The organism is Staphylococcus sp. HMSC063F05 (genome assembly GCF_001837075.1).
Classification (GTDB): Bacteria; Bacillota; Bacilli; order Staphylococcales; family Staphylococcaceae; genus Staphylococcus; species Staphylococcus epidermidis.
On the sequence record NZ_KV831328.1, the window covers coordinates 115344 to 173014 of the forward strand.

The 57671-nt window shown below is 32.2% G+C and carries 36 protein-coding genes and 1 other RNA gene (2 of these 37 cut by a window edge); 34 read left to right on the forward strand and 3 right to left on the reverse strand.

Annotated elements, in window-relative coordinates:
• Positions 1–945 carry the 5' portion of an asparaginase gene (locus HMPREF2576_RS04050; RefSeq protein ID WP_001831213.1) on the reverse strand. It extends 24 nt beyond the left edge of the window, so only the first 945 of its 969 coding nucleotides appear in the window; its start codon is at positions 943–945; its stop codon lies off the left edge, out of view.
• Positions 946–1023: 78 nt separating this feature from the next.
• On the opposite strand from HMPREF2576_RS04050, the gene cmk reads away from it, so the two are divergent.
• The 25 genes from cmk to HMPREF2576_RS04175 all read left to right on the forward strand — a co-directional run bounded on the left by cmk (position 1024) and on the right by HMPREF2576_RS04175 (position 26580).
• Positions 1024–1671 (forward strand): (d)CMP kinase, encoded by a 648-nt coding sequence (gene cmk, locus HMPREF2576_RS04055; RefSeq protein WP_001830943.1) that lies wholly within the window; start codon positions 1024–1026, stop codon positions 1669–1671.
• 483 nt (positions 1672–2154) lie between these two features.
• Positions 2155–3333: a 30S ribosomal protein S1 gene (gene rpsA, locus HMPREF2576_RS04060; protein WP_001831057.1), complete on the forward strand. Its 1179-nt coding sequence runs from the start codon at positions 2155–2157 to the stop codon at positions 3331–3333.
• Positions 3334–3548: 215 nt separating this feature from the next.
• Positions 3549–4859, forward strand: a complete 1311-nt coding sequence (der, locus tag HMPREF2576_RS04065) for a ribosome biogenesis GTPase Der (RefSeq protein ID WP_001831042.1) — start codon at positions 3549–3551, stop codon at positions 4857–4859.
• A gap of 20 nt (positions 4860–4879) precedes the next feature.
• Entirely contained in the window at positions 4880–5878 is a 999-nt protein-coding gene (locus HMPREF2576_RS04070) for an NAD(P)H-dependent glycerol-3-phosphate dehydrogenase (RefSeq protein WP_001831154.1), read from the forward strand.
• A 170-nt stretch (positions 5879–6048) separates the two neighbouring features.
• Positions 6049–6321: an HU family DNA-binding protein gene (locus tag HMPREF2576_RS04075; protein ID WP_001043863.1), complete on the forward strand. Its 273-nt coding sequence runs from the start codon at positions 6049–6051 to the stop codon at positions 6319–6321.
• Positions 6322–6790: 469 nt separating this feature from the next.
• On the forward strand, positions 6791–7369 hold the full coding sequence (locus HMPREF2576_RS04080) for a hypothetical protein (protein ID WP_001831003.1): 579 nt from the start codon (positions 6791–6793) through the stop codon (positions 7367–7369).
• Positions 7362–8087: a demethylmenaquinone methyltransferase gene (locus tag HMPREF2576_RS04085; RefSeq protein ID WP_001831089.1), complete on the forward strand. Its 726-nt coding sequence runs from the start codon at positions 7362–7364 to the stop codon at positions 8085–8087. The genes HMPREF2576_RS04080 and HMPREF2576_RS04085 overlap by 8 nt, the downstream gene beginning before the upstream one ends.
• Before the next feature lies 1 nt (position 8088).
• Positions 8089–9048 carry a polyprenyl synthetase family protein gene (locus HMPREF2576_RS04090; protein WP_001831120.1) on the forward strand — a complete coding sequence of 320 codons (960 nt, stop codon included), beginning with the start codon at positions 8089–8091 and terminating at the stop codon, positions 9046–9048.
• 139 nt (positions 9049–9187) lie between these two features.
• Positions 9188–9637: a nucleoside-diphosphate kinase gene (gene ndk, locus HMPREF2576_RS04095; RefSeq protein WP_001831235.1), complete on the forward strand. Its 450-nt coding sequence runs from the start codon at positions 9188–9190 to the stop codon at positions 9635–9637.
• A 480-nt stretch (positions 9638–10117) separates the two neighbouring features.
• Entirely contained in the window at positions 10118–11284 is a 1167-nt protein-coding gene (aroC, locus tag HMPREF2576_RS04100) for a chorismate synthase (RefSeq protein WP_001831020.1), read from the forward strand.
• Between the two features lie 27 nt (positions 11285–11311).
• Positions 11312–12376 carry a 3-dehydroquinate synthase gene (gene aroB / locus HMPREF2576_RS04105; protein ID WP_001831320.1) on the forward strand — a complete coding sequence of 355 codons (1065 nt, stop codon included), beginning with the start codon at positions 11312–11314 and terminating at the stop codon, positions 12374–12376.
• 9 nt (positions 12377–12385) lie between these two features.
• Positions 12386–13687, forward strand: a complete 1302-nt coding sequence (gene aroA / locus HMPREF2576_RS04110) for a 3-phosphoshikimate 1-carboxyvinyltransferase (protein ID WP_001831249.1) — start codon at positions 12386–12388, stop codon at positions 13685–13687.
• 3 nt (positions 13688–13690) lie between these two features.
• Positions 13691–14935, forward strand: a complete 1245-nt coding sequence (locus tag HMPREF2576_RS04115; RefSeq protein WP_001831060.1) for a tetratricopeptide repeat protein — start codon at positions 13691–13693, stop codon at positions 14933–14935.
• Between the two features lie 13 nt (positions 14936–14948).
• Positions 14949–15512, forward strand: coding sequence for a YpiB family protein (locus tag HMPREF2576_RS04120; protein WP_001831161.1), 564 nt, complete (start codon positions 14949–14951; stop codon positions 15510–15512).
• Positions 15513–15523: 11 nt separating this feature from the next.
• A complete protein-coding gene (locus HMPREF2576_RS04125; protein ID WP_001831230.1) occupies positions 15524–16117 on the forward strand; it encodes a DUF1405 domain-containing protein in 594 nt (197 codons plus the stop codon).
• 44 nt (positions 16118–16161) lie between these two features.
• Positions 16162–16857 (forward strand): zinc metallopeptidase, encoded by a 696-nt coding sequence (locus HMPREF2576_RS04130; protein WP_001831045.1) that lies wholly within the window; start codon positions 16162–16164, stop codon positions 16855–16857.
• A gap of 180 nt (positions 16858–17037) precedes the next feature.
• Complete coding sequence (locus HMPREF2576_RS04135) at positions 17038–17355, forward strand: nucleotide pyrophosphohydrolase (RefSeq protein ID WP_001832769.1); 318 nt, start codon at positions 17038–17040, stop codon at positions 17353–17355.
• Positions 17356–17376: 21 nt separating this feature from the next.
• Positions 17377–18519 (forward strand): N-acetyl-alpha-D-glucosaminyl L-malate synthase BshA, encoded by a 1143-nt coding sequence (gene bshA / locus HMPREF2576_RS04140; RefSeq protein ID WP_001831222.1) that lies wholly within the window; start codon positions 17377–17379, stop codon positions 18517–18519.
• Entirely contained in the window at positions 18509–19711 is a 1203-nt protein-coding gene (locus tag HMPREF2576_RS04145) for a CCA tRNA nucleotidyltransferase (protein ID WP_001831104.1), read from the forward strand. Before bshA ends, HMPREF2576_RS04145 begins: the two co-directional genes overlap by 11 nt.
• Complete coding sequence (locus HMPREF2576_RS04150; protein ID WP_001831050.1) at positions 19698–20669, forward strand: biotin--[acetyl-CoA-carboxylase] ligase; 972 nt, start codon at positions 19698–19700, stop codon at positions 20667–20669. Before HMPREF2576_RS04145 ends, HMPREF2576_RS04150 begins: the two co-directional genes overlap by 14 nt.
• Before the next feature lie 24 nt (positions 20670–20693).
• Entirely contained in the window at positions 20694–23402 is a 2709-nt protein-coding gene (locus tag HMPREF2576_RS04155; protein WP_001831318.1) for a helicase C-terminal domain-containing protein, read from the forward strand.
• A 120-nt stretch (positions 23403–23522) separates the two neighbouring features.
• A complete protein-coding gene (gene asnS / locus HMPREF2576_RS04160) occupies positions 23523–24815 on the forward strand; it encodes an asparagine--tRNA ligase (protein WP_002439780.1) in 1293 nt (430 codons plus the stop codon).
• 92 nt (positions 24816–24907) lie between these two features.
• Positions 24908–25594: a DnaD domain-containing protein gene (locus HMPREF2576_RS04165; RefSeq protein WP_001831014.1), complete on the forward strand. Its 687-nt coding sequence runs from the start codon at positions 24908–24910 to the stop codon at positions 25592–25594.
• Positions 25584–26243 carry an endonuclease III gene (gene nth / locus HMPREF2576_RS04170; protein WP_001831179.1) on the forward strand — a complete coding sequence of 220 codons (660 nt, stop codon included), beginning with the start codon at positions 25584–25586 and terminating at the stop codon, positions 26241–26243. The genes HMPREF2576_RS04165 and nth overlap by 11 nt, the downstream gene beginning before the upstream one ends.
• A gap of 4 nt (positions 26244–26247) precedes the next feature.
• The gene (locus HMPREF2576_RS04175; RefSeq protein ID WP_001831277.1) at positions 26248–26580 is read left to right on the forward strand and encodes a YpoC family protein; all 333 of its coding nucleotides are present in this window, start codon (positions 26248–26250) and stop codon (positions 26578–26580) included.
• A gap of 189 nt (positions 26581–26769) precedes the next feature.
• On the opposite strand, the gene HMPREF2576_RS04180 is transcribed toward HMPREF2576_RS04175, so the two are convergent.
• Together HMPREF2576_RS04180 and recU are read right to left on the reverse strand one after the other, a co-directional pair.
• Positions 26770–29001: a transglycosylase domain-containing protein gene (locus HMPREF2576_RS04180; protein WP_001831032.1), complete on the reverse strand. Its 2232-nt coding sequence runs from the start codon at positions 28999–29001 to the stop codon at positions 26770–26772.
• Positions 28998–29624: a Holliday junction resolvase RecU gene (gene recU, locus HMPREF2576_RS04185; protein ID WP_002476769.1), complete on the reverse strand. Its 627-nt coding sequence runs from the start codon at positions 29622–29624 to the stop codon at positions 28998–29000. The genes HMPREF2576_RS04180 and recU overlap by 4 nt, the downstream gene beginning before the upstream one ends.
• Before the next feature lie 343 nt (positions 29625–29967).
• Here recU and HMPREF2576_RS04190 point away from each other — a divergent pair, with 343 nt between their 5' ends.
• The 9 genes from HMPREF2576_RS04190 to ebh form a co-directional block, all read left to right on the forward strand.
• The gene (locus HMPREF2576_RS04190) at positions 29968–30300 is read left to right on the forward strand and encodes a YppE family protein (RefSeq protein WP_001831244.1); all 333 of its coding nucleotides are present in this window, start codon (positions 29968–29970) and stop codon (positions 30298–30300) included.
• A gap of 11 nt (positions 30301–30311) precedes the next feature.
• A complete protein-coding gene (locus tag HMPREF2576_RS04195; RefSeq protein WP_001831285.1) occupies positions 30312–30878 on the forward strand; it encodes an SLOG family protein in 567 nt (188 codons plus the stop codon).
• Positions 30879–30891: 13 nt separating this feature from the next.
• Complete coding sequence (gene gpsB / locus HMPREF2576_RS04200) at positions 30892–31230, forward strand: cell division regulator GpsB (RefSeq protein ID WP_001831034.1); 339 nt, start codon at positions 30892–30894, stop codon at positions 31228–31230.
• A 68-nt stretch (positions 31231–31298) separates the two neighbouring features.
• Positions 31299–31682, forward strand: an RNA gene (gene rnpB, locus HMPREF2576_RS04205) — RNase P RNA component class B.
• A gap of 190 nt (positions 31683–31872) precedes the next feature.
• A complete protein-coding gene (locus tag HMPREF2576_RS04210; RefSeq protein ID WP_001831166.1) occupies positions 31873–33009 on the forward strand; it encodes a THUMP domain-containing class I SAM-dependent RNA methyltransferase in 1137 nt (378 codons plus the stop codon).
• 167 nt (positions 33010–33176) lie between these two features.
• Complete coding sequence (locus HMPREF2576_RS04215; protein ID WP_001831317.1) at positions 33177–33815, forward strand: SDR family oxidoreductase; 639 nt, start codon at positions 33177–33179, stop codon at positions 33813–33815.
• 376 nt (positions 33816–34191) lie between these two features.
• The gene (locus HMPREF2576_RS04220) at positions 34192–37629 is read left to right on the forward strand and encodes a dynamin family protein (RefSeq protein ID WP_001830977.1); all 3438 of its coding nucleotides are present in this window, start codon (positions 34192–34194) and stop codon (positions 37627–37629) included.
• A gap of 18 nt (positions 37630–37647) precedes the next feature.
• Positions 37648–38526 carry a 5'-3' exonuclease gene (locus HMPREF2576_RS04225; RefSeq protein ID WP_001830929.1) on the forward strand — a complete coding sequence of 293 codons (879 nt, stop codon included), beginning with the start codon at positions 37648–37650 and terminating at the stop codon, positions 38524–38526.
• Between the two features lie 343 nt (positions 38527–38869).
• On the forward strand, positions 38870–57671 hold the 5' portion of the coding sequence (ebh, locus tag HMPREF2576_RS04230; RefSeq protein WP_083320092.1) for a hyperosmolarity resistance protein Ebh. It continues 11558 nt past the right edge of the window; the window shows 18802 of its 30360 coding nt (coding positions 1–18802); it begins with the start codon at positions 38870–38872; its stop codon lies beyond the right edge, outside the window.

The following is a 57671-nucleotide window of genomic DNA, read 5'->3' on the forward strand; positions in this document are numbered from 1 at the left end:
TTGATTTTGAGTCATGTCTTGACTCAAACCAACTAGTAATTTTAGCCTTGCCTTTGGTCCATTTAAACCGTTCGAAAAAATAACACCATTATTTTTCAAATCTGCGCCACCACCTTCATAAGCATATACAGGACTAACAATACCATTGAATGATCTAGATACGAGAACTAGAGGAATGTTTTTCTTTAGACATTGCTGTAGTCCATTAAGACAACTTTTTGGAAGGTTACCTTGTCCTAGTGCTTCGATGACTATACCATCAACGTGTTGTTGTGAATAAAATGATAGTACATCATCTTCCATACCCATGTATGCTTTTACAAGTGGAACACGTAAATTTACATCGATATATTGGTAGGTAGTTTGTCTGTAAGGATGATGATAAAATTGTACTCGATTCTTGGTAAGTACACCTAGAGGCCCCTGATTAGGACTTTGAAATGTATTAATATTCGAAGTATGTGTCTTTGTCACATTACGAGCAGTGTGAATCTCATCATTAAATACGACCATAACACCTTTATGATTAGCCTCAGATGAAGAAGCAACCCTTATAGCAGAAATAAAATTATAGAGACCATCGGAACCAATTTCATTGGATGATCTCATTGCTCCAGTAATTACTATAGGCTCTTGAATATCAATTAATAAATCTATTAAAAAAGCTGTTTCCTCAAGTGTATCTGTTCCATGAGTAATGACAAATCCATCATATATATTTTCTTTAGAATATGTAATGATTTCGTCTCTTAATCGCACAACATTCGAAATTGTCATATGCGGCGAGGGTATATTTAAAAGATTGATTTCGTCAACCTCTGCATATTGACTAATGATATTTTGATGTTGTGATATTGGATTTTCTTCATTCGTTATCACTTTATTAGTTTGATCTTGTGACATACTTATTGTGCCACCAGTATGTATGATAAGTAGACGTTTCATTACGTATTCCTCCTATTTATTCTTTACTTTTTTATGATAAAATAATATCTATAAAACAACAAGGAAGGTTATCAAATAATGAGTTCAATTAATATTGCACTAGATGGCCCAGCTGCTGCAGGTAAGAGTACAATTGCTAAACGTGTAGCCAGTCGTCTATCAATGATATATGTTGATACAGGAGCAATGTATCGTGCCATTACATATAAATATTTACAAAATGGCAAACCCGAAAATTTTGATTATCTGATTAATAACACTAAACTTGAGCTTACTTATGATGAAGTAAAAGGGCAAAGAATCTTACTAGATAATCAAGACGTCACTGATTATTTAAGAGAAAATGATGTAACACATCACGTATCTTATGTTGCTTCTAAAGAACCAGTGCGTTCATTTGCAGTGAAAATACAAAAAGAATTAGCTGCTAAAAAAGGTATCGTTATGGATGGCCGAGATATTGGTACAGTTGTATTACCAGATGCCGAATTAAAAGTTTATATGATTGCATCTGTTGCTGAACGTGCTGAACGTCGACAAAAAGAGAATGAGCAACGTGGCATTGAATCAAATTTAGAACAATTAAAGGAGGAAATTGAAGCACGAGATCATTATGATATGAATCGTGAAATTTCGCCATTACAAAAAGCCGAAGATGCTATTACACTTGATACAACTGGCAAATCTATAGAAGAGGTAACAAATGAAATATTATCTCTACTTTAAATGTTAAAATTAAACTTTTTATATTGTTTATTGTAAACATTTAAGCGGAGTAGAATTAATAATCAATGACTCGAAAATATTGAATATATTAGTATTGATTTATAGAAAAGCCACGGACGCTCTGTCTCTGGCTTTTATTTTTGACCATTGAGAACTATGTAAATAAACTTATTTTTAACCAAGTCCCCTCTATAGAGAAGTAATACTATGTTTATTACCAATTTTAATATATCTTTTTCATTTTTATTCCTCATATTATTATGAGCTTAGGGTTAATTGCCATAAAATTTATGTTACAATAAAAATAACAATGTTATTAAATATACTACAAACTAAATTGACCATCACTTAACTAGGTGCTCTGTTAAACTTTTGTTATAAATTAAAGATAGAAGCAACCTATTCATATAAAGTGGTATCTCTTGACAATTTTACTCGTTTATAAGATGTTATAATTATGTAGTGTATAAGGAGGCATACAAGATGACTGAAGAATTCAATGAATCAATGATTAATGATATTAAAGAAGGTGACAAAGTCACTGGTGAAGTTCAACAAGTAGAGGATAAACAAGTTGTTGTGCATATTAATGGTGGCAAATTTAATGGAATTATTCCTATTAGCCAGCTTTCAACACATCATATCGAAAACCCTAGTGAAGTTGTAAAAGTCGGTGATGAAGTCGAAGCATATGTCACTAAAATCGAGTTCGACGAAGAAAATGATACTGGGGCATACATTTTATCAAAAAGACAACTTGAAACTGAAAAATCTTATGAATATTTACAAGAAAAACTAGATAACGATGAAGTGATTGAAGCTGAAGTTACTGAAGTAGTTAAAGGTGGTTTAGTCGTTGACGTTGGTCAAAGAGGGTTTGTACCTGCTTCTCTAATTTCAACTGATTTCATTGAAGATTTTTCTGTATTCGATGGTCAAACAATCCGTATTAAAGTGGAAGAACTTGATCCTGAAAACAATAGAGTCATTTTAAGCCGTAAAGCTGTGGAACAGTTAGAAAACGACGCTAAAAAAGCTTCAATATTAGATTCTTTAAATGAAGGCGATGTTATTGATGGTAAAGTTGCTCGATTAACTAATTTTGGTGCTTTCATTGATATTGGTGGCGTAGATGGTTTAGTTCACGTTTCTGAATTATCTCATGAACATGTTCAAACACCAGAAGAAGTTGTGTCAGTAGGTGAAGCAGTCAAAGTTAAAGTTAAATCTGTAGAAAAAGATTCTGAACGTATTTCTTTATCTATTAAAGACACTTTACCAACACCATTTGAAAACATTAAAGGGAAATTTCACGAAGATGATGTTATTGAAGGTACTGTAGTACGTTTGGCGAACTTTGGCGCATTCGTAGAAATTGCTCCATCCGTCCAAGGTTTAGTGCATATTTCTGAAATCGATCATAAACATATCGGTTCTCCTAACGAAGTATTAGAACCTGGACAACAAGTTAATGTAAAAATATTAGGTATCGATGAAGATAATGAAAGAATTTCATTATCAATCAAAGCAACGTTACCTAAAGAAAATGTCATTGAAAGTGACGCATCCACAACTCAATCATATCTTGAAGATGATAATGATGAAGATAAACCAACATTAGGCGATGTTTTTGGTGATAAATTTAAAGACCTTAAGTTTTAATTAAACTAAAATCATTTGCGATATAAAATGTAATGACTCCAATTTACGTGTAAGCTTAAAATCAAATTTACGCGTGATAATTGGAGTCTTTTTTTAAATGATATACTGTACAAAATATATCTTTTCGAACATGTAAAATAAACATATTCAAGTTTTGAATAAATCTGCTCTTGTGATAAAATTATGTAGATTAAAAAAGAGAGGAAGTTTATCCTATGACTAAACCGATAGTAGCAATTGTAGGAAAACCAAATGTAGGAAAATCTACAATTTTTAATAGAGTTGTCGGCGAACGTATATCTATCGTAGAAGATACGCCAGGCGTTACTCGTGATCGTATTTATTCATCTGGCGAGTGGTTAACTCATGAATTTAACATCATTGATACAGGTGGTATTGAAATTGGAGATGCTCCTTTTCAAACTCAAATCCGTGCACAGGCAGAAATAGCAATTGAAGAAGCAGATGTCATCATTTTTATGGTCAATGTTAGAGAAGGACTTACACAAAGTGACGAAATGGTCGCACAAATGCTTTATAAATCTAAGAAACCTGTTGTATTAGCTGTGAATAAAGTTGATAATCTTGAAATGCGTAATGATATCTATGATTTCTATTCTTTAGGCTTTGGAGATCCATATCCTATTTCTGGTTCACATGGATTAGGACTTGGAGATTTGCTAGATGCAGTTGTTGAAAACTTTAATAAAGAATCAGAAGATCCTTATGACGAAGATACGATACGTCTTTCTATCATCGGTAGACCTAATGTTGGTAAATCTAGCTTGGTCAATGCTATTTTAGGCGAAGAACGTGTTATTGTGTCTAATGTTGCTGGTACAACTCGAGATGCCATTGATACCGAGTACTCTTATGATGGACAAGATTATGTATTGATTGATACTGCTGGAATGAGAAAAAAAGGTAAGGTGTATGAATCGACTGAAAAATATTCTGTATTACGTGCATTAAAAGCGATTGAGCGTTCAGAAGTAGTATTAGTAGTTATCGATGCTGAACAAGGTATAATTGAACAAGATAAACGTGTAGCTGGCTATGCACATGAGGAAGGTAAAGCTATTGTCATTGTAGTAAATAAATGGGATACAGTTGAAAAAGATAGTAAGACAATGAAAAAATTCACTGATGATGTTAGAAATGAATTTCAATTTTTAGATTATGCTCAAATCGCGTTCGTATCAGCAAAAGAAGGGCTAAGATTAAAAACATTATTCCCTTATATCAATCAAGCCAGTGAAAATCATAAAAAGCGTGTCCAAAGTTCTACACTAAATGAAGTTGTTACTGATGCCATCTCTATGAATCCAACACCTACTGACAAAGGTAGAAGACTTAATGTATTCTATACAACTCAGGTTGCAATTGAACCACCGACATTTGTAGTATTTGTCAATGATGTTGAATTAATGCATTTTTCTTATAGGAGATATTTAGAAAATCAAATACGTAATGCTTTTGGTTTTGAAGGAACACCTATTCATATTATTCCAAGAAAAAGAAATTAAAAACAAAGGGGAATTCAATAATGAGAAAAATTACAGTTTTTGGTATGGGTAGTTTTGGTACTGCATTAGCTAATGTATTAGCTCAAAATGGTCATGATGTTTTAATGTGGGGCAAAAATGTAGAGAATGTAGATGAACTTAACACACATCATATGAACAAAAATTATCTTAAAGATGCTAAATTAGATTCATCTATAAAAGCAACTGTAGATTTAAATAAGGCAGTGCAATTTTCAGATATCTATCTTATGGCACTACCTACAAAAGCAATTAGAGAAGTATCAAAAGATATCGATCAATTACTCACATCTAAAAAGACTTTTATTCATGTTGCTAAAGGCATTGAAAACGATACATTTAAGCGCGTATCTGAAATGATTGAGGACTCTATCTCTTCAGAACATAATGGAGGAATCGGCGTCTTATCAGGTCCAAGTCATGCTGAAGAAGTTGTTATAAAACAACCTACAACTGTAGCTGCATCATCTAAAGATAATAATGTGAGCAAACTTATTCAAGATTTATTTATGAACGACTATTTACGTGTTTACACAAATAATGATTTAGTAGGTGTAGAATTAGGTGGTGCTTTAAAAAATATTATAGCTATAGCTAGTGGTATCGTTGCCGGCATGGGTTACGGTGATAATGCAAAAGCAGCTTTAATGACACGAGGTTTAGCCGAAATCAGTCGACTTGGTGAGAAACTTGGTGCAGATCCAATGACTTTCTTAGGTCTAGGTGGCATAGGTGATTTGATCGTAACTTGTACGTCCACACATTCACGAAATTACACACTTGGGTTTAAATTAGGGCAAGGCAAAACAGCAGAAGAAGCTTTAAAAGAGATGAAAATGGTGGTTGAAGGTATTTATACAACTAAATCAGTATATCATCTTGCTCAACAAGAAGGAGTAGAGATGCCTATCACTAACGCATTATATGAAGTTTTATTTGAAGATGTCCCTGTAAGTAAAAGTGTTAGAACACTTATGGAAAGAGACAAAAAAGCAGAATAAAGAGTGTAATATTACTTTTTATGAGCGAATGTTAAAAAATTTCGTCATAAATCGCATAAAACCAACGTTTCTATTACATAAATCGTTGCGATGACAGTAACCCTTGTGTTAAAGTCAAAACATAATGATATAATGAATATCATTATAAAACCTCAGGAGGTGAATTCATAATGAATAAAACTGATTTAATTAATGCAGTTGCAGAACAAGCTGACTTAACTAAAAAAGAAGCTGGTTCAGCAGTAGATGCTGTATTTGAATCTATCCAAAACTCACTTGCTAAAGGTGAAAAAGTACAATTAATCGGTTTCGGTAACTTTGAAGTACGTGAACGCGCTGCTCGTAAAGGTCGTAACCCTCAAACAGGTAAAGAAATTGACATCCCTGCAAGTAAAGTACCAGCATTTAAAGCTGGTAAAGCATTAAAAGATGCTGTAAAATAATTTACTTAAAAAAGCCCCTTTGAGGGCTTTTTCTTTTTAACTTATACATCAATGGTCTATCGCTCTAAGTATTTTATTTTTAAGTAGATTCAACACTTCATAACTCATATCAATACTAAAATATTTATTATCGACTGTCTTGTTTTTAAAATTTTATAAATTACGTCATCCCAATCACTTACATATATTTAGAAATGATCTTGAGTTAATATACTCATTTACTATTTATTTAAAATCGTTTATCTAGCTATATTGGCTAATAATCATCTAGTTAAAAATTTTATAAAGCCATCTAGTAACTATTATCATATTAGTAATTACTAGATCTTTGGTAAAAATGAGTTTTATTCCTCAAATCGCAAACCACTTACATAGAATAACTATTTATTTTAAAAGACTTAATCCAATAGATTTTATTTTTTTACATATAATGTTAATATTGTTAATGATAATATCGTGAGGTGTGAACATGGAAACGACAATAAGCAAACTAAACAAACATGTAGAACAACTGCTTAAGGGCATTAATGAGTATGAGCCTATTGAAATCAATAGCTCTTTAAGTCATTTATTAGATATGTACTCTATCCCAGATGAAGCTAAGATTGCTTGCCTCACTATTGATACATCAATGCGTCATTTGGACGCTATCGGTGATAATCATCTATCTAAGAAAGCAATATTAATAGGGGACCTATTAAGCGCTCATTTCTATACTCTATTAGCAAATATTCAAGATTCCGCTTTTCAACTTGCAATGAGCAAGGCCATTGTTAAAATCAATGAAGATAAATCATCAATTAATCAAAATGATCTCACTGATAAAGAGTTGAAAGATGCGATTCTAGATATAGAAACACTATTTCCATATCTTACAATTAACCATTTTGGAAGTTCTGTTGATAAAATCAAATTATTCGCTGAATTGACTTCTAAATATAAAGATTACCATCCTGAGTATCTGGGTAAGTTTAACAGATATGAAATAGATAAATATATTCAAGAAATTAGCAAAAGTTATAAAAAAAGAGGTAATGAAAATGGCTGAAAATCAAGCTAAAAAAGAACAAGTTCATACAGTATTCCAAAATATTTCTCAAAAATACGATCGACTCAACAACATCATAAGTTTCGAACAGCATAAAGTATGGAGAAAACATGTTATGAGTACTATGAATGTACAAAAAGGCAGTAAAGCTTTAGATGTGTGTTGTGGTACTGCAGATTGGACTATTGCATTAAGCGAAGCAGTAGGCTCAAAAGGCCAAGTAACTGGTCTTGATTTTAGTGAAAATATGCTTGAGGTAGGTAAACAGAAAACTGCTTCATTGGAAAATATCCAGCTTGTTCATGGTGATGCTATGAATTTACCTTTTGATGATAACTCATTTGATTATGTTACTATTGGTTTTGGCTTACGCAATGTTCCGGATTATTTGTCAGCACTCAAAGAAATGCATCGAGTTTTAAAACCAGGAGGCATGGTGGTATGTCTTGAAACAAGCCAACCGACATTGCCATTATTCAAACAAATCTATAGTTTATACTTTAAATTTGTGATGCCAATTTTTGGTAAAATGTTTGCTAAGTCCAAAGAAGAATATGAATGGTTGCAACAATCAACATTTAATTTTCCTGACAAACAAACATTGAAAGGCTTATTCTTCGAAGCAGGATTTAACGATATCATTGTACGTAGCTTTACAGGTGGCGTTGCTGCAATGCACCTTGGCTATAAAGAAAACAGTTCTAGCAAAGGTGATTAACGTGGCAAAGTTAAACATTAACAACGAAATAAAGAAAGTAGAAAAGCGACTTGAAGAAGCAATTATAAGTTCTGATCAAACATTACAAGAAGCCTCATTCCATTTACTATCTTCAGGGGGAAAAAGAGTTAGACCCGCTTTTGTTATTTTAAGTGGTCAATTTGGCTCTAACAACAAACCTTCAGAAGACACGTATCGTGTAGCAGTAGCTTTAGAACTAATTCACATGGCTACCTTAGTCCACGATGATGTGATAGATAAAAGTGATAAACGTAGAGGCCGACTCACTATTTCAAAAAAATGGGACCAAAGTACAGCTATTTTAACAGGAAATTTCTTACTTGCTATGGGGCTCAAGCATTTATCTGAAATCAGTGATACTCGTGTCCATTCGACCATTTCTAAATCAATTGTTGATGTGTGTAGAGGAGAACTATTCCAATTTCAAGATCAATTTAATAGCAATCAAACAATTACTAATTACTTACGTCGTATCAACCGTAAAACAGCACTTCTTATTCAACTGTCTACACAAGTTGGTGCGATTACTTCCAATGCGTCAAATGACGTTATTCGTAAATTAAAAATGATCGGACATTATATAGGTATGAGTTTCCAAATAATAGATGATGTGCTAGATTTTACTAGTTCTGAAAAGAAACTTGGTAAGCCGGTTGGTAGTGACCTTATGAATGGTCATATTACATTACCTGTACTATTAGAAATGCGAAAAAATAAGACTTTTAAAGATAAAATTTCACAACTTAATCCTGACAGTCCTCAACATGCCTTTGAAACTTGTATAACAATAATTAGACAGTCCGAAAGCATAGAACAATCAAAACAAATAAGTGAAAAGTATTTAAATAAAGCAATCAATTTAATCGATGAATTAGAGGATGGTCCTAATAAAGAACTATTTAGAAAGCTTATTAAAAAAATGGGAAGTCGAAATAAGTAAGTTTTGTGACAAAAGTTGAAAGCGCTTCATTATCCTGTTACCATACTAAGTAGCAGGATATTTTTATAGCTTGCAATGTTTTAAGTTTTTTACATACTTATAAAAATGAATGAAACACATGCACAGGGGGACACACGAAGTGGAACGCACATTTTTGATGATTAAACCGGACGCTGTCCAAAGAAATTTAATTGGTGAGATTATATCTCGCATTGAAAAGAAAGGTCTTAAGCTTGTTGGCGGTAAGTTTATGCAAGTGCCTATGGAACTAGCTGAAAAACATTATAGTGAACATGAAGGAAAACCGTTCTACGACAAGTTAATTTCATTCATTACTTCTGCACCCGTTTTTGCTATGGTAGTAGAAGGTGAAAATGCTGTAGCTGTATCTCGTAAAATTATTGGAAGCACAAATCCAAGCGAAGCAGCTCCTGGTACAATCCGAGGCGACTATGGTTTAAATCTAGGTCGTAATATTATACATGGTTCAGATTCAACAGAATCAGCACAACGTGAAGTTAAATTATGGTTTACAAGTAGCGAAATTGCTGATTATAAAGAACCAAGAGAAGATTGGCTATACGAATAATAAAAATATCAAATAATGAAATTCATTTTATCCATTAATGTCTGTGACGCATATTTGTGTCTCAGGCATTTTTTATGATTAACCAAATTTTATTTGCTTAAAATAATACTTATTGAATTAGTCTATTTATTTTTTTATCTAGGGATTTAACGATGCAATACCGTATATTGTTCGATTATATAGCAATTTTATCTTTTGACAATTGAGCATTCATTATTAAGTAATGACCTACTTTTAATATATCAATCATGTATCTAATTATTTCGGTCTTTTGAGTTTTTTAATAGACTGATCTTTAATTGGTATAATGTCACTATGACATAACAATCATCTTGGTGCTATTCTTTTTTAAATATTTATAACTGCTAAAATAAAAATCTCCTTGTTTGTCTAACTGACTTATGTTGTGTGATTGAATATGATAATATATTAAACATATTACAATTTAATGTATTGAAGAATAGAAAGGGGCGTGCGATCATGAGATACCTTACATCCGGTGAATCACATGGACCACAACTTACAGTCATCATAGAAGGTGTACCAGCTAATTTAGAAATTAAGGCTGAAGATATTAATAAGGAAATGTTTAAACGTCAAGGGGGATATGGTCGGGGGCGTCGTATGAAAATTGAAAAAGATACTATAGAAATTGTGTCAGGCGTCAGAAATGGCTTTACTTTAGGAAGTCCAATAACTTTAGTAGTTACTAACGACGATTTCACTCATTGGAGAAAAATAATGGGCGTCGCACCAATTAGTGATGAAGAAAGAGAAAATATGAAACGTACCATTACAAAACCTAGACCGGGCCATGCTGATCTTATAGGTGGCATGAAATATAATCATCGTGATTTAAGAAATGTGCTTGAGCGTTCATCTGCTAGAGAAACAGCAGCAAGAGTTGCTGTGGGTGCTGTTTCAAAAATTCTTTTAGAACAATTAGATATCCACTTATATAGCCGTGTAGTCGAAATTGGTGGTATTAAAGACAAAGGTTTATATGATGTAGATATGTTCAAAAATAATGTAGATAAAAATGATGTACGTGTAATTGACGAAAATATTGCGCAACAAATGAGAGATAAAATAGATGAAGCGAAAAAAGACGGAGATTCAATCGGGGGCGTAGTTCAAGTAATGGCTGAAAACATGCCTATTGGAGTGGGAAGTTATGTACACTATGACCGTAAATTAGATGGACGCATTGCACAGGGTGTTGTGAGTATCAACGCCTTCAAAGGTGTAAGTTTTGGTGAGGGATTTAAAGCAGCTGAAAAACCTGGTAGCGAAATTCAAGATGAAATTCATTATAATCAAGATTCAGGCTATTTTAGAGCTACAAATCACTTAGGTGGATTTGAAGGAGGCATGAGTAATGGGATGCCTATAATTGTTAATGGTGTCATGAAGCCTATTCCTACTTTATATAAACCACTAAACTCAGTTGATATTAATACTAAAGAAGACTTCAAAGCTACTATAGAACGCTCAGATAGTTGTGCAGTGCCCGCAGCTAGCGTAGTATGTGAACACGTTGTCGCTTTTGAGTTAGCAAAAGCAGTACTCGAAGAGTTTCAATCTAACCACATGGACCAACTCGTAGCACAAATTAAAGAGCGTCGACAACTCAACATAGAATTTTAATTACCCTAGAATGATTGAGGTGAAAGCATGGAACTTAAAACATCATATGCAAGTGATAATTATCCCATCATCGTTAAACATCACGCAATTAACTCTTTAGAAAGATACATTAAAAATGAAGAACAACGATTTTTTATTATAGATAAGCAAGTCTATAATTTATTTGTAGATAAACTTGAAGCTTTGGCTCAAAAATTTGATGCTAAATGTATCGTAATCCCTTCTGGGGAAACGTCAAAATCATTCGAACATTATCATCGTACTATTGAATATTTACTAAGCCATCAATTAACACGTCAAACATGTATTGTTGCCATTGGTGGTGGTGCAACAGGAGATTTCGCAGGGTTTATTGCTGCAACTTTACTTAGAGGAGTATCATTTGTTCAAGTACCGACAACTATTTTAGCCCACGATTCAAGTGTAGGTGGTAAAGTTGGAATTAATTCTGAGCATGGTAAAAATTTAATTGGTGCTTTTTATCGACCCAAAGCTGTCATTTATGATTTAGATTTTTTAGAAACTCTACCATATTCTGAAATACTAAGTGGCTATGCTGAGGTCTATAAACACGCTTTATTAAACGGTGAGAAATCAACAAAAAATATCGAATCTAATTTTACCTCAAATAAAGTTTTACAAGCGTTAAAAAATCTAGATTATTATTTATTTGAGGGTATAAAAACAAAACTAAATATTGTTGTTGAAGATGAAAAAGAAAAAGGTAAAAGAAAGTTTCTTAATCTTGGTCATACATTCGGTCATGCAATTGAATATGAGCATAAAATACCTCATGGTCATGCAGTTATGATTGGTATTCTTTATCAATTTATTGTTGCGAACCATTTGTTCGAGACAAATTATAACATTCAACACTATATTAATTATATGAAAAAACTTAAATATCCATTATCTATCATCAAACAACTTCATTTTGAAGATACTTACCATTTTATGCTTCTAGATAAAAAAAATGATTACAATGGTATTCAAATGGTCTTACTTAAAAATTTAGGGAAACCAGTTGTCACTCATGTTGATAAGGATACACTTTTATCAGCTTTCGAGGAATTACAATCTTATTTTAAGTAGGTGAATCAAATGAATAACAGTGAAATAATTAATATTAATGGACCACTCAAAGGTGAAATAGAAGTACCCGGTGATAAATCGATGACACACCGCGCTATTATGTTAGCTTCATTAGCTAAAGGCATATCAACCATTTATGAACCCTTAATGGGCGAAGATTGTCGACGTACTATGGATATCTTTAAACTATTAGGTGTAACAATTGAAGAGCAGGACAATTCTATCATAATCAATTCACCAGGATATCAAAATTTCATAACGCCACACCAAGTGCTCTATACTGGTAATTCTGGTACTACTACACGGTTACTTGCAGGTCTTTTAAGCGGATTAGGCATTGAAAGTGTGTTATCTGGTGATGTATCTATAGGCAAAAGACCCATGGATAGAGTGATGAAACCTCTGTTAAAAATGAATGCTAATATATCTGGAATTGATAATAATTACACACCACTTATAATTAAGCCTTCAACTATTAAAGGTATAAATTATCAAATGGAAGTTGCAAGTGCACAAGTTAAAAGTGCTATTTTACTTGCTAGCCTATTTTCAAAAGAAGCCACGACACTTACAGAATTTGATGTAAGTAGAAATCATACAGAAACATTGTTTGCACACTTTAACATTCCTATATCAATTCAAGGTAAAACAATCCAAACCATACCTTATGCAATTGAACATATACAGCCTAGAGATTTTCATGTTCCAGGAGATATCTCATCTGCTGCATTTTTCATAGTCGCAGCCCTAATTACGCCCGGTAGTGACATTACAATTCATAATGTTGGCATTAATCCCACTCGTTCAGGTATCATAGATATCGTTAAACAAATGGGAGGAAACATTGAATTAAGTAATGTAAGCAAGGGTGCAGAACCAACTGCATCAATACATGTAAAATATACACCGAACTTGAATGCTGTTACAATTAAAGGCGACTTAGTTCCAAGGGCTATCGATGAATTACCAGTTATTGCACTACTTTGCACACAAGCTTCAAATTCTTGTATTATCAAAAACGCGGAAGAATTAAAAGTGAAGGAAACAAATCGTATAGATACTACTGCAGACATGCTAAATTTACTTGGTTTTAATTTACAACCCACACATGATGGACTTATTATACATCCATCAGAGTTTAGATCAAATGCAACTGTAGATAGTCAAACAGATCATCGTATAGGAATGATGTTAGCTGTAGCTTCACTACTTAGTTCAGAACCACTCAAAATAGAGCAATTTGACGCTGTTAATGTTTCCTTCCCAGGTTTTTTACCTAAACTAAAGCTTTTAGAAAATGAGGGAAAATAAACAATGGAAGATATCTACAAACTTATAGACGATATCAATCTACAAAAAATAGAAAACTTAGATTCTCGAGTAAATGAGGCATTGAGTTCAAACAATGATGATGCATTATTTATACTTGGTGAAACTTTATATAATTTCGGTCTTACACCTCAAGGGTTAGAAGTTTTTAGAACGTTGTATCATAAATACCCAGATGAAAGTGAATTACTCATTTACTTTATCGAAGGTCTCATGTCTGAAAACCAAACTGACGAAGCACTTGAATATTTAGCACAAGTAGAACCATCTACCGAAAAGTTGATGCTAGAAGCCGATTTATACCAACAAATAAATATGTTAGAAGTAGCAATTGACAAATTGCAAGAAGCATTAGATCTTGAACCTAATGATCCAATTATTCACTTCGCCTTAGCAGAGCTATTATACTACGATGGGCAATACTTACGAGCTACAAGAGAGTATGAAACAGTATTAGAAACTGGTGAATATGAAGTTAATGGAGTAAATATTTTTTCGCGAATGGCAGATTGTAGTTTACAAAGTGGTAATTATTCAGATGCTATTAGCTTATTTGATGAAATTAATGAAGAAGAGATGAATTCTGAAGATTACTTTAAAAAATCAATTGCTTATGAAAAAAACGATTTAACTCAAGAAGCAATTAAAATTATGCAAACATTACTTTCAAAAGATCCTGATTTTATACAAGGATATTTTTATCTTCAATCTCTATTTGAAAATGAAAAAAATTATCCTGATGCTATAGAAACTGGTAAGGAAGGATTACGTTTAAGTCAATTTTACAAAGAATTAATGGTTTCTACAGGTAGCTTAGAAATTGAGCATGGAGATGCAAATGAAGGTGTAGAATTGCTAAAACAAGCCTTAGAAGTCGATAATGCATATCATGAACCATTGTTGATTTTAAGTGATTTATATCGTAATGAAGAAGACTATGAATCAATTATACAATTGTTGACTTATGTAGATGAAGAAGATTTAGACCCTATTTTCATGTGGCATTTAGCATATGCATACGGTCAAGAAGAACGAGATAAAGAAGCGCAACATTTCTTTGAATTAGCATATCCAACATTACAAACCCAAGTTGAATTTTTAAGCGATTATTATTTCTATTTATTAGAAATTGGACAAAAAGAAAAAGCAATTTTGATTTTAAATCAATTATTAGAAATTGATCCAAGCAATGAAAATTGGCATGACGAGTCAATGAGATTGCAAATATAAGTTGGTGACTTAAATGAATGATTCTCTTATTCGTATCAAACAAAATTTTATAGAATATATTCTGTTTAACTATCGTTTTAAATCAAGAATCACTGTGTGGGTATTAAATTATTTAAAGGCAAATCAAGATAAGCTAAATAATGTACATTTCGTAAATAGTAAAATCAATAATCATTATACCTTAGAAATTGCAGAAGTGGATGCAACTGCTTCTGCAATTCAATTGAGCAAGGATAATAAATCTTATATTAATACAAATCAAATTTTTAATTATATTGCAAATCATACATTAAGATTAGATATACAAATACATTTTGCTAATTGTCACATCCGAGAATCTCGCTTAGATGATTTAATATTAATGCAGCTCATACATTCACCTAGTTATTCATCTTATGTACAAGACTTATATTCAATTTCTATGGATAAAAGAAAACAAACATTTATTATTCAAACCTTACAAAACAATATTGATTTAAGTTTACAAATGAATGAACCTGATTATTTTTATCAACTCACACAAATACTTAATGTATTAAAATCAAAAGATATTCAATCAACTTTACATGAAAGGTAGTTCATACTAAGATGTATCAATGGCTTTGGGAAACTTCACTTTATCAAAAATGGTTGATTTCTTTTATTTTAATTTGCAATATATTTGGTACGATATACGGTTATCATTGGTATAGTAGTCAATTAGCTAACACACCAAATTATTTTAAATTATTTGTTCCAGATAGTCCCACTGCTACATTATTTTTATGTTTATCATTATTATTCATACTATTTAATAAGCGTTATGCCCTGATTGACGCTTTAGCTTTTATAACTCTATTTAAATATGGTAGTTGGGCTGTAATTATGAATATTTTGATGTTTATAAAAATGAATGATATTGCCATAAACGGACTTATGTTGCTCATTTCTCACGCAATTATGATATTAGAAGCTATCTATTTTTATCCTCGTTTTAAAATATCTAAATTGGCTGGATTGATGAGTTTCATATGGGTGACGATCAATGACGTAATAGATTACATATACGGACAATATCCCTACTATGATTTTATCGCCAAACATTTAATTGAAGTAGGGGTATTGGCTTATAGTCTCACTATCATTTCGTATATTTTATTTTTAAAATTACAAAAGTGGTTGAAAGTTAAAACATTTGATTAAAGACAAATTTGACAGTAAAATGAAAATAAAGGAGAGTGAGTTTAATGTCTTTAATATCAATGATTATATATTTCGTAATATTAATGGTCATTCCAATGTGGGCTCAACACAAAGTTAAATCTAATTATGAAAAATACTCACAAGTGAGATCCACAAGCGGTAAAACTGGTCGTGAAGTTGCTGAAGAAATTTTACATGCTAATGGCATTTACGATGTTGACGTCGTTAAAGGCGAAGGTTTCTTAACTGATCACTATGACCCAAATAAAAAAGTTGTTTGTTTATCTCCTGCAAACTACGATAGACCATCAGTTGCTGGTACTGCAATTGCAGCCCATGAAGTAGGACATGCAATTCAACATCAGCAAGGATACGCACCATTAAGATTTAGAACAGCATTAGTACCATTAGCTAATATTGGTAGTTCTTTAAGCTACATTATTATTATGGTAGGTATTGTTTTAACAGCTCTCGGTAGTGTCTTTGGCTCTACAGTTCTATGGGTTGGTGCTGGTTTAATGTCACTTGCAGTTTTATTCTCTATCGTGACATTACCTGTTGAGTTTAACGCTAGTTCAAGAGCGATGAAACAAATAACAGCTTTAAATATCGTTAATGAGAAAGAATACAAACACGCGAAAAAAGTTTTATCTGCAGCAGCAATGACATATGTGGCATCTACTGCAGTTGCGTTAGCTGAACTTGCTCGTATTATATTAATTGCAAGATCAAGTGATTAATCATATATAACAACGCAGTTCCTGGTAATCATTACAATGGATTTGTAATGGTTACCTTTTTTTATTTGAATACGTGACAAAATCCTATCTTTTAATCCATATTAAACATTGCACTTGAAATGCAAGTCACTTTATTTTGTAATATACTATATAAGAATAGCGATAAAGGAGTACTTCTATATGAAATCTATGGAGCAAATGCAACAAGAAGTTGATGACTATATCAGTCAGTTTAAAGCTGGTTATTTTTCTCCACTTGCTAATCTAGCAAGAATGACAGAAGAAGTTGGAGAATTAGCACGCGAAATTAACCATCATTTTGGAGAGAAAAAAAAGAAAGATACAGAAGAAGATAATACAATTAAAGCTGAATTGGGAGACAATTTATTTGTTTTACTGTGTATTGCAAACTCTCTAAACATAGATATGACAGAAAGCTTTAATGACACGATGAATAAGTTTAATACAAGAGATAAAAATCGCTTTGAAAGAAAATAATTTAAGAAAGGATGGGCACAAATGAAAATCGGTATAACGTGTTACCCGTCCATGGGTGGTTCTGGCATTATTGCTACAGAACTCGGTATTAAAATGGCAGAACGTGGCCATGAAGTTCACTTTATTACCTCAAACATACCCTTTAGAATACGCAAACCTTTACCTAACATGACGTTCCACCAAGTTGAAGTCAATCAATATGCCGTATTCCAATATCCACCATACGATATTACATTAAGTACAAAAATTTCTGACGTTATACAAGAATATGATTTAGACATATTGCATATGCATTATGCTGTACCTCACGCTGTATGTGGTATATTAGCGAAACAAATGTCAGGTAAAAACGTCAAAATTATGACAACACTACATGGCACTGATATAACTGTGTTAGGTTATGACCATACTTTACAAAACGCGATAAAATTTGGCATAGAACAAAGTGATATTGTAACAAGTGTTAGCCATTCTCTAGCACAGCAAACTTATGAAATTATCAATACTAAAAAGGAAATCATCCCTATATATAATTTTGTAAGGGAAAATGAATTCCCAACTCGGCATAATGAAGAATTAAAAGATTGTTATGGTATTTCACCTGAAGAAAAGGTATTGATACATGTTTCTAATTTCAGAAAAGTAAAACGTATTGATACAGTGATTGAGACATTTGCAAAAGTTCATGAGAGTATACCATCCAAGTTGATACTTTTAGGAGATGGTCCAGAATTAATCGATATGCGACATAAAGCACGAGAACTTGATGTTGAAACACACGTACTCTTTTTAGGCAAACAAAATGACGTAAGCGCATTCTACCAACTATCTGATTTAGTACTACTCTTAAGTGAGAAAGAAAGTTTTGGATTAACTCTCTTAGAAGCAATGAAAACAGGCGTCTTACCTATAGGGAGTCATGCAGGTGGTATTAAAGAGGTCATCAGACATGAAGAAACTGGATTTATAGTAGATATAGGGGATAGTACACAAGCTGCAAAATATGCTATTAAACTTTTATCAAATCCAGAGTTATATCAAAAAATGCAATCACAAATGCTGAAAGATATTGAAGCAAGATTTAGTTCAGATTTAATTACTGACCAATATGAAAACTATTATCGAAAGATGCTAGAACAAGGTGAGAACAACAATGAGTCATGAGATATTTGAACAAGCAAAACCTATTTTAAAAAAGATTCAAAATAAAGGTTTTAAGGCTTATTTCGTTGGCGGATCAGTACGTGATTACATCATGCAACGACCTATACATGATGTTGATATTACCACCAGTGCAACGCCTGACGAAATAGAATCTATATTCGATAAAACCATACCAGTGGGGAAAGAACACGGTACGATCAACGTGGTCTTTCAAAATGACAATTATGAAATTACTACATTCAGATCTGAAGATGAATACATCGATCATCGTAGGCCAAGTGAAGTGTATTTTGTAAGAGACTTATATCAAGATGTTCAACGTAGAGATTTTACAATGAATGCTATAGCAATGGATTTAAATTACCGGTTGTATGATTATTTTAATGGTCAACAAGATATAAACAATCGAGTAATTCGTACTGTTGGTGTACCAAGTGAAAGGTTTTCAGAAGACGCGCTTCGTATCATTAGAGGATTACGTTTTCAATCACAACTTAATTTTCAAATTGATTCAGACACATTACATGCAATGTCTTCTCAGATTTCAGATATACAATATTTATCCGTTGAACGTGTAGTAGTAGAGCTTAAAAAACTTATCATGGGAAACAATGTTAAACAAAGTTTTGAAGTCATGCAAAACATGAAAGCATTTAATTATATACCTTTTTTCAAATCATTTGAGATGTCTCATCTTCATATAGATGAGCCCATCACATTTGAACTTTGGATTGCAATCTTAATCGTCCAACAACCAAAAGATATACAATTAAGCACCTTGAAAATCAGCAATCAAGAAAAAGCAACTATCAAAAAATGGGTTACACTCATCCAAACATTGCCTAAGATACAGTCAAAGCAATCTTTAATAACATTAGTATATGATTACAATTTAAATGATATTGAAATCCTATTATCATTACATCATTTGCTTAAACAAAATGGGCTTACAACAGCCAATCATTTAATCATTAATGAAATAAGTATTCGCGAAGCAAATGAAAAATTACCTATCCATTGCAGAAAAGAATTGGCAATAAATGGTAAAGATATACTCAATCATACGAATAAAAATTCAGGACCATGGCTAAAAGATACACTTAGAGAAATAGAAATCGCAGTCATATCAAATCAAATAGTCAACACTAAAGAAGAAATATTAGAATGGGTGGATGCACATGTCAAAATATAGTCAAGACGTCATTAGAATGTTGTATGAACATCAATCAAATTACATATCAGGGCAATATATTGCCGATCAACTCAATATTTCTAGAGCAGGTGTCAAAAAAGTTATTGACCTATTAAAAGAAGATGGTTGTGATATCAAGTCAATAAACCACAAAGGCCATCAACTGAATTCATTACCTGATCAGTGGTATAGCGGTATTGTAAAACCTATTCTCGATGAACTTGGCCTTTTTAATCATCTAGAAGTTTATCACACTGTAGATTCAACACAATTAAAAGCAAAGAGAGCACTCGTTGGAAATAAAGATACTTTTTTAATTTTGAGCGATGAACAAACCGAAGGTAGAGGTAGATTCAATCGTAATTGGGAATCATCTAAAGGAAAAGGCTTATGGATGTCACTAGTGCTAAGACCTGACGTACCTTTTTCTATGATACCTAAATTTAATTTATTTATTGCTTTAGGTATTAGAGATGCTATTCAACAATTTTCGAACGAACGTGTAACAATTAAATGGCCAAATGATATATATATTGGTAATAAAAAAATTTGCGGATTTTTAACTGAAATGGTTGCAAATTATGATGAAATAGAAGCAATAATTTGTGGTATAGGTATAAATATGAATCATGTTGAAAGTGATTTTGACGAGGATATTAAAGATAAAGCAACAAGTATACGCATGCATTCCGATAGTATAATTAATAGATATACTTTTTTAACTGCATTATTAACTCAAATTATACATCGCTTTGATCAATTTTTACATCAAACTTTTGAGTCAATTCGAGAAGAATATATTCACGCTACAAATATATGGCATCGTCAACTTAAATTCACTGAAAATAATCATCAATTTTTGGGGGAAGCCATAGATATTGATTCAGATGGATTCCTTATTGTTAAAGATGAAAAAGGTCAATTACATCGACTTATGAGTGCAGATATAGATTTATAAACACAAAAATGAGGAGCGGACATTATGGGAATAGCAACATTTGCAGTTGTTGATTTAGAAACAACTGGAAATCAACTGGATTATGATGAAATCATTCAAATTGGTATTACGTTTGTGCGTCAGAATCAAGTAATTGATACATACCATTCAATGATACGTACCGATTTAGAAATTCCACCGTTTATCCAAGCCTTAACTTCTATAGAAGAAGAAATGTTAGTACAGGCACCTTATTTTAATGAGGTCGCAGATGACATTTATCAACTTATCAAAGACTGTGTTTTTGTTGCACATAATATCTCATTTGATCTTAATTTTATAAAAAAAGCTTTTGAAAAATGTAATATTCAATTTAAACCTAAAAGAGTAATGGATACTTTAGAATTGTTTAAAATCGCATTCCCTACAGACAAAAGCTACCAGTTAAGTGCATTGGCTGAATCTCATCATATACCATTAAATAATGCACATAGAGCAGATGAAGATGCAACAACAACTGCTAAATTGATGATTAAAGCTTTTGAGAAGTTCGAGCAATTGCATTTAGATACACAAAAACAACTGTACTATTTAAGTAAAAATCTCAAGTATGATCTTTATCATATTTTGTTTGAAATGGTTAGAAATTATCAAACTAAACCGCCTAACAACCAATTTGAACAATTTGAACAAATTATTTACCGTAAACAAATTGATTTAAAAAAACCGGCTGTCAATTTTGATGGTACCTTAAAAGATTTATATAAAAATGTCACTCAATCATTAAATCTTACATATCGGCCACAACAGTTATACCTAGCCGAAATTATACTTGATCAGTTGATGCATAGTGATAAGGCAATGATTGAAGCTCCTTTGGGTAGTGGAAAGTCTCTTGCTTACCTGCTTGCAGCAACAATGTATAATATTGAGACCGGTCGTCATGTAATGATTTCAACAAATACAAAATTATTACAAAGTCAGCTATTAGAGAAAGACATACCATTACTCAATGATGTTTTAGATTTTAAAATTAACGCGTCATTAATCAAAAGTAAAAATGATTATATATCTCTTGGTCTTATCAGCCAAATTCTTAAAGACGATACAAATAATTATGAAGTAAGTATTCTTAAAATGCAGTTACTTATTTGGATAACTGAAACAAATACTGGGGACATACAGGAATTAAATCTTAAAGGTGGACAAAAAATGTATGTTGACCAAAAAATTGAAACATACGTTCCAGTTCGTCATGATATCCATTATTATAATTATATAAAAAGAAATGCTCAAAACATACAAATTGGTATCACTAATCATGCGCACTTAATTCATTCAGACAGTGAAAACACTATATATCAACTATTTGATGATTGCATCATCGATGAAGCACATAGATTGCCTGACTATGCGCTAAATCAAGTTACTAATGATTTAAATTATTCAGATGTTAAATATCAATTAGGACTTATTGGCAAAAATGAAAATGAAAAACTACTTAAAGCAGTAGACAAACTTGAGCAACAACGTATTTTAGAGAAACTAGATATTGCACCTATAGACGTTTTTGGACTGAAAATAAATATCAATGAGTTACATGATTTAAATGAGCAACTATTCACTACAATTTATAATATTATTCAAACATCAGACGTTTATGATGATGACATTCATAAGTATCATTACGTTTATGACTTTGAAACGGGTGAGATTTTAAAAGATTTACGTGCAATCATAGATAAATTAAATAAAACGATAGAAATTTTTAACGGAATGAATCACAAAACAATCAAGTCTGTACGGAAACAATTATTATACTTACATGACAAATTTAAACTTATCGAACAAAGTATAAAAGATCATCATACAAGCTTTATTTCAATTAAAAATTTAGCACAAAAATCAACAATCCGACTCTTAGTCAAGGATTATGATGTTAAAGATATCTTGACGAAACAAGTACTCGAAAAATTTAAGTCTCTTACATTTATATCTGGCACATTAACTTTCAATCACTCATTTAAAGCATTTCAAAATTGGTTTAATGAAGATATAGACTTTAATACATTTGAAATTTCAACACCTTTAACATCATCCAACCATACAAATGTTTTTGTGCCCAATGATGTTGAAACGTACAATTATAAAAATTTAGACGATTATGTAGCTTCAATTGTAGACTATATTGTTGAATACATCACAGTGACACAGTCGAAATGTCTTGTCTTATTTACAAGCTATAAAATGATGCATATGGTTCAAGATTTGTTAAATGAATTACCTGAGTTAGAAGATTATGTCATTTTAACCCAACAACAAAACCAAAATTATAAAATTGTTCAACAATTTAATAACTTTGATAAATCTATACTTCTTGGAACATCAACATTTTTTGAAGGTTTTGATTTTCAAGCCAATGGCCTTAAATGTGTAATGATAGCTAAATTACCATTTATGAATAAACATAATATTAAATACTGGCTTATGGATTCTGAATTCACATCAACTTTTAAAGATTATGTATTACCTGATGCTGTAACAAGGTTTAGACAAGGTCTTGGACGTCTTATTCGACACGAAGACGACAAAGGACTTATTGTGTCATTTGATGATCGACTAGTAAATAGCACATATAAAAGCTTTTTTGCTCAATCACTAGAACATTTTAAACAACGAAAAGGTAATATTAAACAGTTTAATAAATTACTGAATCAAATACAGAGGTCTATCGATAATGAGAGTAAAAGCTAACGTTTTAGAAATATATAATAAATAATATCGAATGATTCCAGTTACTCAACTTGTAGAAGTTAAAGACATATTTTGTTAAAATAAATAAGTATTTAAAAAGAAAAATATAGGAGTTTGGTTATGAAAACTACGATTAAACAAGCGAAAAAACATCTTAACCAAGAAGTAACAATTGGTGCTTGGTTAACTAATAAACGTTCAAGTGGTAAAATAGCGTTTTTACAATTACGCGATGGTACAGGATTTATGCAAGGAGTAGTAGTAAAATCTGAAGTAGATGAAGAAACATTTCAACTAGCAAAAGATATAACTCAAGAATCATCTTTATACATCACAGGAACGATTACAGAAGATAATCGTTCTGATTTAGGCTACGAAATGCAAGTTAAATCAATCGAAATTGTACATGAAGCACACGATTATCCTATTACACCAAAGAATCATGGAACAGAATTTTTAATGGATCATCGTCACTTATGGTTACGTTCAAAAAAACAACATGCTGTCATGAAAATAAGAAATGAAATTATCCGTGCAACATATGAGTTTTTCAATGAAAATGGCTTCACTAAAATTGATCCACCTATTTTAACAGCAAGTGCACCAGAGGGAACAAGTGAGTTATTCCATACAAAATATTTCGATGAAGATGCATTCTTATCACAAAGTGGGCAGTTGTATATGGAAGCAGCCGCAATGGCTCACGGACGTGTTTTTTCATTTGGCCCAACTTTTCGTGCAGAAAAATCTAAAACACGCCGTCATTTAATTGAATTCTGGATGATTGAACCAGAAATGGCCTTTACAAATCATGCAGAAAGCTTAGAAATACAAGAACAGTATGTGTCTCACATTGTTCAATCTGTTTTAAATCATTGCCAATTAGAACTCAAAGCTTTAGATAGAGATACAACTAAACTAGAAAAAGTTGCTACACCTTTCCCTAGAATTTCTTATGATGATGCTATCGAATTCTTGAAAAAAGAGGGATTCGATGATATTGAATGGGGTGAAGACTTTGGTGCACCTCATGAAACAGCCATCGCTAATCACTATGATTTACCAGTATTCATTACAAATTATCCAACTAAAATTAAACCATTCTATATGCAACCAAATCCAGACAATGAAGATACAGTATTATGTGCTGATTTAATTGCGCCTGAAGGTTACGGTGAAATTATTGGTGGTTCCGAACGTATTAATGATTTAGAATTATTAGAACAACGCATTAATGAGCACGAATTGGATGAGGAAAGTTATAGCTATTATTTAGATTTACGTCGCTATGGTAGCGTACCACATAGTGGTTTTGGCTTAGGCTTAGAGCGAACAGTAGCTTGGATTTCTGGAGTTGAACATGTTCGTGAAACATCCCCATTCCCACGTTTACTTAATCGCTTATATCCATAATTGATTATTCATATTTATGTTCAAAATGCCATTTTGAAACGTCCAGTCACTTTAAGGCTGGACGTTCATTTTAAATAGGAGGTAGTAATATTATGGATCTAATTCAATTAAAAACAAGACCTGTTGTTATAAGACGAGAATTGTTTGATCATTATTCAGAGTTAGGTTTGGATGAACAAGATTTAGTTATTTTGATAAAACTTTTATATGCATCTGAAACTTCTAATAAGCAACCTTCTATTGAATTTCTTCAAAAAGGATCAACTATGGAACCTCGTCAAATTACTTCCGTAATACAAAACTTAATTCAAAGAGAATTATTAGAACTCAATGTTAGTAAAGACGAAGAAGGTAAATTCACTGAATACATGAATTTGGATCCCTTCTATCACAAATTAAATCAATTATTAAAACATCAATACTTAAAACATGAGGAACAAGATAAAAAAGAGCAGTTTAAGCAATTGTTTCAGATAGTTGAGCAATCGTTCGGCAGACCACTATCGCCGTATGAAATTGAAACATTAAATCAGTGGATTGATGTCGATCACCATGACTTATCAGTTATACAAGCCGCTCTTGATGAGGCACTTAGCCAAAATAAACTTAGTTTTAAATATATTGATCGTATTTTATTAAATTGGAAAAAGAATAATGTGAAAACAGTTGACGATTCAAAGAAAATAAGAGAACAGTTTAACAAACCAAAAATGAAACATGTTGTTAAAAAGGTGCCTAAATTTGACTGGTTGAATGGAGAGAATCCTAATGATAAGTAAGAAAAAAGCATTACAAATGATTGACGTTATAGCAGATATGTTTCCTAATGCAGAATGCGAATTAAACCATAGAAATGCATTCGATCTTACAATAGCTGTATTATTATCAGCACAGTGTACTGATAATCTAGTCAATCGTGTCACTCAATCATTATTTAGAAAATATCGAACACCTGAAGATTATTTAAATGTGAGTGATGAAGAATTACAAAATGATATACGCTCTATTGGATTATATCGCAATAAAGCCAAAAATATAAAAAAATTATGCCACTCTTTAATTGAACAATTTAATGGTCAAATCCCACAAACACATAAAGAATTAGAGAGTCTAGCTGGAGTGGGGCGTAAAACAGCAAATGTTGTAATGAGTGTCGCATTTGGAGAACCTTCTTTAGCTGTCGATACTCATGTTGAGAGAGTTTCTAAACGTTTGGGAATTAATCGTTGGAAAGATAGTGTAAGACAAGTAGAAGATCGATTATGTGATATTATCCCAAGAGATAGATGGAATAAAAGCCATCATCAATTAATATTTTTTGGGAGATATCATTGTCTTGCTAGAAAACCTAAATGTGAGATATGTCCGCTGTTAAATGATTGTAGAGAAGGACAAAAACGACATAAAGCAAAGATAAAGGAGGCGTGATGATATGATTGAAAAACAGGATTTCAATCATATAGAGGACCAACTTGATCAACTAGCAAGTAATAAACAACTCAAAACACCAGAAGCTAGGGAACTTTTAGATAGTTATTTCGATTTAATTATTAATTATTTTAAACAAATAAATAACATAGATGAAATTCATTTTAATCAACTCGATACATATCCAGTAGTTCCAATGAATTTTGATGAACGCTATCATTATATGGTTGCACGTAAACACCATTTTATGGGCTATCGTCAAATGAAAACATTGAAATCAGAATTAATAAAAATGAATGCATCTTATCTAATTAGAAAGCAACGTCAACAAAAATAAATTATACTTAATTTTAATTATTCGATTTTATACCTATATCAACATTTACACTTCACATACAATGTAGTTAATCAAATTAATTAATAACTAGAGAACTTAGATTATTATTGCACATGCTAAATTTACTTTTCTAAGACAGAAAAAGCTCCAATTTCATTTTCTTGAAATTGGAGCTTTAAGTTTATTTATTTATGAAACTTTATAATCGAATATAGAGTTTAAATTGAACAGACGTGTAAATGCATTGCCTGAGTTACCTTGACTGGTACCATTCGAACTATTCGAGTTGTTTCCACTTGATGCTGAGTTAGAGCCACCATTTGATGAAGAAGATGTATCGCTACTTCCATGAACACTACGGTTAGTAGTATTATTATCAGAATGACCTGATACAGATAGACTGTCCGGTGAACTTCCTTGTACATCATTAGGCTTTTTGAAATCTTCACCATCTTTAGATGAGATACTAGACATCACATCTTCATACAAGTATTGTGGATAATCTTGTTCTGAATGACCGATAAATGAATTTGTTCCATATTGTTTAACCTTATTGAAGCCCATCCATACCGACATAGTATATTCTGGACTGAAACCATTAATCCAAACATCTTTGGCAGCATTATCAGGTAAATTATACTTTTCGTATATTTCTTGTCCATACGTACCAGTACCAGTTTTCGCACCCATGTTTACGCCTGACACACCATGTCCATAAGCCGAACCATATGCTTTAAATGTACCTTTAAGAATTTCAGCTAACATATATGATGTATAGTCTTTCATAGCTTTGTGACTCGTATGTTCATACTCAATTGTATCTCCTTCATGAGTAACAACTTTTTGTATTGAATGCGCGTTATTATAAGTACCACCATTTGCTATTGCTGCAAAAGCGGAAGCTAGTTGAGTAGGTGAGAATTCTGATGAAGATCCACCTAATACTTCAGAAGGTCCAATTTTGCCACTATAATCCAATCCTAATTTAGATGCAAATTTCTGAGGTGCATCATTACCAGCTTGACTTTTAACTTGTTGCCAAGTTTTTAAAGCTGGAATATTGAAACTTTGACGCAATGCATCATAGATAGAAACTGTTCCATGGCCTTTCGTATCATAGTTCTTGAATTGAGAACCATCTACCCAATATGATGATTCGTCTTGAATCGCATGATTTGTTGACCACTTCATATTTTCTATTGCAGGTCCATAAGCTAAGAAAGGTTTTAATGATGAACCAGTAGGGTGAGGGTCAGTAGCTTGGTTTCTTTCAACAACATTTTTATAATTACGTCCACCTGAGATCGCAACTAATCCACCAGTTTTACTATCTAGAATTGTTGCACCAACTTGTTGGTCTTCATTCTTGTAGAAAGAACCATTGTTAATTCGATCTTGTAACGTTTGTTGAACATCTTTATCCATATTAGTATAAATTTTTATACCACTTTGAAGAACTGAACCTAAATTTTTATCCTTAAAGTACTTGTTATTCATTAATTCAGATTGAACGAAATTAACGTAAGAATCATACTCAGGATTTTTTTCATTTCCAGTGACTTGACGTTCTTTTTTAGTACGTTCAACTAAGTTAGCTTTAAGATCAATCTTCTTCGCATCCGCATATTGTTTATCATTAATACGGTTATGTTTATGCATAAGATAAAGCACAGTATCTTTACGATTATTAGCTTCCTTAGGATTGTTGTAAATGTTGTAAAGGTTAGGAACTTGAGGTAAACCAGCTAGATAAGCTTCTTCAGCTAAATTTAAATCCTTCATATCTTTGTTGAAGTAATATTTAGCGGCGGCCTTAATTCCAGTAACGCCATCCGAATAATAAATCTTATTCATGTAAACTTGGAATATTTCATCTTTGCTGTACTCTTGTTCTAATCTATAAGAAAGATAAGCTTCTTGTGCTTTACGACCGATAGATTTTTGTTGTGTCAAGAATGAGTCTTTTACAACTTGTTGTGTAAGTGTAGACGCACCTTGCGAACCAAATCCACCTGTTAAGTTTTTACCAATGGCACCAAATAAACGTTTGTAATCTAATGCTCCATGTTGGTAGAAACGGTTATCTTCAGTAGCTAAAACAGCGTTTTTCATGTCTTTAGGAACATCTTTGATATTCACATGTTCATGTCGCTGTCCGTTATCAAGTGTTTTTACAAGTTCTCCGTTTTTATCGTAAATCTTTGCTGGAATTGGATCATCTAATTTTGATTCGCTAAATGCTGGAGCTTTCCACGCATAATAAGCAAACAACAAGATACCGAGTAGCAATAGAACGAAAAAGGCAATAATCATAAAACCTATAATCTTAATAATCGTTCTCTTTACATTCCTATTCTTTTTTCCATTGGACTTCCCATTGTTGTTCTTTTTAGGTTGGGAAGACCCTTTATTTTCCGTCATACGCGGTCCTCACTTTCATCTAATATCAACTTATCAACTGCCTTGAGGTAATTCAATCTTGGTTGATATTGATAAGGAATATGGTAACCATTTTTCCGAATTTCTTCAACAGTTATCGACTTTTTAATATTATTAATGTATCTTTGCCAATATTTTTCAAATTTTGAATAGGGTAAAAGATACACTTCATCAAGTGATTTAAAACGTATCATTAAAAAGACAATTCCTTTTTGATGATATGTATTTTTCATATGTTCTACTTGATGTGCATGAATATTATTGAGTGGAAATGAAGTTTTGTTCTTAGTTTCTTTAGCTTCAAAATCAATGTAATATCCATTATAGACACCATTATAATCAGTTGTTGAAGGAGTGCGAAAATAAGCCTCATTTATTACAGCCTTACTACGTTTCGGATAGTGAACATTAACTATTTGAACCGGAGTCGGCTTTTTATGAATAACTGCTATGCCACTTTTAAGATAGAAAGTATTCGATTGTTCAATATCTTTCTCTAGTGTCATACCTCGTCCACCATATTCAATATTACTTGAAAATGGCGAACTCTTACGTCCGTCCAAAGGCTTATTTTTAGAGTATGGTTTACCATTTGGATAATTCATCATAATTCACCACACAAGTTTGTTCCTATTTTATACTAAATGATTATTTAAAATTATAAAATTAAAACAAACTATCGTATTTGAATGTATATGTCACAAAGAAAACATACATCAATCACTATTTTAACTTGCTTATGCCAATCTGTCACGATTTCTTTCATAAATGAAAGATAAATGTAATCTTCAAGTTAATAAAATTCCATAAATTTCATATTTTTTTATTTAGTATTACTAATAGAATTTAACAAACCAAAAATATCATTTTCTAATTTTTTACTCTATGTATATTTCCATGACTTTCGGATTTATAATATGTTAAATTAATTAAGTAGGAGGCATCTAAATGTATCAAATCATTAAACAATTGTTAGAGGATATTGATGAAATGAATTATAGGTATCAACATGTAAAAATTAATGGCGGTTCATTCGATTTTTATAAAGATGTTGAACCCTATGTCAAAAATATTGATAATCATTTAGAGGCACTCAACTGTTACTCAAAAAGCATTACAGAAACACAATATATGAGCCAACAAAAGTTAGATATATTGATATTAAATATACAAAAGCTTTCTGTAGATTGTCATTTTCCTAGAACGAGCCGTAAATTATTTGTCGAAAAACTTAAAAGTGCCCAGTACGATTTAAAAAATATTTTATCGAATTATGTTTAGTGAGGAAAAAAATGGTTAAAACTGTTTATATTACTGGTTATAAATCTTTTGAACTGAATATCTATAAAGACGATGCGCCAGAAGTATATTATTTAAAGCAATTTATAGCTCATAAATTAAAACATCTTTTAGATGAAGGTTTAGAGTGGGTATTGATACAAGGACAAATGGGTATAGAATTATGGTCTGCTGAAGTAGTGATTGAACTAAAAAAAGACTTCCCAGATATTAAACTAGGTATAATTACGCCATTTATAGGTCATACACAACGATGGAATGATAAGAATCAAGCTAAGTATACAAATATTATACAACAAGCCGATTTTACTGAAAGCATTCATCACACTGAGTATATGGGTGCCTATCAATTTAAACAAGCAGATCAATTCATGCTTGATCATACCGATTACACTATTTTAATTTATGATGATGAACAAGAGGCAAGCCCTAAATACTTTAAGGCTATGTTAGTTGAATTTATGGAAAAAACAAACTATACTTGTGATATTGTGACGTTTGATGAACTCACTGACTTCATCAACGACTTGCAGTGGTCTCAAGATCAAAGTTTCGAATGAGGTGGAAAAAAAGATGTCAGATGTTTCATTAAAATTATCAGCGAAAGATATTTATGAAAAAGATTTCGAAAAAACTATGGCAAGAGGCTATAGAAGAGAAGAAGTAGACGCTTTTTTAGATGATATCATTACAGATTATCAAAAAATGGCGGATATGAACAATGAAGTAGTAAAGCTTTCTGAAGAAAATCACAAATTAAAAAAAGAACTTGAGGAATTAAGATTACGTGTTGCTACATCAAGACCACAAGACAATAAAAACTTTTCTTCAAATAATTCAAGCAGTGCTTCAAATAATGTAGATATTTTAAAACGTATTTCAAACCTTGAAAAAGCAGTATTCGGCAAATAAAATTTTTACTTATTTCGTATAAATTTTATGACTTTATACTTAAAATTATGTTATAATCTCAAAAGTGATATTTCGGGTAATCGCTATAGCAATATAGAGGAAAGTCCATGCTCACACAATCTGAGATGATTGTAGTGTTCGTGCTTGATGAAACAATAAATCAAGGCATTAATTTGACGGCAATGAAATAACCTAAGTCATTGGATATGGTTAGAATAGTTTGAAAGTGCCACAGTGACGTAGCTTTTATAGAAATATAAAAGGTGGAACGCGGTAAACCCCTCGAGTGAGCAATCCAAATTGGGTAGGAGCACTTGTTTAGCGGAATTCAACGTATAGACGAGACGATTTTTACGCGAAAGTAAAAATATGTAGACAGATGGTTACCACCGACGTACCAGTGTAACTAGTACACATTATGAGTACAACGGAACAGAACATGGCTTACAGAAATATCATCACTAGTTTAGCTCTCCCAATTATGGAGAGCTTTTTTAATTGAAATCATAATTGATTTAGAATAATTTATTACAATATACACTTTACATTTATGGTTTTCCGCTTCAAAATCAAATTAATTAATACTTATAAATATTAAAATTATACATATATTGATTCAATAAATTAAAAGGAGACTCGGTCATGTTTCAATTATTAGCAGTATGTCCAATGGGATTAGAAGCAGTTGTAGCTAAAGAAATACAAGAATTAGGTTACGATACACAAGTAGAAAACGGTCGTATCTTTTTTGAAGGTGATGAAAGTGCTATTGTTAGATGTAACTTATGGTTACGTACCGCAGACCGAATAAAAATTGTAATGGGTCGATTCAATGCTACTACTTTCGACGAATTATTTGAGCAAACAAAGTCATTACCATGGGAGACCGTAATTGACAAAGAAGGTAATTTCCCGGTTCAAGGGCGGAGTGTAAAATCAACATTATATAGTGTACCTGACTGCCAAGCAATTACTAAAAAGGCTATAGTAGAACGACTTAAGCATGCTCATCAAGAAAAAGGATGGCTAAGTGAAACAGGCGCCAAATATCCTGTAGAAGTAGCAATATTAAAAGATAATGTATTATTGACCATTGATACTGCTGGTTCTGGACTCAACAAGCGAGGTTATCGCATTGCTCAAGGTGAAGCACCCATTAAAGAAACATTGGCAGCAAGCCTCATTCGTTTAGCAAATTGGAATGGTAACACACCTTTAATTGATCCTTTCTGTGGTTCAGGCACCATTGCTATTGAAGCATGTCTTATTGCACAAAATATTGCACCTGGTTTTAATAGGGATTTTGTATCTGAACAATGGAATATGATGCCACCTAATATTTATGACAAATTTCGTGATGAAGCTGATCAATTGGCTGACTATGATAAAGACATACAAGTATATGCTTCTGATATTGATCCAGAAATGATTGAAATTGCAAAACGTAATGCAGAAGAAGTTGGTCTCGGAGATATCATACAGTTCAATGTTAAAGATGTGAATACTTTGTCTATTGATACCGACAAGCCTGTAGCACTTGTTGGCAATCCACCGTATGGTGAAAGAATTGGAGATCGTGAAGAAGTTGAAGAAATGTATCGTTATATAGGTACACTTTTGAAACAACATCCTCATTTATCGGCCTACATATTAACAAGTAACAAAGAATTTGAATACTTAGTTAATCGAAAAGCGACTAAAAGACGTAAGTTGTTCAACGGGTATATTGAATGTACGTACTATCAGTATTGGGGTAAAAAGCAAAGTAATAAAAATTAAATTTTACATTTTATAATACTTGTGTAATTATAGTAATTATTCAAGTACTATTTATTCGCACTCTTATCTTGACTGTAGTACAGTTAAATAGGAGTGTTTAATTTTATTAAAAAATAAGTCATATACTAAAAATGTATCATATTTTAATTAGAAAGGGGCTTTTAAATATGAAGACTGTTTTGATTGTAGGCGCAAATGGTAGAGTATCTATCGAAGCGACAAAAATTTTCCTAGAGAACTCAAGATTTAATGTTGATTTATTTTTGAGAAATGCGCATCGTATACCTGATTACGCCTCTAATAGAATTAAAGTTTATGAGGGAGACGCTAAAAATATTGAGGATTTAGAAAGTGCTTTAAACAATGTTGATGTTGTTTTTGCAAGTTTATCGGGATCACTTGATAAACAAGCTGAAACTATCGTAAAAGCCATGGATAACAAAAATGTTAAGAGACTGATTTTTGTAGCAGCTCCTGGTATTTATGATGAACTACCAGAACCATTCAATCAATGGAATAAAGAACAATTTGGCGAAAAATTGAATCGCTACCGCAAAGCATCTGATATTATAGAAAATTCAGATTTAGATTACACAATAATACGTCCAGGCTGGCTTACAGATAAAAATGAAAATGTATATGAGATCACAGCAAAGAACGAAACATTTAAAGGTACTGAAGTATCACGTAAAAGTGTAGCATCTTTAGCAGTACAAATTGCCAAAAACCCAGAACTACACTCTAAAGAAAATATTGGTGTGAATAAACCTAATACAGAAGGTAATAAACCTGCTTGGTTCAATTAGTATAAAGTTTGTATCTACATGCATGGGTTTTCAATCAATATTATGATAGAATTTGAAATAGATAAATAAGCTTAAATTTAGGGCAAGTCATCATGGCTGCCTTATTTTTTTGAATTTATTGCTAATTATCATAAAATAAATTGTACAATATTACTTAAATTCAAACAGGGGATTATCTTTCATTCAATTATAAAAACAAGATAGAATTCATTTATTATACTTCTAATATCTTTGATGAAAGTCACAATAATCATTTAGCTACAGATACTTTTCATTTAAATTTAATTTACCTTTCAAATAATTTTGAATTCTGATTTTGTTACTTTAATCGAGTAAAAATTCTGTGATTTATCACTGAACTAAAGGGGTAATACTTATGGCAATAAATGAACAATTAGATACTTTATATAAATTAAAAAAAGAATTGGAAAAATCTAATAACAGACCTTTAATTAATACCATTAATCAAGTAATAAAAAAAGTTTATTTAAATCAATACACCGCAACATTTGTAGGACATTTCTCAGCTGGAAAATCAACGTTAATTAATTTGTTATTAGAACAAGATATACTACCAAGTTCTCCAGTACCAACAACGAGCAATACAGCTATCGTTTCAGTAGCCAAGGAAGACGAAATCATTGCCAATCTTACGCAACAACAATATACAAAATTAAAAACGTACAACGATGTTAAACAAATGAATCGACAAAATGTCGATGTAGAATCGATAGAAATTAATTTTCCATCAAACAAATTTAATCTAGGGTTTACATTTCAAGATACACCGGGTGTTGACTCTAACGTTGCAACGCATCAGTCGAGTACAGAGCAATTTATGTATACAAGTAACTTGTTGTTTTATACAGTAGACTATAATCATGTCCAATCAGCGTTGAACTTTAAATTTATGAAACGTATTAATGAAGTTGGTATACCAATTATTTTTGTGATTAATCAGATTGATAAACATAATGAAGAAGAAATTACATTTGAAACTTTTAAATCAAGAGTCGAAAAATCAATCAAAGACTGGGATATCAAACTTCAAGATACTTATTACGTTTCAAAGTTTGATCATCCACAGAATGAAATTGACAAACTTTCAAATTTTCTAGTATTTATGGATCAACATCGTGAATCAACAGAAGACTATGTTAATAGAACAATTCAATTCATTACCGACGCACAATACATATACATTCAAAATGAAATGCAATCTATTCTTGACACCCTTCAAATTAATGAAGAACAATTCGAGGAAGCATATATTCAATTTCAACAAAATCAAGAAGTCAGCGCAGAAGCACAATTGCTCAATGACTCTAATCAATTATTTAATTATTTAAAACAGAAGCGTAAAGATATATTAGATAATGCTTATATCATGACGTACGATATGCGTGAATCTTTACGGAATTATTTAGAAAGCATGGCAACTGATTTTAAAGTGAATGGATTTTTTAATAAAAGGAAGAAAAAAGAAGAAGAACAAATCAAACGACTTAATGAGGCGACCACTCAATTGCAAGAGAAAGTTAATCAACAAGTACGACAACCACTTCGTGAAGATATGTCATTTTTAACTAGATTCATAAATAAACATGCTGTGAATGAAAAAATACTAAATCAAGAATATGACGTCGTTCCGTCACTTATATCAGAGCTATATCAAACTCAAACGAGCATTAGCAACACATACGTTTTAACATTTTCAGATGAAGTTATAAAAGCTTTGAATAAAAAAATAGAAAATGAGTCAACACCACTATTTGAAGAAGCTGTCAATCATGTACAAGTTAATGAATTATCGAGTGATGAAAATGAAGATAGGTATGAATATGATAGATACATTGAACTTAACACATTAAAGGATTCGCTTACATCCCACAACTACAAACATTACTATATCCATTTAGACGATTCTTTAGATAAATTAATTGGAAGAACAGAGACTCATTTTGAACTTAAACAAGAAAATTCAACTGCTTATCATCGTAAACATGAGACACAACATCGTAACGAGTTTGTTACATCTAATCAAGATATTAAGCGTGCATTAGATATCGTTAAAGATGTACCATTATTTGATCGCACTAAACAAGATATCACCGATACCATTCTGAGACTCGATAATCAAATAACAAAAGTAGGTGTTTTTGGTACATTTAGCGCAGGTAAAAGCAGCTTAATCAACGCTCTACTAGGTGATAACTATTTAGTTAGTTCTCCTAATCCAACAACAGCGGCAACGACGGAATTATCATATGGTAAAGAGAGTCAAATCACATTAAAATCTAAAGAGCAATTACTAGAGGAAGTTAATCATGTACTAGAATTTTATGAAATATCGTTTAACACCTTAGACAACTTTATTAAGAGCGATTTAGAGAAGTTAAAATCGAAACTAGAAAAGAACCAACTTGCATTTATTAGTGCAATTGAGAAACATTATGAAATGTACACGTCAATGCTAGAACATTCACTTATACACACAGTATCGCTTGAAGAAATTAAAAAGTGGAGTGCCGAGGATGAGTATGCCACTTTCGTGAAAACTGTACACCTTAAGCTACCTTTAGATTGGCTTAAGGGTAAAATCATTATTGATTCACTGGGTTTACATTCCAATAATCAAAGACACACGAATGAAACTGAACAAATTCTCACTTCTTCTGACCTTATTTTGTATGTAACTTACTTCAATCATTCATTTACAGATAACGACAAAGCCTTTATCGAACATATGAAAGATATGAATCAATTAAATGAAAATCAAGCTTTTAAAATGATAATTAATGCGGTTGACCTAGCTGAAGATAAACAGGATATACAAGCCGTTGAGGATTATGTTGCAGATGCACTGGGGCAAGTTAACTTACACTCTGATATATATAGTGTTTCAAGTCGTCAAAGTTTAAATGGGAATAACATTGGCATAAATGAATTAAGAGAAAGTATACAATACTTTGCAAAGGTTGAATCTAGAACAATTTTAGAGCAGCAGATGACTTATCAATTGCAACAAATGAATAACTCCTTTAAAAAAATGATTAAAGATTTTCACGATGACAACGCAAAATTATCAGCTAGACAACATAAATTAAATCACTATAAAAACCAAACCCTATTAAATCAAGAGTTGATTGATACAACTGCACAACGTACTTTCAATGAAGTAGAAGAACAAGTATATCATCTAAATGAACGGTTAAAACTACAACTTTTAGATGAGGTTAAATCTGTGTTTAATAGTCAGATGACACAAAATAACGACTTTAATGAGGAAAAGAAAATTTCAACTAAAATATATTTAGATCAAATTCATCAACGCTTATTCTTAGAGCAATCACTTATCACAGAAAGGATTAAAAAATATTTTAATTCACAACTAGAAGAACAAATCCTACCAGTCATGAAAAAGTTAAATCAGATTCATGTTATTATAAATGCAAAATTTAATGTTGAGCCATCACTGGTTGATACGGCGTTACTTCAAATTGAACTTAATTCAATGTTGCAATCACTACCAAAACAGTTAACTAAACGTAAAATAGTTAATCCAAAGTCACAAAAGGATATACAAGTACACATAGCTAATCAAACTCTTGAATTATTACAAGATGATTTGAACTCATTGCGCCGACAATTAAATGATTATATCCATGAGATGACTCAACTTGCCGAACATCAATTTCAAATGTTGGAGACATCCATTCAACAACAAATTGATGAGTTACTTTCATTCACTATCGATGATACATTAATACAACAACTAGAATTGAAAACGACACAATTAGACAATATTTTATAGTAGAAAGAAGGATTAAAAATGCCTCAAAGAGTATTGCTCGTTGATGGAATGGCTTTATTATTTAGACATTTTTATGCAACAAGCTTACACAATCAATTTATGTACAATTCTAAAGGAATTCCTACAAATGGTATTCAAGGTTTTGTAAGACATATTTTTAGCGCTATCAAGGAAATCGAACCTACTCACGTAGCAGTTTGTTGGGATATGGGGCAAGAAACATTCAGAAATGAAATGTATGATGGCTATAAACAAAATCGCCCAGCACCTCCTGATGAACTTATTCCTCAATTCGATTATGTTAAAGAAATATCCCATCAGTTTGGTTTTGTAAATGTTGGTAAGCGTAATTATGAAGCTGATGATATTATTGGCAGTTTAGCGGAAACATATTCACAAGAACATGAAGTTTATATCATTACCGGAGACCGAGACTTACTCCAATGCATTAATCATAATGTAGAAGTTTGGCTTATAAAAAAAGGTTTTACAATCTATCAACGTTACACGCTTGATCGTTTCATTGATGAATACGGGCTTAATCCTCAACAATTAATAGATGTTAAAGCTTTTATGGGTGATACAGCAGATGGCTATTCTGGTGTAAAAGGGATAGGTGAAAAAACAGCAATTAAATTAATTCAAAATCATGGAACTGTCGAAAATGTAGTGAACAATTTATCATCATTAACTCCCGCTCAACAGAAAAAAATAACAAATAATTTAAATCATCTGCATTTATCAAAATCACTCGCAGAAATATATACCAAAGTTCCAATTGAAACAGACAAACTTTTTAAAGAGATGACATATGCTCATACACTAAATGAGATTTTATCCATTTGTAATGAACATGAACTATACGTTTCAAGTAAATATATTGCAACTCACCTCTAACCATAAACCAATGAACATTTCATTTAGATATTGTTCATTGGTTTTTTTAATATCAATTAGCATCTCCACTAAAAATATAAATATTTTATTAAAACTTCGTGAATTAATTTCACAAAGTTATCTTAAAGTGATATTATTGTTTAGAACAAATAAATTGTTGTTCAAAATGCTATTGTGATAAATGAAGAGCAAACCGAAATTAAACGGTCGGAACATCTGCTCTTTTTTATTGAGCAAATGTATGAGTTATTCATTGTCAAAATTATCAACATTAAAAACGTATAATTTTCAAATCACATCAAACAACAAAGAAAAAACATCAAGAATAGGAGTGGCAATAGTTTTGAATAATCGTGATAAATTACAAAAATTTAGTATTCGAAAATACGCAATTGGAACATTTTCTACTGTGATTGCAACACTTGTGTTCATGGGTATCAATACAAACCATGCAAGTGCCGACGAGTTGAATCAAAATCAAAAGTTAATTAAACAATTAAATCAAACAGATGATGATGATTCGAATACGCATAGTCAAGAAATCGAAAATAACAAACAAAATTCTAGTGGGAAGACTGAATCATTACGTTCATCAACTAGTCAAAATCAAGCAAATGCACGACTGTCGGATCAATTCAAAGACACTAATGAAACATCGCAACAATTACCTACAAATGTTTCGGATGATAGTATCAATCAATCGCATAGTGAAGCAAATATGAATAACGAACCATTGAAAGTTGATAATAGTACTATGCAAGCACATAGTAAAATAGTAAGCGATAGCGATGGGAATGCTTCTGAAAATAAACATCATAAACTAACAGAAAATGTACTTGCAGAAAGCCGAGCAAGTAAAAATGACAAAGAGAAAGAGAATCTACAAGAGAAAGATAAATCGCAGCAAGTACATCCACCATTAGATAAAAATGCATTACAAGCTTTTTTTGACGCATCATATCACAATTACAGAATGATTGATAGAGATCGTGCGGATGCAACAGAATATCAAAAAGTCAAATCTACTTTTGACTACGTCAATGACTTACTAGGTAATAATCAAAATATTCCTTCAGAACAGCTTGTTTCGGCATATCAACAATTAGAGAAAGCATTAGAACTTGCACGTACGTTACCACAACAATCTACTACAGAAAAACGTGGTAGAAGAAGTACGAGAAGTGTTGTTGAGAATCGTTCATCAAGAAGCGATTACTTAGATGCTAGAACTGAATATTATGTTTCAAAAGACGATGATGATTCTGGTTTCCCTCCTGGTACTTTCTTCCATGCTTCAAATAGAAGATGGCCTTATAATTTACCAAGATCTAGGAACATCTTACGTGCTTCTGATGTACAAGGTAATGCTTATATCACTACAAAACGACTTAAAGATGGATATCAATGGGATATTTTATTTAATAGTAATCATAAAGGGCATGAATATATGTACTATTGGTTTGGACTTCCAAGTGATCAAACACCAACTGGTCCAGTAACTTTCACTATTATCAACCGTGATGGTTCAAGTACATCTACTGGTGGCGTTGGATTTGGATCAGGTGCACCACTACCTCAATTTTGGAGATCAGCAGGTGCTATTAATTCTAGCGTAGCGAATGATTTTAAACATGGCTCCGCTACAAATTATGCATTTTATGATGGTGTTAATAATTTTTCTGACTTTGCTAGAGGGGGAGAATTATACTTCGACAGAGAAGGCGCTACACAAACTAATAAATATTATGGCGATGAAAACTTCGCATTGCTAAATAGTGAGAAACCAGATCAAATAAGAGGATTAGATACAATATATAGTTTTAAAGGTAGTGGTGATGTAAGTTATCGTATTTCATTTAAAACTCAAGGAGCTCCAACTGCAAGATTGTATTATGCTGCTGGCGCGCGTTCTGGTGAATATAAACAAGCAACGAACTATAACCAACTCTATGTCGAACCTTATAAGAATTATCGAAATCGAGTACAGTCAAATGTCCAAGTTAAAAATCGTACACTTCATTTAAAAAGAACAATCAGACAATTCGATCCTACATTACAGAGAACTACTGATGTTCCTATTTTGGATAGTGACGGTTCCGGAAGTATTGATTCGGTATACGACCCATTAAGTTATGTAAAGAATGTGACTGGTACAGTCCTAGGTATTTATCCATCTTATCTTCCTTATAATCAGGAAAGATGGCAGGGAGCTAATGCAATGAATGCCTATCAAATTGAAGAACTTTTTTCACAAGAAAATCTTCAAAATGCAGCACGTTCAGGCCGTCCAATTCAATTTCTTGTAGGTTTTGATGTTGAAGATAGCCATCATAACCCTGAAACTCTTTTACCAGTAAATTTATATGTAAAACCTGAGTTAAAACATACAATTGAGTTATATCACGATAATGAAAAACAAGATAGAAAGGAATTTTCAGTATCGAAACGAGCGGGCCATGGTGTTTTCCAAGTAATGAGTGGAACGCTTCATAACACTGTAGGATCAGGAATATTACCTTATCAACAAGAGATACGTATCAAACTTACTAGTAATGAACCAATTAAAGATAGTGAATGGTCTATTACAGGATATCCTAACACGCTTACATTACAAAACGCTGTGGGTAGAACAAATAATGCTACTGAAAAAAACTTAGCTCTTGTTGGTCATATTGATCCAGGAAATTATTTCATCACTGTTAAGTTTGGTGATAAAGTAGAACAATTTGAAATTAGATCAAAACCAACTCCACCAAGAATCATTACAACTGCTAATGAATTACGTGGAAATCCTAACCATAAGCCTGAAATAAGAGTAACAGATATACCAAATGATACTACTGCTAAAATCAAACTTGTGATGGGCGGAACCGATGGCGATCATGATCCAGAAATAAATCCATATACTGTCCCTGAAAACTACACAGTAGTTGCAGAAGCATACCATGATAATGATCCAAGTAAAAATGGGGTCTTAACATTCCGTTCATCAGACTACCTTAAAGATCTACCATTAAGCGGTGAATTAAAGGCAATTGTTTATTACAATCAATATGTACAATCAAACTTTAGTAAAAGCGTTCCGTTTAGTAGCGATACAACACCACCTACAATTAATGAACCGGCAGGACTAGTTCATAAGTATTACAGGGGAGATCATGTAGAAATTACTCTTCCAGTCACTGATAATACTGGCGGTTCAGGTTTAAGAGATGTAAACGTCAATTTACCTCAAGGTTGGACAAAAACCTTTACAATCAATCCTAATAATAATACTGAGGGTACGCTTAAGTTAATTGGTAATATACCTAGTAATGAAGCATATAATACGACATATCATTTCAATATTACTGCAACCGATAATTCTGGAAATACAACAAATCCAGCTAAAACCTTTATTTTAAATGTTGGTAAGTTGGCTGATGATTTAAATCCAGTCGGATTATCTAGAGATCAACTACAATTAGTGACAGACCCTTCTTCATTATCTAATTCCGAACGAGAAGAGGTAAAAAGAAAAATAAGTGAAGCAAATGCTAATATAAGATCATATTTATTACAAAATAACCCAATACTCGCTGGAGTAAACGGCGATGTTACATTTTATTATAGAGATGGTTCTGTAGATGTTATTGATGCTGAAAATGTAATCACATATGAGCCCGAAAGAAAATCCATTTTCAGTGAAAATGGTAATACAAATAAAAAAGAAGCAGTAATCACTATTGCTAGAGGACAAAACTATACCATTGGTCCAAACTTAAGAAAATATTTCTCATTAAGTAATGGTTCGGATTTACCTAATAGAGATTTCACCTCTATATCAGCTATTGGATCTTTACCTTCATCGAGTGAAATTAGTCGACTCAATGTTGGAAATTATAACTATAGAGTTAATGCTAAAAATGCTTATCATAAGACTCAACAAGAACTTAATTTAAAACTTAAAATAGTAGAGGTTAATGCACCTACTGGTAATAATCGTGTATATAGAGTTAGTACTTATAATTTAACTAATGATGAAATCAATAAAATCAAACAAGCATTTAAAGCAGCTAATTCTGGACTTAATTTAAACGATAACGATATCACTGTTTCGAATAACTTTGACCATAGAAATGTTAGTAGTGTGACAGTAACTATACGTAAGGGCGATTTGATAAAAGAGTTTTCATCAAATCTCAATAATATGAATTTCTTACGTTGGGTTAATATAAGGGATGATTATACCATTTCGTGGACTTCTAGTAAGATTCAAGGTAGAAATACAGATGGTGGATTAGAATGGTCACCAGATCATAAATCACTTATTTATAAATATGATGCAACATTAGGTAGACAAATAAATACTAATGACGTGTTAACTTTACTTCAAGCAACAGCTAAAAACTCAAATTTACGTTCAAATATCAATAGTAATGAAAAACAGTTAGCAGAACGAGGGTCTAATGGGTATTCTAAATCTATAATTAGAGATGATGGCGAGAAATCTTATTTACTTAACTCAAATCCTATTCAAGTATTAGACTTAGTAGAACCAGATAATGGTTACGGTGGACGTCAAGTCAGTCATTCTAACGTTATATATAATGAAAAAAATTCTTCTATCGTAAATGGTCAAGTTCCAGAAGCTAATGGGGCATCCGCTTTTAATATTGATAAAGTTGTTAAAGCTAATGCGGCAAATAATGGTATTATGGGTGTTATCTATAAGGCACAATTATACTTAGCACCATACAGTCCAAAAGGTTACATTGAAAAATTAGGCCAAAATTTAAGCAATACCAATAACGTGATTAATGTTTATTTTGTGCCTTCTGATAAAGTAAATCCTAGTATAACTGTAGGTAATTACGACCATCATACGGTATATTCTGGTGAAACATTTAAAAATACTATCAATGTAAATGATAATTATGGATTAAATACAGTAGCTTCTACAAGTGATAGTGCAATTACTATGACCAGAAACAACAACGAGTTAGTAGGTCAGGCTCCTAATGTTACTAATAGCATAAATAAAATTGTAAAAGTTAAAGCCACAGATAAAAGTGGAAATGAAAGTATTGTTTCTTTCACAGTAAATATAAAACCATTAAACGAGAAATATAGAATAACAACTTCATCAAGTAATCAAACACCAGTGAGAATTAGTAATATTCAAAACAATGCTAACCTTTCAATTGAAGATCAAAATAGAGTAAAATCTTCACTCAGCATGACTAAAATTTTAGGTACAAGAAATTATGTCAATGAGTCAAATAATGACGTTCGTAGTCAAGTTGTAAGTAAAGTAAATAGAAGTGGGAACAATGCTACAGTTAATGTTACAACTACATTTTCTGATGGTACAACTAATACAATAACCGTTCCAGTTAAACATGTGTTATTAGAAGTTGTACCTACTACTAGAACAACAGTAAGAGGACAACAATTTCCAACCGGCAAAGGAACTTCCCCAAATGATTTCTTTAGTTTAAGAACGGGAGGTCCAGTTGATGCGAGAATAGTTTGGGTTAATAATCAGGGACCCGATATAAATAGTAATCAAATTGGTAGAGATTTAACATTACACGCTGAAATATTCTTTGATGGTGAAACAACACCAATTAGAAAAGATACTACTTACAAACTTAGTCAATCTATTCCAAAGCAAATATATGAAACAACTATCAATGGTCGATTTAATTCATCAGGTGATGCATATCCAGGAAATTTTGTTCAAGCAGTAAATCAATATTGGCCAGAACATATGGACTTCAGATGGGCCCAAGGATCAGGCACACCAAGTTCTCGTAATGCAGGTTCATTTACTAAAACAGTTACGGTAGTTTATCAAAACGGCCAAACTGAAAACGTTAATGTACTATTCAAAGTCAAACCAAATAAACCTGTTATTGATAGTAATAGTGTGATTTCAAAAGGACAATTAAATGGTCAACAAATTTTAGTTCGAAATGTTCCACAAAATGCACAAGTCACTCTATATCAATCAAATGGAACTGTTATTCCTAATACAAATACAACTATAGATTCTAATGGTATAGCTACTGTAACAATTCAAGGCACTCTACCAACCGGAAATATTACTGCTAAAACCTCAATGACAAATAATGTAACGTACACTAAACAAAATAGTAGTGGAATTGCTTCAAATACAACTGAAGATATAAGTGTTTTTTCAGAAAACAGTGATCAAGTAAATGTTACCGCTGGCATGCAAGCTAAAAATGATGGTATTAAAATAATTAAAGGTACAAACTATAATTTTAATGACTTCAATAGTTTCATAAGTAATATACCAGCCCATTCTACTCTTACATGGAACGAGGAGCCTAATAGTTGGAAAAACAACATCGGTACTACAACAAAAACTGTTACAGTTACTCTACCTAATCATCAAGGTACGAGAACTGTAGATATTCCAATAACAATCTATCCAACAGTTACAGCTAAGAATCCAGTAAGAGATCAAAAAGGACGAAACTTAACCAATGGTACTGACGTTTATAATTATATTATTTTTGAAAATAATAACCGTCTTGGAGGAACAACTTCTTGGAAAGACAATCGTCAACCTGATAAAAACATAGCCGGTGTACAAAATTTAATTGCACTTGTTAATTATCCTGGCATATCTACACCATTAGAAGTTCCTGTTAAAGTGTGGGTATATAATTTTGATTTCACTCAACCTATCTACAAAATTCAAGTAGGAGATACATTCCCTAAAGGAACATGGGCAGGCTATTACAAACATCTTGAAAATGGAGAGGGATTACCAATAGATGGTTGGAAATTTTATTGGAACCAGCAAAGTACAGGAACTACTAGTGATCAATGGCAATCATTAGCATATACTAGAACTCCTTTTGTTAAAACTGGTACTTATGATGTCGTTAATCCTAGCAACTGGGGTGTTTGGCAAACATCACAATCAGCTAAATTTATAGTTACAAATGCTAAACCTAATCAACCAACCATAACTCAGTCTAAAACTGGTGATGTAACAGTAACACCTGGTGCTGTGCGTAATATACTAATAAGTGGGACAAATGATTATATCCAAGCATCTGCAGATAAGATTGTTATTAATAAAAATGGAAATAAATTAACTACATTTGTTAAAAATAATGATGGTCGTTGGACTGTTGAAACTGGGTCACCTGACATAAATGGTATCGGACCAACAAATAACGGAACTGCTATATCTTTAAGTCGATTAGCAGTTAGACCTGGGGATTCAATAGAAGCAATAGCGACTGAAGGTTCCGGAGAAACTATAAGTACTTCAGCAACTAGTGAAATTTATATTGTCAAAGCTCCACAACCTGAACAAGTAGCAACTCATACTTATGATAATGGAACATTCGATATATTACCTGACAATTCACGTAATTCTTTAAATCCAACTGAACGTGTCGAAATTAATTACACTGAAAAATTAAATGGCAATGAAACACAAAAATCATTCACTATTACTAAAAATAACAACGGCAAATGGACGATAAATAATAAACCAAATTATGTCGAGTTCAATCAGGATAATGGTAAAGTTGTATTTTCGGCCAATACAATTAAACCTAATTCTCAAATTACAATAACTCCTAAAGCAGGTCAGGGTAACACTGAAAACACAAATCCTACTGTAATTCAAGCACCTGCGCAACATACTTTAACAATCAATGAAATTGTTAAAGAACAGGGTCAAAATGTGACTAATGATGATATTAATAATGCGGTTCAAGTGCCAAATAAAAATAGAGTTGCGATTAAACAAGGAAACGCTCTTCCAACAAATTTAGCTGGTGGTAGTACATCACATATTCCAGTAGTTATTTATTACAGTGATGGAAGTTCTGAAGAAGCTACTGAGACTGTTAGAACTAAAGTTAATAAAACCGAATTAATCAATGCTCGTCGTCGACTAGATGAAGAAATTAGTAAAGAGAACAAAACACCATCAAGTATCAGAAACTTTGATCAAGCTATGAATCGTGCTCAATCACAAATTAATACAGCTAAAAGTGATGCTGACCAAGTTATAGGCACAGAATTTGCAACACCTCAACAAGTAAATTCAGCTTTATCTAAAGTTCAAGCGGCACAAAATAAAATAAATGAAGCTAAAGCATTATTACAAAACAAGGCTGATAATAGTCAACTTGTGAGAGCAAAAGAACAATTACAACAATCGATTCAACCAGCCGCTTCAACTGATGGTATGACTCAAGATAGCACAAGGAACTACAACAATAAACGCCAAGCAGCTGAACAAGCAATACAACATGCAAATAGCGTTATAAATAATGGAGATGCAACATCCCAACAAATTAATGATGCTAAAAACACAGTTGAACAGGCACAGAGAGATTATGTTGAAGCTAAAAGCAACTTACGTGCTGATAAGTCACAGTTACAAAGCGCTTATGATACGTTAAATAGAGATGTTTTAACAAATGATAAAAAGCCAGCATCTGTAAGACGCTATAATGAAGCCATTTCAAATATTAGAAAAGAATTAGATACAGCTAAAGCGGATGCAAGTAGTACTTTGCGAAACACCAATCCTTCCGTTGAACAAGTTAGAGACGCTTTAAATAAAATAAATACTGTTCAACCTAAAGTGAATCAAGCAATTGCTTTACTTCAACCAAAAGAAAATAATTCAGAACTTGTACAAGCTAAAAAACGTTTACAAGACGCTGTAAATGACATACCTCAAACACAAGGTATGACACAACAAACAATTAATAATTATAATGACAAACAACGTGAAGCTGAAAGAGCACTTACATCTGCACAAAGAGTGATTGATAATGGGGATGCTACAACTCAAGAAATCACTTCTGAAAAATCTAAAGTAGAGCAAGCAATGCAAGCTTTAACTAATGCTAAAAGTAATCTGAGAGCTGATAAGAATGAGTTACAGACTGCATATAACAAATTAATTGAGAACGTATCTACCAATGGTAAAAAACCGGCGAGTATACGTCAATACGAAACAGCCAAAGCCAGAATACAAAATCAAATTAATGATGCTAAAAATGAAGCGGAGCGAATTTTAGGTAATGATAATCCACAAGTATCACAAGTAACTCAAGCATTGAACAAAATCAAAGCTATTCAACCAAAATTAACAGAAGCTATCAACATGCTTCAAAACAAAGAAAATAATACAGAATTAGTCAATGCTAAAAACAGACTTGAAAATGCAGTAAATGATACAGATCCAACACACGGTATGACTCAAGAAACAATTAATAATTACAACGCTAAAAAGCGAGAAGCTCAAAATGAAATACAAAAAGCGAACATGATTATTAATAATGGAGATGCTACTGCTCAAGATATTTCTTCTGAAAAATCTAAAGTAGAGCAAGTATTACAAGCATTACAAAATGCTAAGAATGACTTAAGAGCTGATAAAAGAGAATTACAGACTGCATACAATAAACTTATACAAAATGTTAATACCAATGGTAAAAAACCATCTAGTATTCAAAACTATAAGTCTGCAAGACGAAATATCGAAAACCAATATAATACCGCTAAAAATGAAGCACATAATGTTCTTGAAAATACAAACCCTACTGTAAATGCAGTAGAAGATGCTTTACGTAAGATAAATGCAATTCAACCAGAGGTTACAAAAGCTATTAATATACTTCAAGATAAAGAAGATAATAGCGAACTTGTTAGAGCAAAAGAAAAATTAGATCAAGCGATTAATAGTCAACCATCACTAAATGGTATGACTCAAGAATCTATTAATAATTACACAACAAAACGTAGAGAAGCACAAAATATAGCAAGTTCTGCTGACACTATTATTAATAATGGGGATGCATCTATTGAACAAATAACAGAAAATAAAATTCGAGTTGAAGAGGCAACTAATGCACTTAACGAAGCAAAACAACATTTAACGGCAGATACAACTTCTTTAAAAACTGAAGTACGGAAATTAAGTAGGAGAGGCGACACAAACAACAAAAAGCCTAGCAGTGTTAGTGCTTATAACAATACTATTCATTCGCTACAATCTGAAATTACACAGACTGAAAATAGAGCAAATACTATCATCAATAAGCCTATTCGTTCTGTTGAAGAAGTAAATAATGCATTGCATGAAGTAAACCAATTGAACCAACGCTTAACAGATACAATTAACTTATTACAACCTTTAGCGAATAAAGAAAGCTTAAAAGAAGCTCGTAATCGACTTGAAAGTAAAATTAATGAAACCGTTCAAACAGACGGTATGACTCAACAATCTGTTGAGAATTATAAGCAAGCTAAAATAAAAGCTCAAAATGAATCTAGTATTGCACAAACTCTTATTAATAATGGTGATGCATCTGATCAAGAAGTTTCTACAGAAATAGAAAAATTAAATCAAAAGCTGTCTGAATTAACAAATTCAATCAATCACTTAACAGTTAATAAAGAACCTTTAGAAACTGCCAAAAATCAGTTACAAGCAAATATTGACCAAAAACCTAGCACTGATGGTATGACGCAACAATCTGTACAAAGCTATGAACGTAAACTACAAGAAGCCAAAGATAAAATAAACTCAATTAATAATGTCTTAGCTAACAATCCAGATGTTAATGCTATCAGAACAAACAAAGTTGAGACGGAACAAATCAATAATGAATTAACACAGGCGAAACAAGGTCTTACTGTTGATAAACAACCATTGATTAATGCAAAAACTGCTTTGCAACAAAGTCTAGATAATCAACCAAGTACTACTGGTATGACTGAAGCAACAATTCAAAATTATAACGCTAAACGTCAAAAAGCAGAGCAAGTTATACAAAATGCAAATAAAATTATTGAAAACGCTCAACCTAGTGTACAACAAGTGTCTGATGAGAAATCTAAGGTAGAGCAAGCACTCAGTGAATTGAACAACGCCAAATCAGCGCTTAGAGCTGATAAACAAGAATTACAGCAAGCATATAATCAGTTGATTCAACCAACGGATTTAAATAATAAGAAACCAGCTTCTATCACTGCGTACAATCAAAGATATCAACAATTTAGTAACGAATTGAACAGCACTAAAACAAATACAGATCGCATTTTAAAAGAGCAAAATCCAAGTGTAGCTGATGTCAACAATGCACTAAATAAAGTAAGAGAAGTACAACAAAAATTAAACGAAGCCAGAGCACTTTTACAAAATAAAGAAGATAATAGTGCACTAGTTCGAGCCAAAGAACAACTTCAACAGGCAGTTGACCAAGTCCCTTCAACAGAAGGTGTGACGCAACAAACTAAAGATGATTACAATTCAAAACAACAAGCTGCTCAACAAGAAATATCAAAAGCACAACAAGTTATCGATAATGGCGATGCGACTACACAACAAATTTCTAACGCCAAAACAAATGTTGAACGCGCTTTAGAAGCATTAAATAATGCAAAAACTGGTTTAAGAGCAGATAAAGAGGAACTTCAAAATGCATATAATCAATTAACTCAAAATATTGATACGAGCGGTAAAACGCCTGCAAGTATCAGGAAATACAATGAAGCTAAGTCACGTATTCAAACTCAAATTGATTCAGCTAAAAATGAAGCAAACAGTATTTTAACAAATGACAATCCTCAAGTATCACAAGTGACTGCTGCGTTAAACAAAATAAAAGCTGTTCAACCTGAATTAGATAAAGCGATAGCAATGCTTAAAAATAAAGAGAATAATAATGCATTGGTTCAAGCGAAACAACAACTTCAACAAATTGTTAATGAAGTAGATCCAACACAAGGCATGACAACAGATACTGCTAATAACTATAAATCAAAAAAACGTGAAGCTGAAGATGAAATACAAAAAGCTCAACAAATCATTAACAATGGCGATGCCACTGAGCAACAAATTACTAACGAAACAAATAGAGTAAATCAAGCGATTAATGCAATAAACAAAGCCAAAAACGATTTACGTGCTGATAAGTCTCAATTGGAAAATGCTTATAACCAATTAATACAAAATGTTGATACAAATGGTAAAAAACCTGCTAGTATTCAACAATACCAAGCTGCTCGACAAGCTATTGAGACGCAATACAATAACGCTAAATCAGAAGCACATCAAATTCTTGAAAATAGTAACCCTTCAGTTAATGAAGTAGCACAAGCATTACAAAAAGTTGAAGCTGTACAACTTAAAGTTAATGACGCGATTCATATACTTCAAAATAAAGAGAATAATAGTGCACTTGTCACAGCTAAAAATCAACTTCAGCAATCAGTTAATGATCAACCATTAACAACAGGTATGACTCAAGATTCTATTAATAACTATGAAGCTAAGAGAAATGAGGCTCAAAGTGCTATCAGAAATGCAGAAGCTGTCATCAACAATGGCGATGCAACTGCAAAACAAATTTCAGACGAGAAATCTAAAGTTGAACAAGCACTAGCACATTTGAATGATGCTAAACAGCAATTAACTGCAGATACTACTGAATTACAAACAGCAGTTCAACAATTAAACAGAAGAGGCGATACAAATAATAAAAAGCCAAGAAGTATCAATGCATATAATAAAGCAATTCAATCATTAGAAACACAAATTACTTCTGCTAAAGATAATGCCAACGCTGTGATACAAAAACCTATACGTACTGTTCAAGAGGTAAATAATGCATTACAACAAGTAAATCAGTTGAATCAACAATTAACTGAAGCAATTAATCAACTTCAACCGCTATCAAATAATGATGCATTAAAAGCTGCAAGATTAAATTTAGAAAATAAAATTAATCAAACTGTACAAACTGATGGTATGACACAACAATCTATAGAGGCTTATCAAAACGCTAAACGCGTAGCCCAAAATGAATCTAACACTGCTTTAGCATTAATTAATAACGGCGATGCCGATGAACAACAAATTACAACTGAAACAGACCGAGTCAATCAGCAAACTACAAACTTAACTCAAGCAATTAACGGGTTAACAGTTAATAAAGAACCATTAGAAACCGCTAAAACAGCGTTACAAAATAACATCGACCAGGTACCTAGTACAGATGGTATGACTCAGCAATCTGTTGCAAATTATAATCAAAAACTACAAATAGCTAAAAACGAAATTAACACAATTAATAACGTTTTAGCGAACAATCCAGATGTTAATGCAATCAAAACGAATAAAGCAGAAGCGGAACGAATCAGTAACGATTTAACACAAGCTAAGAATAACTTACAAGTTGATACTCAACCTTTAGAAAAAATAAAAAGACAACTTCAAGATGAAATTGATCAAGGTACTAACACAGATGGAATGACTCAAGATTCAGTGGATAATTACAATGATAGCTTAAGTGCAGCAATTATAGAAAAAGGCAAAGTAAATAAATTACTTAAACGTAATCCGACAGTAGAACAAGTTAAAGAGAGCGTTGCTAATGCACAACAAGTCATACAAGATTTACAAAATGCTCGAACTTCACTTGTTCCAGACAAAACTCAACTTCAAGAAGCTAAAAATAGATTAGAAAACAGTATTAACCAACAAACAGATACTGACGGCATGACTCAAGATTCGCTTAACAATTATAATGATAAATTAGCAAAAGCTAGACAAAACCTTGAAAAAATATCTAAAGTTTTAGGTGGTCAACCTACTGTAGCTGAAATTAGACAAAATACAGATGAAGCAAATGCACATAAACAAGCATTAGACACTGCACGTTCTCAACTTACATTAAATAGAGAGCCATATATCAATCATATTAATAATGAAAGTCATTTAAATAACGCGCAAAAAGATAATTTTAAAGCTCAAGTTAACTCAGCACCTAATCATAATACTTTAGAAACGATTAAAAATAAGGCTGATACTTTAAATCAATCTATGACAGCATTAAGTGAAAGTATTGCAGATTACGAAAATCAAAAACAACAAGAAAATTATTTAGATGCATCTAACAATAAACGTCAAGACTATGACAATGCAGTCAATGCGGCTAAAGGTATTTTAAACCAAACTCAAAGTCCGACAATGAGTGCTGATGTGATTGATCAAAAAGCTGAAGATGTTAAACGTACGAAAACTGCGTTAGATGGAAATCAAAGATTAGAAGTTGCTAAACAACAAGCACTTAATCATTTAAATACCTTAAATGATTTAAACGATGCTCAGCGACAAACTTTAACTGATACTATAAATCACTCTCCAAACATCAATTCAGTGAATCAAGCTAAAGAAAAAGCTAATACTGTTAACACAGCAATGACTCAACTGAAACAAACTATTGCTAACTATGACGATGAATTGCATGACGGCAATTACATTAATGCAGATAAAGACAAAAAAGATGCTTATAATAACGCTGTTAACAATGCTAAACAACTGATTAATCAATCTGATGCTAATCAAGCACAACTTGATCCAGCTGAAATTAATAAAGTTACACAAAGAGTCAATACGACTAAAAATGATCTAAATGGTAATGACAAATTGGCTGAAGCTAAAAGAGATGCTAATACAACCATTGATGGTTTAACTTATCTAAATGAAGCTCAACGTAACAAAGCTAAAGAAAATGTAGGCAAAGCTTCTACAAAAACAAATATTACGAGTCAGTTACAAGATTACAATCAATTGAATACTGCTATGCAAGCATTACGTAACAGTGTGAACGACGTTAACAATGTTAAAGCAAATAGCAATTATATAAATGAAGATAATGGTCCAAAAGAAGCTTACAATCAAGCCGTTACTCATGCTCAAACATTGATAAATGCACAATCTAACCCTGAAATGAGCCGTGACGTAGTAAATCAAAAAACACAAGCAGTAAATACTGCCCATCAGAATTTACATGGACAACAAAAGTTAGAACAAGCACAAAGTAGTGCTAATACAGAAATCGGTAACTTACCAAACTTAACTAATACTCAAAAAGCTAAAGAAAAGGAACTGGTAAATAGTAAACAAACTCGTACGGAAGTACAAGAACAACTTAACCAAGCTAAGTCACTAGATAGTTCTATGGGCACGTTAAAATCATTAGTTGCTAAACAACCTACAGTACAAAAAACAAGTGCTTATATTAACGAAGATCAAACTGAGCAATCTGCCTACAATGATTCCATTACAATGGGACAAACTATAATTAATAAAACAGCTGATCCAGTACTTGATAAAACTTTAGTTGATAACGCAATCAGTAACATTTCAACTAAAGAGAATGCACTGCATGGTGAACAAAAATTAACAACTGCTAAAACGGAAGCAATTAATGCACTTAATACATTAGCTGATTTAAACACACCTCAGAAAGAGGCTATTAAAACAGCTATTAACACTGCTCATACAAGAACTGATGTAACTGCAGAGCAAAGTAAGGCTAATCAAATAAATAGTGCAATGCACACGTTGAGACAAAACATTTCTGACAACGAATCAGTAACAAACGAAAGTAATTATATTAACGCTGAACCCGAAAAACAACATGCCTTTACTGAGGCTCTAAATAATGCTAAAGAAATAGTTAATGAACAACAAGCCACTCTTGATGCCAATTCAATTAACCAAAAAGCACAAGCGATTCTTACTACTAAAAATGCTTTAGATGGTGAAGAACAATTACGTCGTGCTAAAGAAAATGCCGATCAAGAAATCAATACGTTAAATCAATTGACTGATGCGCAAAGAAATAGTGAAAAAGGTTTAGTCAACAGTTCTCAAACTAGAACAGAAGTTGCTTCTCAATTAGCAAAAGCTAAAGAACTAAATAAGGTGATGGAACAACTGAATAACCTTATCAATGGTAAAAACCAAATGATAAATAGCAGTAAATTTATCAATGAAGATGCGAACCAACAACAAGCATATTCAAATGCGATTGCAAGTGCAGAAGTGCTTAAAAACAAATCACAAAACCCTGAATTAGATAAAGTAACAATTGAACAAGCAATTAATAATATTAATTCTGCAATTAATAATCTAAACGGTGAAGCTAAACTGACTAAAGCTAAAGAAGATGCTGTTGCTTCAATAAACAACCTAAGCGGATTAACTAACGAGCAAAAAACAAAAGAAAATCAAGCCGTTAATGACTCTCAAACTAGAGACCAAGTTGCTAACGTTTTACGTGATTCAAAGGCATTAGATCAATCTATGCAAACATTACGTGATTTAGTTAACAATCAAAATGTAATACATTCAACAAGTAATTATTTTAACGAGGATTCAACTCAAAAGAATACTTATGATAATGCAATTGATAATGGCTCGACATATATAACTGGTCAACACAATTCAGAATTAAATAAATCTACTATTGATCAAACGATTAGCCAAATTAACACAGCTAAAAATGATTTACATGGTGCAGAAAAGTTACAAAGAGATAAGGGAACTGCTAATCAAGAAATTGGACAATTAGGTTATTTAAATAATCCACAAAGATCTGGTGAAGAAGCATTCGTTAACGGTTCAAATACACGTTCTGAAGTAGAAGAGCATCTTAATGAAGCTAAATCATTAAATAACGCTATGAAGCAATTAAGAGATAAAGTAGCTGAAAAGACTAATGTCAAACAAAGTAGCGATTACATTAATGATTCAACTGAACATCAACGTGGGTATGATCAAGCACTTCAAGAAGCAGAAAATATTATTAATGAAATCGGTAATCCAACATTAAATAAATCGGAAATTGAACAAAAGTTACAACAATTGACTGACGCTCAAAATGCGTTACAAGGTTCACATCTATTAGAAGAAGCTAAAAATAATGCGATTACTGAAATCAATAAACTTACAGCATTAAATGATGCACAACGTCAAAAAGCAATTGAAAATGTTCAAGCACAGCAGACAATCCCAGCAGTTAATCAACAATTAGCTTTGGATAGAGAAATAAATTCTGCAATGCAAGCTTTACGAGATAAAGTAGGCCAACAAAATAACGTTCACCAACAAAGTAATTATTTCAATGAAGATGAACAACCAAAACATAACTATGATAATTCTGTACAAGCCGGTCAAACTATTATTGATAAACTTCAAGATCCAATCATGAACAAAAATGAAATTGAGCAGGCTATTAATCAAATCAATACGACTCAAACAGCGTTAAGTGGAGAAAATAAATTACACACTGACCAAGAAAGCACAAATAGACAAATAGAAGGTTTATCTAGTTTGAACACAGCTCAAATCAACGCCGAAAAAGATTTAGTCAATCAAGCTAAAACAAGAACAGATGTTGCTCAAAAGTTAGCTGCAGCTAAAGAAATAAATTCTGCTATGAGTAATTTAAGAGATGGCATTCAAAATAAAGAGGACATCAAACGTAGCAGTGCATATATCAACGCAGATCCGACTAAAGTTACAGCTTACGATCAAGCACTACAGAACGCAGAAAATATCATCAATGCCACACCAAACGTAGAGCTTAATAAAGCTACAATTGAACAAGCGCTATCACGCGTTCAACAAGCACAACAAGATCTTGATGGTGTTCAACAATTAGCTAATGCTAAACAACAAGCTACACAAACTGTCAATGGGTTAAATAGCTTAAATGACGGTCAAAAGCGTGAATTAAATCTATTAATTAATTCAGCTAATACCCGTACAAAAGTACAAGAAGAATTAAACAAAGCAACTGAATTGAACCATGCGATGGAAGCTTTAAGAAACAGTGTTCAAAACGTTGATCAAGTAAAACAAAGTAACAATTATGTCAATGAAGATCAACCTGAACAGCACAATTATGATAATGCTATCAATGAAGCTCAAGCTACAATCAACAACAATGCTCAACCTGTTCTAGACAAATTAGCTATAGAACGTTTAACTCAAACTGTTAACACTACAAAAGATGCATTACATGGTACTCAAAAACTGATACAAGACCAACAAGCTGCTGAAACTGGAATACGTGGTTTAACGAGTCTCAATGAACCTCAGAAAAATGCTGAAGTAGCTAAAGTAACTGCAGCAACAACACGTGATGAAGTGAGAAATATTCGTCAAGAAGCAACAACATTAGATACTGCAATGCTTAGTTTACGTAAAAGCATTAAAGATAAAAACGATACTAAAAATAGTAGTAAATATATTAATGAGGATCATGACCAACAACAAGCTTATGACAATGCTGTAAATAATGCTCAACACGTTATCGATGAAACTCAAGCAACGTTAAGCTCAGATACAATCAATCAATTGGCAAATGCCGTAACTCAAGCTAAATCCAATCTTCATGGAGATACTAAACTACAACACGATAAAGATAGTGCTAAACAAACGATTGCTCAATTACAGAATTTGAATTCAGCTCAAAAACATATGGAAGATTCTTTAATTGATAATGAATCTACACGTACGCAAGTCCAACACGATTTAACAGAAGCTCAAGCTTTAGATGGTTTAATGGGTGCCTTAAAAGAAAGTATTAAAGATAATACTAATATTGTTTCAAACGGTAATTACATCAATGCGGAACCATCTAAGAAACAAGCATATGATGCAGCTGTACAAAATGCTCAAAATATAATAAATGGAACGAATCAACCAACAATTAATAAAGGTAATGTCACTACAGCAACACAAACCGTGAAAAATACTAAAGATGCCTTAGACGGTGATCATAGATTAGAGGAAGCTAAAAATAATGCCAATCAAACAATCAGAAATCTATCTAATTTGAACAATGCCCAAAAAGATGCAGAGAAAAATCTAGTTAATAGCGCATCAACATTAGAACAAGTTCAACAAAACTTACAAACCGCTCAACAATTAGATAATGCTATGGGTGAGTTACGACAAAGTATTGCTAACAAAGATCAAGTGAAAGCAGATAGTAAATATCTAAATGAAGATCCTCAAATTAAGCAAAACTATGATGATGCAGTTCAACGTGCTGAAACTATTATTAACGAAACTCAAAACCCTGAATTACTTAAAGCAAACATTGACCAAGCAACTCAATCCGTTCAAAATGCAGAACAAGCTTTACATGGTGCTGAAAAATTAAATCAAGACAAACAAACGTCTTCGACAGAACTAGATGGATTAACAGATTTAACAGATGCACAACGTGAAAAACTCAGAGAACAAATTAACACTTCTAATAGTAGAGATGATATTAAGCAAAAAATTG

Bases quoted from the DNA above. Each gene is read 5' to 3' on its own strand.
- HMPREF2576_RS04225 (WP_001830929.1), top strand. From the start codon at position 37,648: ATGCCTCAAAGAGTATTGCTCGTTGATGGAATGGCTTTATTATTTAGA.
- rpsA (WP_001831057.1), top strand. From the start codon at position 2,155: ATGACTGAAGAATTCAATGAATCAATGATTAATGATATTAAAGAAGGT.
- HMPREF2576_RS04080 (WP_001831003.1), top strand. From the start codon at position 6,791: ATGGAAACGACAATAAGCAAACTAAACAAACATGTAGAACAACTGCTT.
- HMPREF2576_RS04125 (WP_001831230.1), top strand. From the start codon at position 15,524: ATGTATCAATGGCTTTGGGAAACTTCACTTTATCAAAAATGGTTGATT.
- aroA (WP_001831249.1), top strand. From the start codon at position 12,386: ATGAATAACAGTGAAATAATTAATATTAATGGACCACTCAAAGGTGAA.
- gpsB (WP_001831034.1), top strand. From the start codon at position 30,892: ATGTCAGATGTTTCATTAAAATTATCAGCGAAAGATATTTATGAAAAA.
- HMPREF2576_RS04175 (WP_001831277.1), top strand. From the start codon at position 26,248: ATGATTGAAAAACAGGATTTCAATCATATAGAGGACCAACTTGATCAA.
- aroC (WP_001831020.1), top strand. From the start codon at position 10,118: ATGAGATACCTTACATCCGGTGAATCACATGGACCACAACTTACAGTC.
- aroB (WP_001831320.1), top strand. From the start codon at position 11,312: ATGGAACTTAAAACATCATATGCAAGTGATAATTATCCCATCATCGTT.
- HMPREF2576_RS04085 (WP_001831089.1), top strand. From the start codon at position 7,362: ATGGCTGAAAATCAAGCTAAAAAAGAACAAGTTCATACAGTATTCCAA.
- cmk (WP_001830943.1), top strand. From the start codon at position 1,024: ATGAGTTCAATTAATATTGCACTAGATGGCCCAGCTGCTGCAGGTAAG.
- HMPREF2576_RS04210 (WP_001831166.1), top strand. From the start codon at position 31,873: ATGTTTCAATTATTAGCAGTATGTCCAATGGGATTAGAAGCAGTTGTA.
- HMPREF2576_RS04220 (WP_001830977.1), top strand. From the start codon at position 34,192: ATGGCAATAAATGAACAATTAGATACTTTATATAAATTAAAAAAAGAA.
- bshA (WP_001831222.1), top strand. From the start codon at position 17,377: ATGAAAATCGGTATAACGTGTTACCCGTCCATGGGTGGTTCTGGCATT.
- der (WP_001831042.1), top strand. From the start codon at position 3,549: ATGACTAAACCGATAGTAGCAATTGTAGGAAAACCAAATGTAGGAAAA.
- HMPREF2576_RS04115 (WP_001831060.1), top strand. From the start codon at position 13,691: ATGGAAGATATCTACAAACTTATAGACGATATCAATCTACAAAAAATA.
- recU (WP_002476769.1), bottom strand. From the start codon at position 29,624: ATGAATTATCCAAATGGTAAACCATACTCTAAAAATAAGCCTTTGGAC.
- HMPREF2576_RS04195 (WP_001831285.1), top strand. From the start codon at position 30,312: ATGGTTAAAACTGTTTATATTACTGGTTATAAATCTTTTGAACTGAAT.
- HMPREF2576_RS04180 (WP_001831032.1), bottom strand. From the start codon at position 29,001: ATGACGGAAAATAAAGGGTCTTCCCAACCTAAAAAGAACAACAATGGG.
- nth (WP_001831179.1), top strand. From the start codon at position 25,584: ATGATAAGTAAGAAAAAAGCATTACAAATGATTGACGTTATAGCAGAT.
- HMPREF2576_RS04215 (WP_001831317.1), top strand. From the start codon at position 33,177: ATGAAGACTGTTTTGATTGTAGGCGCAAATGGTAGAGTATCTATCGAA.
- HMPREF2576_RS04075 (WP_001043863.1), top strand. From the start codon at position 6,049: ATGAATAAAACTGATTTAATTAATGCAGTTGCAGAACAAGCTGACTTA.
- HMPREF2576_RS04155 (WP_001831318.1), top strand. From the start codon at position 20,694: ATGGGAATAGCAACATTTGCAGTTGTTGATTTAGAAACAACTGGAAAT.
- HMPREF2576_RS04165 (WP_001831014.1), top strand. From the start codon at position 24,908: ATGGATCTAATTCAATTAAAAACAAGACCTGTTGTTATAAGACGAGAA.
- HMPREF2576_RS04150 (WP_001831050.1), top strand. From the start codon at position 19,698: ATGTCAAAATATAGTCAAGACGTCATTAGAATGTTGTATGAACATCAA.
- asnS (WP_002439780.1), top strand. From the start codon at position 23,523: ATGAAAACTACGATTAAACAAGCGAAAAAACATCTTAACCAAGAAGTA.
- HMPREF2576_RS04070 (WP_001831154.1), top strand. From the start codon at position 4,880: ATGAGAAAAATTACAGTTTTTGGTATGGGTAGTTTTGGTACTGCATTA.
- HMPREF2576_RS04135 (WP_001832769.1), top strand. From the start codon at position 17,038: ATGAAATCTATGGAGCAAATGCAACAAGAAGTTGATGACTATATCAGT.
- HMPREF2576_RS04190 (WP_001831244.1), top strand. From the start codon at position 29,968: ATGTATCAAATCATTAAACAATTGTTAGAGGATATTGATGAAATGAAT.
- HMPREF2576_RS04120 (WP_001831161.1), top strand. From the start codon at position 14,949: ATGAATGATTCTCTTATTCGTATCAAACAAAATTTTATAGAATATATT.
- HMPREF2576_RS04145 (WP_001831104.1), top strand. From the start codon at position 18,509: ATGAGTCATGAGATATTTGAACAAGCAAAACCTATTTTAAAAAAGATT.
- HMPREF2576_RS04130 (WP_001831045.1), top strand. From the start codon at position 16,162: ATGTCTTTAATATCAATGATTATATATTTCGTAATATTAATGGTCATT.